The following is a 55,578-nucleotide window of genomic DNA, read 5'->3' as shown; positions in this document are numbered from 1 at the left end:
GGAGACGAGCATCGAACGGCTGGAAGCCACGCGCCCGTTGATGATCGGGGACCGGCTGGACTCCGACATCGAGGGTGCGAACGCGGTCGGCATCGCGAGTCTGTGGGTGGCGACCGGCGTACACGACGCGTACGACCTGGCGCGGGCGCCGAAGAACCGGCGCCCGACGTACGTCGCGGCCGGGCTCGGTGCGCTCGCGGAGAGGCAGCCGGGGGTGACGATCGACGGCGGCAAGCACGCGTGCGAGGGCTGGACCGCCGAGGTCGTGAACAACGCGGTGACGGTGAAGGGCGAAGGAGAGCCGTACGACGGTCTGCGCGCGATCCTGTCCGCGGTCTGGACCGCGGTCGACGCGCCCGCCGAGCCGGTGAAGCCTGTGAAGGCGACGACCCGGGGCCGCCGGCCGCGCCCGAAGCCTGCGCCGACAGCGGATTCGATCGCGCTGGACGCCGCGCTGCACCGGATCGGCCTCGACAAGTAGGCAGGTCTGGCTGGTATTGCGGCAGCGAGGCGATACCGTTGCTGGGGACGACGCTAGGAGGCAGTCATGGTGATGGACGCGCTGCGCGGATACGTACAGCTGGCGAACGGGCTGACCGAGGTCACCAAGCAGAAGGCCCAGTCCGCTGCGAAGGCACTGTTGCAGCAGACCGGGGCGGACTCACTGACGCACAGGGTGAGTGACCTGGCCGACGAGATCGTTGCCACCAGCAAGAGCAATCGTCAGCTGCTGCAGGCGATCGTGGCGAACGAGGTCGAGGGCGCGGTCGCGCGGCTCGGGTTCGTCCGGTCCGAGGAGGTCGCCGCGCTCACCCGCCGGGTGAAGGCGCTGGAGACCGAGCTCGCCGAGGCGCACGCCGCCGCGGCCGAGCGGGCCACCGGCCCGGTCCCAGAGCCGGCGCCGGTCGTCGAGGCGACCGTGGTCGACGAGGCCCCGGCGAAGAAGGCCGCTGCCAAGAAGGCCGCGCCGGCGAAGAAGGCTGCACCGGCGAAGAAGGCTGCCGCCAAGAAGGCCGCCGCGAAGAAGGCCCCGGCGAAGAAGGCCCCTGCGAAGAAGGCCCCTGCGAAGAAGACCGCGAAGAAGGCCTGAGATGACCGAGCATCCTGGCGAACAGTTCCCACCGGACGTGGATCCCGACGTCGAGCCCGGCTTCGATCCGTACCAGTCGGAGGAGACGCAGGAACACCCGGACTACGACACCGAGCCCGGAGCACAGGACACCGTTCACGAGCACGTCGATCCGGCCGCGGTGGAGTTCGGGCCGGAGTTCGCGCGTGCGCCCGGGCAGGAACACGAGCACGCCTTCGAAGCCGGCTCCGCCGAGGACCCGCTGGGCGCCGGGTCCTCGGCGTACGGTGACGACCCGGCCGGCGACTCTGGTGACGCCGGTGAGGGCAGTGAGGGCGGCCATCCGTTGGTGGAGGAGACGATGGCGCGGCTGGACGAGCTGCGGGACCGCCCGGTGAGTGAGCACGGTGAGGTGTACGCCGACCTGCACGAGCGGCTGCAGTCCGCGCTGGTCGAGGCCGACGCCGAGCAGAGCGACCGGGGCTGAGCAGCCGAGAGTGGCCAAGGCAGTCAAGCGGTCGCGGCTCGACGCCGAGCTGGTACGGCGTCAGCTCGCGCGCTCCCGTGAGCACGCCAGCGAGCTGATCGCGGCCGGCAAGGTGAAGGTCTCCGGGACCGTGGCGAGCAAGCCCGCGACCGGTGTGGCCGCGGACGCGCCGATCGTCGTGGACACCTCCGACCACGAGGACCCCGGGTACGCGAGCCGCGGCGCGCACAAGCTCATCGGTGCACTCGAGGCGTTCCCGGAGGTCCAGGTGAAGGGCCGCCGTGCCCTCGACGCCGGTGCGTCGACCGGCGGGTTCACCGATGTACTGCTGCGCACCGGGGCCGCGCACGTGATCGCGGTCGACGTCGGGTACGGCCAGCTGGTGTGGGCGTTGCAGACCGACGAGCGGGTCACCGTGATGGACCGGACCAACGTCCGTACGCTGACGCTCGAGGACATCGGTAACGAACCGGTCGATCTGGTGGTCAGCGATCTGAGCTTCATCAGCCTGACGCTGGTACTGCCGGCGCTGCTCGGCGTGGTGAAACCTGACGGTGACCTGGTGCTGATGGTCAAGCCGCAGTTCGAGGTCGGCAAGGAGCGCCTGGGCAAGGGCGGCGTCGTACGGGAGCCTGAGCTGCGGGCGGACGCGGTCCGATCGGTCGCCGCCAAAGCCCAGGAGCTCGGGTGGGGAATCGAAGGCGTCGCGGCCAGCCCGTTGCCTGGTCCGTCAGGAAATGTCGAATACTTCCTGTGGATACGACGAGTTGCGCCTCCTCTCGATGAGACGATGCTCCGGACGGCCATCGAAACGGGACCGCAATAGGAGGCAGGGTGGAGCGCGAGCCGAGGCGCGTGCTGCTGGTGACGCACACCGGCCGGGAGCAGGCGGTCGAGGTGGCCCGGGAGGCACACCGGCTGCTGACCGGCGCCGGGATGCAGGTCCGGCTGCTCGGCGTCGAGGCCGAGGAGCTCAAGCTCGACCCGGTGGAGATCGTCGACGACCCGGAGAAGGCGGCGAACGACGTCGAGCTGATCATGGTGCTCGGCGGCGACGGCTCGATCCTGCGCGGCGCCGAGCTGGCCCGCCCGCACGGTACGCCGGTCCTCGGTGTGAACCTGGGCCACGTCGGGTTCCTGGCCGAGGCCGAGGTGGACGACCTGGAGCGGATCGTCCAGGTCGTGGTGGACCGCACGTACACGGTCGAGGAACGGATGACGCTCGCCGTCGACGTCCGCCTCGACGACGAACTGATCTTCGAGACCTGGGCGCTGAACGAGGCCAGCGTGGAGAAGGCCGCCCGGGAGAAGATGCTCGAGGTGCTGGTCGAGGTGGACGACCGCCCGCTGTCGCGCTGGGGCTGCGACGGGGTCGTGGTCGCGACCCCGACCGGCAGTACAGCGTACGCGTTCTCGGCCGGCGGGCCGATCGTCTGGCCCGAGGTCGAGGCGATCCTGCTGGTGCCGCTGAGCGCGCACGCGTTGTTCTCGCGGCCGATCGTGGTGGCGCCGACGTCGCGGCTGTCGATCGAGCTGGTCCCGACCTGGAACGGGCGCGGCGTGCTGTCGTGCGACGGCCGGCGGATGGTCGAGGTGCCGCCGGGCGCCGAGATCACGGTCCGGCGGGGTACGACGCCGGTCCGGCTGGCCCGGGCGCACGAGGCCCCGTTCACCGACCGGCTGGTGGCGAAGTTCGACCTCCCGGTGCTCGGTTGGCGTGGGGCCGCCGAACGCAAACGCAACGGAAACGGAAACTGACCATGCTTTCGGAGATCCGCATCACCGGGCTGGGCGTGATCGAGGACGCGACGCTGGACCTCGACCCGGGGTTCACCGCCGTCACCGGCGAGACCGGGGCCGGCAAGACGATGGTCGTGACCGGGGTGAACATGCTGCTCGGCGGCCGAGCCGACAGCGGTCTGGTACGGCACGGGACCCGGCGCGCGCGGGTCGAGGGCCGCGCCAGCGCCGTACCGCGGGCGATCGTTCAGCAGGCCGAGGACCGTGGCGGCGAGCTGGACGACGACGAGTTGCTGATCGCGCGGGAGCTGTCGTCGGAAGGCCGTTCGCGGGCATTCCTCGGCGGCGCGTCCGTGCCGGTGTCGGTGCTCGGTGAGGTCTCCGGTGACCTGGTCGCGATCCACGGGCAGGCGGATCAGTGGCGGTTGCTGCAGCCGGCCCGGCAGCGCGAGACGCTCGACACCTTTGCGGGTAAGGCGGTTCTCGTTCCGCTGCAGGAGTACTCCGCTGCGTACAAACGGCACCGTGAGGTCGAGGCCGAGCTGACCGAGCTGACCACCCGCGAGCGCGAACGTCTCGCCGAGGCGGACCTGCTGCGATTCGGCCTGGACGAGGTCGCGAAGGCGGAGCCGCTGCCGGGTGAGGACCTCGAGCTCGCGGCCGAGGAGGAGCGTCTCGCGTACGCCGACGGTCTACGTACGGCGGCCATCACCGCGGCGGACGCGATCGCGTCCGAGGACCTCGACTCCACCAGGCCGAACGACGTACTCGGCCTGCTGGCGTTGACGAAACAGGTCCTCGACACCGAGCGCGACCACGACCCGAAGCTGGCCGAACTCGCGGATCGTGCGGGCGAACTCGGCTACCTGGCGGCCGATCTGGCGCAGGAGCTTTCGTCGTACGCCGCCGATGTCGACACCGATCCCGCCCGGCTGTCCGTGGTGAGCGAGCGGCGTGCGCTGCTGCACGGGTTGGTGCGCAAGTACGGAGCCGACGAAGGCACGGTCGACGAGGTGCTGGAGTGGACGAAGCGGTCCGCGACCAGGTTGGCCGAGCTCGACGGCAGCGACGAACGGGTCGAGCAGTTGACGGCCGAGCTGGCCGAGCTGGACGTGCGGCTCGCAGATCTCGGCCGGCAGATGCGAGAGGCCCGGATCGAGGCCGCCGAACGTCTGGGCGTCGCGGTCTCGGAGGAGCTGACCGGGTTGGCGATGCCGCACGCGAAGCTGTCGGTCGAGGTGCACGAGACGACCCCCGGACCGTTCGGGATCGACGAGGTCGAGTTCTGTTTCGCCGCGAACCCGGGCAGCCCGGCGCGCCCGCTGCAGAAGGCGGCGTCCGGTGGCGAGCTCTCCCGGGTGATGCTCGCGCTCGAGGTGATCCTGTCGGACACGCATCCGGTGCCGACGCTGGTGTTCGACGAGATCGACGCCGGGATCGGCGGCCGCGCCGCGGTCGAGGTCGGGAAGCGGCTCGCGCGGCTGGCCGAGAAGGCGCAGGTGATCGTGGTCACCCACCTGCCGCAGGTCGCCGCCTTCGCCGATCGGCACGCTGTCGTACTGAAGAGTGACGACGGCTCGGTCACGACGAGTGGGCTGGTCGCTCTGGACGCCGACGCCCGGCTCAAGGAACTCTCCCGGATGATGGCCGGCCTGGAGAACTCCGACGCCGCCCAGGCCCACGCCGAAGAACTCCTCGCCCTCGCGGCCGAACGCCACAAACCGAAGCGCAAGAAGCGCTGATCAGTTCCGCTTGATGCCGCCCTCAGTCGGCCGTTCCACCCGACTGCCGGTCACCGGGCGCTCCGACGTACCGGTCTGGCCGGCGCGGTCGTGCTCTTCGCGGAGCGCCGCAAGAATTGCGGGGCCGTGCCGCTCGACGATCTCCTCCAACGACGGCGGGGCCGTGCCGTCTGCTCTCGACGGGGGAATCGCGCTGCCGCCGGCGGGCGCGAGGCCGCTCAGGGCGGCGCGAGCTGCGGCCAGCTCGGAGTCACTGGAACCTTCGGTCATGGATTGCTCCGTTCGTCGCTGAGGTCCCTGACAACGCTAGTGGCAGGCAGGGGGCACGTCGTTCGAAAGGATGAAATGACGGAGGGTGACGGTTAATTCAGTGCGTGAACAGGGGCCTGGCCGGGTAAATGAACCGGGAAGGGGCTCTTGACATGGCAGGATGAGAGCGCGATGAAACTGCCCAGCCTGCGGAGAGCACGTACCACTGAACTGCCCGGTGTCACCGGTGTGGTCCGGCTGGATCGGCGTACCAAGAATCTCACCAAACGGCTCCGGCCGGGGGAGATCGCGGTCATCGATCACGTGGACCTGGACCGGGTGAGCGCCGAGGCGCTGGTCGACTGCAGGGTCGCCGCGGTGGTGAACGTGGCCGATTCGATCAGCGGCCGGTACCCGAACCTCGGCCCCGAGATCCTGGTCGAGGCCGGCATCCCGCTGGTCGACGGCGTCGGCCGCGAGGTGTTCTCGATCCTGCACGAGGGCGAGCGCGTCCGGCTCGACGAGGGCACGCTGTACCGCGGGCACGAGGCGGTCGCGAAGGGCCTCGCCCAGAACGGCAAGTCGGTCGCGGAGCTGATGGAGGACGCCCGGTCGGGGCTGTCCACACAGCTCGAGGCATTCACCGCGAACACCCTGGAGTATCTGCGCCGCGAGAAGGACCTGCTGCTCGACGGCGTCGGCGTCCCCGCGATCCACACGCCGATGGAGGGCAAGCACGTCCTGATCGTGGTCCGCGGGTACGACTACCGCGACGACCTGGTCGCGCTGAAGCCGTACATCCGCGAGTACCGGCCGGTGCTGATCGGTGTCGACGGCGGCGCGGACGCCCTGGTCGAGAACGGGTACGTCCCGGACCTGATCGTCGGCGACATGGACTCGGTCAAGGACGAGACGCTGAAGAGCGGCGCCGAGGTGGTCGTGCACGCGTACCGCGACGGCCGCGCGCCCGGCTCCGAGCGGCTGGAACGGCTCGGCGTGGAGTCGATCGAGTTCCCGGCCACCGGCACCAGCGAGGACGTCGCGATGCTGCTGGCCGACTCCAAGGGCGCCTCGCTGATCGTCGCGGTCGGCACCCACAACTCGCTGGTGGAGTTCCTGGACAAGGGCCGCTCCGGGATGGCGAGCACCTTCATCACCCGGTTGCGGGTCGGTGCCAAGCTGGTCGACGCCAAGGGTGTCGGCCGGCTGTACCGCAGCCGGGTCTCGACGTTCCAGGTGGTCGCGTTGATCGTGGCCGGGCTGTTCGCGATCGGCGTGGCGATGGTTGCCATCGGTGCCGACGACGTCGTCTGGTCGATCCTGCGGGCGCGCTGGGGCGACTTCGTCTACTGGATCCGGGAGCTGTTCACGTGATCGACTTTCGCTACCACATCGTCTCGATCGTGGCGATCTTCTTCGCCCTGGGCGCCGGTGTGGTGCTCGGCGCCGGCCCGCTGAAGAGCACCGGCCAGGACTTCGTCGCGAGCCAGGCCGAGAAGGACCGGCAGCAGCTCGCCGACGCGCGCGCCGAGCTGGTCCAGGTGAAGGCGCTGGACAAGTACCGCGACGACTACGTCGCGAAGGTGACCGCCGGGCTGACCGACGGCAAGCTGGCGACGAAGAAGATCACCCTCGTCACGATGCCGAACGCCGACAGCGACCTCACCGACGGCGTCCAGGCCGAGCTGGAGAAGGCCGGCGGCACGGTCTCCACCAAGGTCTCGCTGGACGCGAAGCTGTTCGACACCGGGCAGCGGCAGCTGGTCGACACGTTGGTCCAGCAGCTGGTCACCGCGGACATGGACTTCCCCAAGGACAGTACGACGTACCAGCGGGCCGGGCTGCTGCTCGCCCGTGGGGTCGCGGCCAAGGAAGAGGGCAAGACGGCCGACGCCGACTCGACCAAGGTGCTGAGCGGGCTCACCGGCGCAAAGCTGCTGTCGCTCAAGCCGTCGACGGTGAAGGACCGGTCCAGCCTGGTCGTGGTGATCGCCGCGAACCCGCCGACGCCGCTGCCGGAGAACTCGACGTACGCCGATGCCGTGGACTTCATCAAGGGTCTGGACCTGGGCAGCGGCGGCGTCGTCGTGGCCGGTACGCCGGACTCCGCGAACGACGGCGGCCTGCTCAAGGCCTTGCGGAGTGACTCCGACGCCACCAAGATCGTTTCCTCGGTGGACGTGGCCGATCTCCCCGCCGGTCAGATGACGGTGGTCTTCGCACTCGCCGAGCAGGTGACGGGCAAGGCGGGGCAGTACGGCGCGATCAACGCGAAGAACGGCGTGGCGCCGTCCGCCGTACAGACTAAGGACAACTGACGTGGGAATTCTGAGCGCTGCCGTTGCGGCGGCCGCTACTGCCGGGCTCGAGCGCGCGGCGGAGAAGTTGCCGAAGGAGAACCGGACGCCGTTCGAGCGGACGAACCACCGCGGTGAGCCGGTGACGCTGCTCGAGGGTCCGGGTGCGGTGCTCGGTGCGCTGGCCGGGGTGATCGCATCGCGCGGCAACAGCAAGGTGAAGGCGGCCGCCGTCGTCGCGGGTGCGGTGTCGGGCGCCGTAGGTGCGTACGACGATCTGCGCGGAACGACGCAGGCCAAGGGTTTCCGTGGTCACCTGACCGCGTTGAAGCGCGGTGAGGTGACCAGCGGCGCGGTCAAGATCCTCGGCGTCGGCGCGGCCGGTCTCGCGGCCGCCGCGTTGCTGCCGCGGAAGTCGCGCGGCGTGAAGGCGGTCGCCGGGGTAGTTGCCGACGGCGCCTTGATCGCCGGTACGGCGAACCTCACCAACCTGCTCGACCTCCGTCCGGGGCGTGCGCTGAAGGCCGTCACCGCTTTGAACGCACCGCTCGCGGTCGTGAACGGACCGGCCGGTGCAGTGGTCGGTGCCGCCGTTGCTTCCGCCCCGTCCGACCTCGGTGAACGCGCGATGCTCGGCGACTGCGGCGCGAACGGCCTCGGCGCCATCACTGGTACGGCATTGGCCGCCGCCCTCCCGCGCCCGCTGAAGACGCTCGCACTCGCCCTCGTCGTCGGCCTCAACCTGGCCAGCGAGAAGGTCAGCTTCACCAAGGTCATCGCCGAAACCCCAGCCCTCGACAAGATCGACCAGTGGGGCCGACGCCCCAGGTGAATAGCCCCTCCACGGAGAACAGTTCGTCGGGTGGGGCGCGGATCGCGCGAGCCGCGTTGGTGGTGGCTGCGGTCACCGTGCTGGCTCGGGTTGTCGGTTTCGGGCGCTGGTTGGTGTTCTCGAAGACTGTTGGTGCGGGGTGTCTGGCCGAGGCCTACACGACCGCCAACCAGCTGCCCAACATCCTGTTCGAAGTGGTCGCCGGTGGAGCGCTGGCCGGTGCGGTGATTCCGGTACTGGCGGGGCCGGTGGCTCGTGGCGATCGGGCCGCCCAGGGCCGGATCGTCGGGGCGTTGCTGACCTGGTCGTTCGTCCTGCTGGCCCCGGTCGCCTTACTGGCTTGGCTTCTCGCGGGCCGGTACACCGACGCGATGCTCGACCCCGGCGCTGACTGTGGCAGCTCGACAGCGACCGCAACGCGCATGCTGGCAATCTTCGTACCGCAGGTCTTCGGCTACGCCGTCGCCGTGATCGCGACCGCGGTACTCCAGTCCCACAAGCGTTTCGCCGCCGGCGCACTCGCCCCGCTCATCTCGAGCGTGGTGGTAGTCGCGACGTACTTCGTCTTCGCAGCTGCCGCTCCGAACGCGGACACAGCCTCGCGGGGCGCGACCGACCTGCTGGCCTGGGGCACCACGGCAGGGGTTGCGGCGCTGGCGTTGACGGTCTTGGTGCCGCTGCTCCTGCTGCGACTTCCGATCAGGCCCACGCTCCGTTTGGACCCCGGCGTCGGCCCAGTACTGCGACGGCTCGCGCTGGCCGGTCTGGCCGTACTGATCGCCCAGCAGTTGACCTTCGTCGTCACGACGTACCTGGCCAACCACCGAGGTGTAGCCGGCAGCATCGCCGTCTACACGTGGGCGAACGCCGTCTACCTCCTCCCGTACGCCGTACTCGCCGTCCCGATCACCACAGCGGTCTTCCCGCGCCTGGCAGCCGCCTTCGAGGCAGGGGAGGGCTTCGACCGGTACGCGGCCACCTCCACCCGCGCCGTCATGCTCGCAGGCGGCGCAGGCGCGGCCCTGCTGATCGGTACGGCGGTACCGGTCGCGCGGATCTTCGCGTACGACGACGGTGCCGTACAGGCGGCCCAGGCGACCTCACTCGCCAACGGCCTGCTGGCGTTCGCACCGGCCGCCATCGGGTTCGCCGTACTGATGCACCTCGGCCGCGTGCTCTACGCCCGGCACTCAGGGCGTGAGGTCGCCGTTGTGACCTCAGGAGCCTGGGTACTTGTAGCCGTGGCCGGTGTGGTGCTGACAGCCAAGTGGGACGCAGTACCGGCCCTGGCAGCTGCCATGTCGATCGGCATGGTCGTGGGAGCGTTCGTCCTGCTCCTGGTACTACGTCGCGAAGCAGGCCCCGGCGTACTGACCGGAGTCCCGCGGGCGCATCTCACAGGGCTCGCAGGCGCCGCACTGGCGGGTGCCGCAGGTTGGTTGGTTGCCCTGCCTGCTGGGCACGGTGGAGTCGGTAAGGCGGTCCTCTTCTCGCTCCTGTCCGGGCTGGCCGTTGTCGTCGTGTACGCCCTGGTCGTGCTTGCATTGGATCGCGCGGATGCTCGCGCCCTCGTACGACGGGAGAAAGCATGAGGATCGGGCTGCTGCTCGCGGAGGCGCGTGGCGGGATCGGGCAGCACGTTGCCTCGCTGGTGCCGCGGTTCGTGAGTGCCGGGCACGAGGTGGTGGTCTGTGCGCCCCCTGGTACGGCGGAGCACTTCGACTTCGCTCCGGCGACCATCGTGACCCAGGCGGCCGGCCTGCGCGGCTGCGACGTCGTCCACGCGCACGGGTACCGCGCAGGAATGACCGCGCTGCGTGACAGGTCCCGGCTGCGCCCACTGGTGGTTACCTGGCACAACGCGGTGATCGCACCGGGTCCTAAAGGCCTGGTGATGCGCATGGGGCAACGGCTGGTTGCCAGAGGCGCCGATCTGACCCTGGGCGCCTCCACCGACCTGGTGGAGCTGGCCAAGAGTCTCGGCGCCCGCAACGCTCAGCTGGCACCTGTGGCCGCTCCTGCGATCCCCAGGATCCGTACGTCGCGTGCGGCCGTTCGCCGCGAGCTAGGGCTCCGCGACCAGCCCGTAGTGCTCACCGTGGGCCGGCTGGCGCCGCAGAAGGACTACCCGACGCTGCTGTCCGTGGCGAACCGCGTACACGAGTCCACGCCGGACGCGGTCTTCGTGGTGGTCGGTGACGGACCGTTGCGGGACAACCTCCAGGCGCGGATCGACGCGGAGCAGTTGCCTGTCCGGCTGCTGGGACACCGCAACGACGTGGCGGACCTGCTCGGGGCCGCGGACGTGTTTCTGCTCACGTCGCACTGGGAGGCGCGGGCGCTGGTACTGCAGGAGGCGATGCAGGTCGGCGTACCGGTCGTCGCCACCGCGGTCGGCGGCGTACCCGAGCTGGTCGACGACAGCGCGGTACTCGCGTTTCCAGGCGACGCGGACGGTCTGGCGGACGGGGTCCGGGCGGTGCTGTCGGAGCCCGAAACGGCGAACGCTATGCGGACAAGGGGCCGGGAGCTGGCCGCCAGGTGGATGGACGAGGACGAGGTGGCGAAGAATCTGCTCGACATCTACGCGGGTCTCGTCGCGACCGGTGCTTGACAAGAGGTAGGCTGGAGACCCGTGGACAGGGCTTCGACTTCCCAGCAGACCAAGCACGTATTCGTCACCGGTGGCGTGGCATCCAGTCTCGGTAAGGGACTGACAGCGTCCAGCCTCGGCAGTCTGCTGACGGCTCGGGGCATCCGCGTCACGATGCAGAAGCTGGATCCGTATCTCAACGTGGATCCCGGCACGATGAACCCGTTCCAGCACGGCGAGGTGTTCGTCACCAATGACGGCGCCGAGACCGACCTCGACATCGGCCACTACGAGCGGTTCCTGGACCGGGACCTTTCGGCCGTCGCCAACGTGACGACCGGCCAGATCTACTCCAGCGTGATCGCCAAGGAACGCCGCGGCGAGTACCTCGGCGACACCGTGCAGGTGATCCCGCACATCACCAACGAGATCAAGGAACGGATGCTCGCGATGGCGGGCCCGGACGTGGACGTCGTACTGCACGAGATCGGCGGCACCGTCGGTGACATCGAGTCGCTGCCGTTCCTCGAGGCGGCCCGGCAGGTCCGGCACGACGTCGGCCGCGACAACGTGTTCTTCCTGCACATCTCGCTCGTCCCGTACATGGCGCCGAGCGGTGAGCTGAAGACCAAGCCGACCCAGCACTCGGTGGCCGCGCTGCGCTCGATCGGTATCCAGCCGGACGCGATCGTCTGCCGGGCCGACCGGCCGATCCCGGACAGCGTGAAGCGGAAAATCTCGCTGATGTGCGACGTCGACGTCGAGGCCGTGGTGGCCGCCGTCGACGCGCCGTCGATCTACGACATCCCGAAGGTGGTGCACGCCGAGGGCCTGGACGCGTACGTCGTGCGCCGGCTGAACCTGCAGTTCCGCGACGTCGACTGGACCCGCTGGGACGAACTGCTCCGGGTCGTGCACCACCCGAAGGACGAGGTCACGGTCGCGCTGGTCGGCAAGTACATCGACCTGCCGGACGCGTACCTGTCGGTCGCCGAGGCGCTGCGCGCGGGCGGGTTCGACAACGACGCCCGGGTGAACCTGCGCTGGATCGCCTCCGACGAGTGTGCGACCCCGGAGGCGGCGGCCCGGCTGCTCGGTGACGTGGACGCGATCTGCATCCCGGGCGGGTTCGGCGTACGGGGCATCGAGGGCAAGATCGGCGCGATCCGGTACGCCCGTGAGCAGGGCGTACCGATCCTGGGCCTGTGCCTCGGCCTGCAGTGCATGGTGATCGAGGTGGCGCGGAACCTGGCCGGGCTGGACCAGGCGAACTCCAGCGAGTTCGACCCGGACGCCGAGCAGCCGGTGATCGCGACGATGGAGGAGCAGAAGCACATCGTCTCCGGTACCGGTGACATGGGCGGCACGATGCGGCTCGGGCTGTACCCGGCGAACCTGGCCGAGGGCTCGATCGTCCGCGGCCTGTACGGCGCCCCGTCGATCCAGGAGCGGCACCGGCACCGCTACGAGGTGAACAACGCGTACCGGGACAAGCTGGAGACCGCCGGCCTGGTGTTCAGCGGTCTGTCGCCGGACCACGAGCTGGTCGAGTTCATCGAGCTGGACCGCGGCGTGCACCCGTACTTCGTCGCCACCCAGGCGCACCCGGAGCTCCGGTCACGGCCGACCAAGCCGCACCCGCTGTTCGCCGGCCTGGTCGCGGCGGCGCTCGACCGCCAGCGCGAGTCCCGGCTGCCGGTCGAGGACCCGAAGCCGGCCGCCTTGCCGAAGAAGGCCGCGGTCAAGGCATGAAGGACTACCCCGAGCTCCGGTTCGGCGCCGGCCTGGCCGACCGGCCGGAGCGGTGGCCGGTCTCGGCCTCCGAGGTGGTGCACGAGACCGGACGGGTGATCTCGGTACGGCGGGACACGATCGAGCCACCCGGCGGTACGTCGTTCGTCCGGGACGTCGTCGTACATCCCGGAGCCGTCGGCGTGGTCGCGCTGGACGAGAACAACCGGATGCTGCTGGTCCGGCAGTACCGGCACCCCGTCGGCTACAAGTTGCTGGAGGCACCGGCCGGGCTGCTCGACGTCCAGGGAGAGCAGTACCGCCTGGGCGCCGAACGCGAGCTGTGGGAGGAGACCGCGACCAAGGCCGCCGACTGGCGCATCCTGGTCGACGCCTTCACGTCACCCGGCCTGACCGACGAAGCGGTCCGCATCTTCCTGGCCCGCGACCTCTCCCCGGCCGACGAGACCTTCGAACGCGAAGCCGAAGAAGCCGACATGGAAACCGTCTGGGCCCCCCTGATCGACGTGGTCGCCGCAGCCCTGGCCGGCCAACTCCAGAACCCCATCCTCATCATGGGCGCCCTCGCCACCTGGACCGCCCTCAACGGCCCCGGCCTCGAAACCCTCCGCCCCGCCGACTCCCCCTGGCCCGCCAAGGACCACTGACCGCCGGCTGGTTGAGACCTACGCCCCTTCACCGTCGCCGCTGGTTGACCCGGCCCCGACACCCAGTGGTTGACCGCTGTCCTCGGCCAAGGCGGCGGCGACCAGGCGTGCGTTCGCGGTGAACTCCTGGTCCGGGATCTTCGGGAGCAGGTCGTCCCAGACGGCGATCATCGCGCCGCGGAGCTGCATCATGCCCAGCGGACGCGCGAGGAACCACAGGTGGAAGTGCTCGCTGCCGTCGCCCCAGCGGTTGAAATGCGTCCGTCCCACGCCGTCGATCCGCCGGATCGCGTTCGCGATCCGCTGGATGACCGGTCCGAGCGTCGCGGTCAGCTCCGGCGGCAGGTTGTCGAGCCGGTAGTGCTCGTTCGGCTCGAGAACTGCCACGAACGGCAGCCCGCCGGGACCGAACGCCTTCAGTTGCCACTGCTCGTCCCGCCAGATCACGAACTGGTCGGGCTCGGAACACTTGGGGCACGGCCGCCCGCCGGGCTCACCACTCCGCGGCGGTTCGGGCAGTACCGGCGCAGCCAGCGGTGCCACCTGCAGGTCGCCCTCGAACGGGAACAGCGCGTCGCCCAGCAACGGCTCGACCGACACACGTTCACCGAACGGGAGCCGGCGGTGGTACTCCGAGGGCAGCTCAGTCATGCCTCGCACTCTGCCGGACAATCGGTTTATGGAGAAGCCAGAACTGGCGGGGTTGCTGGGGCTTGAGCCGCATCCGGAGGGTGGGTGGTATCGCGAGACCTGGCGCTCCGGCGTGGATGTCGAGCCCGAAGGGTATGGCGGGAGCCGGGCTACGGCTACCGCGATCTACTTTCTGCTGGCGCCGGGGGAGGAGTCCGCGAGTCATCGGGTGCGGTCGGCGGAGATCTGGCTGTGGCACTCGGGTGGTCCGTTGGAACTCGCGTTCGACGACGAGTCGGTGGTTCTCGGTCCCGACGTACGTGCCGGGCAGCGGCCGCAGGTGGTGATCCCGCCGGGGGCCTGGCAGTCGGCGCGGCCGGCCGGCGACGAGGCTGTACTGGTGTCGTGCATCGTGTCGCCGGGGTTCGACTTCGCCGACTTCACGATGCGCTAGCGGGACCCCTGGCAGGACGTTGCCAGGGGCCCCTGTTCGGTCACATCTGCGGTACGGCGGTGTCGCCGGTGCTGATCTCGGGCAGGTGTTCGCGGACCATGTAGCCGCTCGCGGCCAGTACCCAGATCGCGGACAACAGCAGCGGTACGGTGCTCATCAGCCAGCCGCCGGCCACGAACGTTCCGCTGGTGGCGAAGACGCCGAACGCGCCGAGGAACGAGACCACGGCGGCCAGCAGGGCCAGGTAGCCCAGCCAGTTCGGCATCAGGTGCGTCCGCATGACGCCGATCCCCGCGGCCGCCAACGGCAGCGCCGCGGCGAAGCCGATCAGCGTCGTGGTCAGCGTGCCGAGCTCGAACATCGACAACGTGATCGCCGCGTCCCGCCCGGCGATCCCGGACGCGGTCGCCGCCTGCATGCCGGCGTTCACGAAGATCGCGGCGCCGACCAGCACAGACCCCGCCAGCAGTGCCAGGTGGACGTCGCTGCGCTCGGCCCGCTCGCGCATCGCCTCGGCGAACGCGGCCGCGAACCAGATGACCAGTCCGGCCGCGGCGGCCCAGAGCAGCGAACTCAACAGGATCATGCCCCGGTGGTCGGCGACCCAGCTCGAGATCGTGCTGTCCGAATCACCCACCGTCGGAGGGTTACCGGGCAGGAACCTGCCCAGCATTGCCAGGACGACAAAGGCCAGCCCGGCGAAGCCGCCCCAGCGCAACTCGTGTCGCTCAGTCATGGGAACACCTCCAACATGCACCACACCGATGTGGTGCATCTACTGCTGATGTTCCCTCGTTACGGCCCGGAATCAAGACCTATTGCAGAACGGTTGCCAGCGCCTCGTATCCGGGCAGCAGGTCGATGCCTTCGTGCCCGAGCAGCTGGATCGCGACGTGGTCCGCGCCCGCGTCCAGATGGGCCTTCAGACCGGCCGCGACCTCGACCGCGGAGCCGTGCAGCACCACCGCGTCGACGAGCTTGTCGCTGCCGCCGTTCGCGAAGTCGTCGTCGGAGAATCCGAGCCGCTTCCAGTTCGCCGTGTAGTTGCTCAGCTGCAGGTAGGGCGCCAACCGGTCGCGGGCTGTCGCGCGGGCGACCTCCGGATCGGTCTCCAGTACGATCATCTGCTCCGGCGCGAGCAGTACGCCGCCGCCGAGCACCCGGCGCGCCTCGCGGGTGTGCTCCGGTGTGGTCAGGTACGGAAGCGCACCGGCGGTCCGCGCCCCGGACAGCTGCAGTACCTTGGGGCCGAGCGCGGCCAGCGCCCGCCGCTCCGTGGGCACCTTCGCGTCGTCGAGATCGTCCAGGTACCCGACGATCGTCCGGTACGGCGACTTGTACTCGCCCGTCTGCTCCCGGTGCCCGATCCCGAGGCCGAGCAGGAACCGTCCGGGGTGCTCGTCCTCGAGCCGGTGGTACGACGCCGCGACCTCGGCCGGCGCGGAATTCCACATGTTGACGATGCTGGTGCCGACGGCAACCGATCTGGTTGCGGCCAGCAACACCTCGGCGTCGCGCAGCCCGGCCGCCGGGGAACCGCCCAGCCAGAGCGTCCCGTATCCGGCCTGCTCCAGCCCCGCAGCGAGCTCCGGTCCGTAGTGCTGGCCACCGTGCCAGACCCCGTACCGTCCCAGTTCCATCGCCACGCGTGCTCCTTTCGTAGTACGTCCCTCCAAGCATCGCTGACAACTATGAGTAGCCGTCAATGATGGTTGCTGTGTCAGCCGCGTCATCTTCTCCGAAAGGTCACGTCACGATCAGACCATCCGGGCGGGTGGTATGAACCTCGCGGGCATACACTCGGCAGCGACCTGGCAGCGTCCCCTCAACCGCCGGGCCCCGCGGACACAACGATGTGGGCCGCACACCTGGACGGGAAAGAAGGGCGAGTTGTGAAGGTCGGAGTTCCCAAGGAAGTCAAGAACCACGAGTACCGGGTGGCGATCACCCCGTCCGGCGTGCACGAGTTCGTGCGCGGCGGGCACGAGGTTCTGATCGAGCAGGGGGCAGGCGACGGTTCACTGATCCCGGACGACGAGTTCGTCGCCGCCGGGGCACGGATCGTTGCGGAGGCGGACGACGTCTGGGCGGACGCCGAGCTGGTGCTCAAGGTGAAGGAACCGGTGCCGGAGGAGTACCACCGGATGCGCAGGAACCAGGTGCTGTTCACGTACTTGCACCTGGCCGCGAGCCAGGACACGACGGACGCGCTACTGAAGTCCGGGATCACCGGCATTGCCTACGAGACGGTGCAGTTGCCGGACGGGACACTGCCGCTGCTGGCGCCGATGAGCGAGGTGGCCGGCCGGCTCGCCCCGCAGTCCGGTGCGTACCACCTGATGGCACAGGGCGGCGGCCGTGGCGTGCTGCTCGGCGGCGTGTCCGGCGTACACCCGGCCCGCGTGGTCATCCTCGGTGCGGGCGTGTCCGGCATGAACGCGGCCGCGATCGCGCTCGGTATGCAGGCGCAGGTGCAGCTGTTCGACCGGAACATCGCCCGGCTGCGGCAGGCCGACCAGATCTACCAGGGCCACCTGCTGACGATCGCCTCGAATGCGTACGAGATCGAGCACGCGGTGCTCGAGGCGGACCTGGTCATCGGCGCGGTGCTGGTGGTCGGGGCGAAGGCGCCGAAGCTCGTCACGAACGACATGGTCAGCCGGATGAAGCCGGGCAGCGTGCTCGTCGACATCGCGATCGACCAGGGCGGCTGCTTCGAGGACTCGCGTCCGACCACGCACGCCGACCCCGTGTACAAGGTCCACAACTCGCTGTTCTACTGCGTCGCGAACATGCCCGGGGCGGTGCCGAACACGTCGACCTACGCGCTCACCAACGTGACGCTGCCGTACGCGATCGAGCTGGCGAACCTCGGCTGGCGGGAGGCGCTGAAGTCGGACCACAGCCTGGCACTCGGCCTGAACACGTTCGACGGCCACGTCACGTACGGTCCGGTCGCCGAGGCGCACGACCTCTCGCAGCTGAAGCTTGACGAGGTGCTGGTCTGAGTATCACCAGAGCGGTTGGCGCTTACCTGGACCACCTCACGGTGGAACGCGGCCTGGCCGCCAACACTCTGGCGTCGTACCGGCGTGATCTGCGCCGGTACGGCGGCTACCTGGCAGCTGCTGGTATCGACGACCTCGACCGGATCACCGAGGCAGTCGTCGCCGACTTCCTGATGCGGCTGCGGGAGGGGGACGCGGACCACCCGCCGCTGACGGCCTCCAGTGCTGGGAGGACCGTTGTTGCGGTCCGGGGGTTCCACAAGTTCTGCGTACGGGAGGGGCTGACCGCAGTGGACCCTGCGGCGGCCGTGAAGCCCCCTGTACCACCGCAGCGGCTGCCGAAGGCACTGTCTGTCGACGAGGTCACCCGGATCCTCACAGCGGCCGCTGGCGCCGAGGCTGAACCAGCCGTACTGGCCACTCGTGACGCGGCTCTGCTGGAGTTCCTGTACGGCACGGGAGCCCGTATCTCGGAGGCGGTCGGGCTGGACGTCGACGACATCGACGTAGACGCCGGAGCGGTCCTACTGCGCGGCAAGGGCAGCAAGGAACGGGTAGTGCCCGTCGGTACGTACGCCCGCGATGCCCTGTCGGCGTACCAGGTCCGTGGCCGCCCTGAGCTCGTGTCCCGTGGCCGTGGCACGCCGGCGCTGTTCTTGAACGCCCGCGGCGGCCGCCTGTCGCGGCAGAGCGCCTGGACGGTACTGCGTCGTGCTGCGCAGCGTGCCGGTATCGCCAAGGAGATCTCGCCGCACACGCTGCGTCACTCGTACGCAACGCACCTACTGGACGGCGGCGCCGACGTACGCGTCGTACAAGAGCTGCTCGGGCACGCATCCGTCACCACGACCCAGGTCTACACACTCGTCACCGTCGACAAGCTGAGAGAGGTCTACGCGACGTCTCATCCACGGGCGCTCTGACCCTCTCGCGTCGACATACTCGGCGGAGTGACGACCCTGCCGTTCCAATTCCTCGACGTCCTCGCCGAACGCCTGGCCTACTACAGCGGTGTGGACCTGAAAGACGTGCGGAACACCGTGCAGCACGCCGATGAGCGGCTGGTGGACGAGATGGCCGACCTGATGCTCGACGACGCCCGCCGGCACGCCGGTCCGGACAACGCCGAGTACGTGAGCGCACGGAGACGGTTCGTCGAGCAGGTCGGGTCGGAGCTGCGCAGCGTTTCGCCCGGCGACGTCGGCACGGACGTCCAGAAGGGTCAGCACGCGCGGCAGGACGCGGAGCGGGTGTACTCACTGGCCGTCGACATCGTCGACCCGATCGCGGTCGGCCTGGGCTCGCCACGGGCGCTCGAGCTGCAGCAGGCGGCGCGGGTCGAGGCGCTACGCGGTGTGCTGCACGGGCTGCCGTACGGGGTGCCGTCCGCGGAGAAGCTCGGTGAGTGGATCGCGACGGCGGACCGGCTCTCCGGGCACGGCGGTGATCCTCGGGGGTTCGTCGCCGGAGTACGTCAGGATCTGCTGAGGGCAGCCGGTGACCGGGAGTACAAGCCCTGGGGGAGTTCGCGGTACTCGGCCGAGACGCTTCGGGACGGAGTCGCGGTGGCCTGGGTGGAGCAGCGGCTGCCTGAGGTCGGAGCCGCGCTGGGCGTCCCCGTGGAGCCCGAGGACCTCACACCGCTGCAGGAGCGGTTCGAGGGGCAGATGGTGAACGGATTGGCCGGGGCGATCGCGGAGCAACGCCGGATGCCGCACGCGGAGGTTCTCGACCGGTTGTGTCAGGCGGAATCGACCGGCCGACCTGATTCGGCCGAGCAATGGCCGACCGCTCGGCGGCTGCTGGTTCCGGACGAGCAGTTGCCTGAGAGCGGCTTCTACGACCGCTCCGGGACCGGGTGGACCGTGACGTACGCGATGGAGGACGTGTTCAAAGACCAGTACGGCAACCTGGACCGTCCGCCGACGATCGGGTCTCCCGAGGAAGTCGGTCGAGCGATCGCCGCCGCTGGGCTCGAGACCGCGCGGACGTACGGCGCGGAGATCGGCCCGCGCGACACCGAGCCTGGCCCTCCGAGGCTTGACCCGCAGCTCGACCAGGCGGCGAGAGTCGGCTTCGCTCCGTCTGGCAACGGTACGGCGCCGGCCGGCCAGGGCGAGCGTCCTGCCGGTACGCCGGGACGCACCAACCCAACGCGTAGCAACCAGCTAAGAGGTCGACTCGGTTGACCTCTTAGGGTTCTCCGGGTGAGTGAACCGACGACAGCCGCCGAGGAGCGGCACGCGAGCTGGCTGGAGCTGTTCTTCGACCTGACTGTCGTCGCAGCTGCCGCGCAGATCGCGCACCGTTTACACGGGGCCGAGACAGTCGGCCAGGTGGCTGTGTGCGCTGCGATGTTCTACGCGATCTGGAGCGTCTGGACGGCGACCAGCGTCTACGCGAACGTCGCCGGCGAGCGCACCCGGCAGCGCGCCGTACTGCGGACCATGCTCGGCATCGGGGTGATGGCTGCCTCTGTACCCGGCGTGTGGCCCGGACTGCTGCCGGAGCACCATGACACAGCACACGGCGGCAGCCGGACCATTGCGTTCACTGCGGCGTTCCTGGCGTGCCGGGCCCTCGCAGCTCGGTCGGCCACCAAGGATGGACAGGTCATCGGCTTCTGGCCGGCCACGCAGGGCGTGATGGCCGCGCCGTGGGTTGTCGCATTGTTCGTGCCTGCGCAGACGGCGTACTGGCTGTGGGGAGGTGGGATCGCCGCGGACCTGCTGTTCTCGGTGATGGGGGCCCGCAACCCGAAGGCGATGAAGCAGCGTGAGGACAGCGTGCGCCGCCAGCAGGAGCAGGACCAGCGCCGGGACCGTTGGGTCAACCGGCTGCGGTTCGGGCGTGGCCACGACGTACCGGCGAAGCCCCCGCTGATCTCGATCGCGAAGGTCGAGCGCGGGCACCTGGACGAACGGCTGGGGCTGTTCGTGATCATCGTGCTCGGCGAGGCCCTCGCCCAGGTGGTCGCTGCGAACACCGAGCTGACCTGGACGTGGCAGGTCGGTGTGGTCGGGCTCGCGGCGTTCTGGTTGCTGGTGCAGCTGTGGCAGCTCACGACGTTGTACGGGTTCACCCCTGCGCCCCGCAGTACCGCGCAGCTCGAGCCGTGGGCCGCGCTGCTCGCCCATCTCGGGGTCACCGGGTCGATCGTCGCGATGGCGGCCGGGCTGGGCGGGCTGTTTCCCGCGGCCGCCGGGGAGCTCGAGGGCAAGGAGCGCTGGTACCTGTTCGGTGGGCTGGCGCTGTACGTCGCGATCAGCGGAGTGGCCGGGGTGATCGGGCGAGTACGGCTGCGCTGGTTCCTCGGCTGGCAGGTGCCGTGCCTCGTCGCCTCGATCCTGATCGCAGTGCTGGGCGGGCCGCTGCCGGCGTGGGCGCTGGCCGTGGTGGCGGCTGTCGTACCGACCTGGTTCCACGGGTACAACCGGCTGGACCCCGGTGCGCGCAGTGCGTGAACGGTGTGCGATCATCTGGTGACGGTTGGTCACTCGGGGAGGGTGACCGGCCGGGTTCGGAGCTTTGTCGACAAACAGCCCCACCCCGGTGCGGAGTGGCTGGTTGAGAGTGCTTGAATGCACGCTTACAGTCGCTGGGATCGCCCGTATCGGTTGAAAGGTTTGGCGAGTCATGAACGAGTCGACATTCCCGGGCACCGAACACGTGATGGGCCACCTGCCGGGGCAGTACTCCGCGCCGGATCCGGTCCAGCCGATCAGCACGCCGCCCAGCCCCGAGCACACCCCGCCCCGCCCGGCCCCCGTGCCGGCGCGAGCCCTGCCCGACAACTATGCGGAGATGCCGAAGCCGACGGCCAAGCTGACCGCGGAGGACCTTGCACCCGTGAACGACCCGAACGGCCCGCGTCACAAGATCGGGCCGACCGGCAGGCCGCTGCCGGACCTGCCGGAGCCGCAGCCACCGACCAAGACCGGCCCGGCGCAGGTGATCGCGATGTGCAACCAGAAGGGCGGCGTCGGCAAGACCACCACCACGATCAACCTCGGCGCGGCGATTGCCGAGACCGGTCGCAAGGTGCTGCTGATCGACTTCGACCCGCAGGGGTCCGCCTCGATCGGTCTCGGCGTCCAGCCGCACGACCTCGAGCTGTCGGTCTACAACCTGCTGATGCAGCGCGACATCACCCCGGACGAAGTGATCCAGCCGACCAGGGTGGAGAACCTCGACCTGCTGCCGGCCAACATCGACCTGTCCGCGGCCGAGGTGCAGCTGGTCCAGGAGGTCGCGCGGGAGTACACCCTGCAGCGCGTGCTGGATCCGATCATCCCGTTGTACGACGTGATCCTGATCGACTGCGCGCCGTCGCTGGGCCTGCTCACCGTGAACGCGCTGACCGCGTCGAACGGCATCGTCGTCCCGCTGGAGTGCGAGTTCTTCGCGCTCCGCGGCCTGGCCATGCTGACCGACACGATCGCGAAGGTGCAGGACCGGCTGAACCCCAAGCTGGAGATCGTCGGGATCCTCGGCACCATGTTCGACGGGCGGACGACGCACGCCCGGGAGGTGCTGGACCGGGTGGTCCAGGCCTTCGACGAACGCGTCTTTCACACCGTCATCCGGCGTACCGTCAAGTTCCCCGAGACCACGGTCGTCGGCGAACCCATCACGACGTACGCCCCCTCGTCCCAAGCGGCTACGCAGTACCGCGATCTCGCCAAGGAGGTGCTGGCGCGTTGTCCCGCCGGGTGAGCCTGCCAGGTGCCAGTGAACTCTTCGGGGGTGCGGCACCGAAGCAGACCAGACCCGAGAAGCGCACCACCACTACCGAAGGGCCCGCCACCGTACGGGCCCGGACGACGGTCGCCGACGACCGGAAGTCGAGTGGTCGGATCCGGCACGACACGAAGATCACCGTGTACGTGACGGAGGAGGAGCTGCTCGGCCTGGAACAGACCAGACTCGCGCTGCGCGCCGAGCACGGCCTGACGGCCGACCGCGGCCGGATCGTCCGCGAGGCGATCGACGTACTGCTCGCCGACTTCGTCGACCACGGCCCGGACTCGGTGCTGGTACGGCGGCTGAAGGCCTCGGAGTGACTGTGTCCTCCGCGGAACCAGTGGACCTCGGGCCTGACGCGACTGTTGCCGAGGGCAAGGGGTTCAGCGTTCACCTGGAGAACTTCGAGGGCCCGTTCGACCTGCTGCTGCAGCTGATCTCGAAACACAAGCTGGACATCACCGAGATCGCGCTGTCGGTGATCACCGACGACTTCATCGCGCACATCAAGGCGCTCGGCTCCGAGTGGGACCTCGACCAGACGTCGGAGTTCCTGCTGATCGCGGCGACGCTGCTGGACCTGAAGGCGGCGCGGCTGCTGCCGAAGGGCGAGGTCGAGGACGACGAGGACCTGGCGCTGCTCGAGGCACGGGACCTGCTGTTCGCGCGGTTGCTGCAGTACCGCGCGTTCAAGCAGATCGCGGCGCTGGTGCAGGACCGGATGGCGATCGAGGCCAAGCGGTTCCCGCGGGCGGTCGGGGTGGAGCCGCGGTTCGCGGAGCTGCTGCCCGAGGTGCTGCTCGGGCTCGATCCGGCCGGGTTGGCCGCGCTGGCGGCCCGTGCGCTCGCGCCGAAGAACGACGTACCGCCTGAGGTTTCGCTGGCGCATCTGCACGCGCCGGCCGTCACTGTGCGGGAGCAGGCGGTCGTGATCGTGGACCGGTTGCGGCGGCAGCGGAGCGCGACGTTCCGGTCGTTGGTGGCTGATTCACCGGACACTGTGACGACGGTGTGCCGGTTCCTGGCGCTGCTGGAGCTGTTCCGGGAGGCGGCGGTGTCGTTCGACCAGGTGACACCGTTGGGTGAGCTGACGGTCCGCTGGACAGGTACGGACGACGGCGACATCGCGGTCAGCGACGAGTTCGACGAGGAACGCAAACCCGACGACGAGACCGGCGAGGCCCCGCGCGTCGAGGACGACCCCGACTTCCTCGAACCAGGCCCCAGCCTCACCGACGAATCCGACATCGAACCGGCCCCGCCCGCCACCCCTGACGAGACGGCAGACCAGTGACCGACAACGGCGACCCCACCCTCCCCCCAACCGACCCCACCGCCGCGGGTGGGGAGGATCTTGTACCCGAATCGGGCAGTAATCCTCCCCAGCCTGAGGTGCGGGCCGATGAGCGGGAGGATCTTGTAGCTGAAGTGAGCGGTAGCGCTGCCCAGTCGGACATCGAAGCGGCGGCGGACGACTTACGCGACGATGACGAGGATCATCTGCCGGCGGGGCAGACTGCGTTGGCGGTGGGGGACGAGGTTGTTGTCGACGACGACACGATGCGGCGGGCGCTCGAGGCGATTCTGATGGTGACGGACGAGCCGTTGCCGGTGCTGACGCTGGCGCGGGCGGTCGGGCGTCCTACGGGAGACATCGCGGCGGCGCTGGCCGAGTTGGCAGCGGAGTACACCGAGCAGGGGCGTGGGTTCGACCTGCGTGAGATCGGCGACGGCTGGCGGTACTACACCCGCGCCGAAGCCGCGCCGTACGTCGAACGCTTCGTCCTCGACGGGCAACAGGCACGGCTGACCCAGGCGGCGCTGGAGACCCTCGCGGTGATCGCGTACAAGCAGCCGGTCAGCCGCGCGCGGGTCTCCGCGATCCGCGGCGTGAACGTCGACGGTGTCGTGCGTACGCTCGTCGCCCGCGGGCTGGTCGAGGAGGCCGGCGCCGACACCGAGTCGCAGGCCACGCTGTACCGCACCACGACGTACTTCCTGGAACGCATGGGCATGCAGTCCTTGGACGACCTCCCCGAGCTCGCCCCGTACCTCCCCGAAATGGACGACATCGAGGAAGAGCTCGCCGCCCAAACCCTCCCACCGGCAACCCCTGCGGAGGGCGAGCTCGACCAAACCGCCACCGAGCCGACAGCCGACACGGATCAGCCCGCTGCCGAACTCGAAGCTGAAGGCGAGCCTGCAGCTGACAGCTCCGCCGAGGACGCGGTCGCGACGGACGAGCAGGTCGCCGGGGGTACTACCTGGTCGGACGTCGCCGAGGTTGATGCCGAGGAGGTGTCCGCAGCCGGCGGACCCGCGGACGACGCGGGCGACGCCGACTCCACCACCGACGCCACTACTGACGCAGACGATGCCGAAACCCACGCGGGTCGCGTGGAGGGGGCTGGTGGGGTGCGGTATGGGGGATGAGAGCGGGGTTCGGCTGCAGAAGGTTTTGGCTCGGGCGGGGGTGGCTTCGCGGCGGAATGCCGAGTTGATGATCGAGGAGGGGCGGGTCGAGGTCGACGGGCGGGTGGTGACCGAGTTCGGGGTTCGGGTGGATCCTGAGACGGCTGTCATCCGGGTCGACGGGGCGCGGATTCCGCCGGTCAGTGCGCACGTTTATCTGGTGCTCAACAAGCCGCGCGGTGTCGTGACGACGATGTCCGATCCGCAGGGAAGGCCTTGTATTACTGACTTCGTGCAGGACCGGCCGGAGCGGTTGTTCCACATCGGGCGGCTCGACACCGACACCGAAGGCCTGCTGCTGCTCACCAATCACGGCGAGTTCGCGCACCGCCTCGCGCACCCGTCGTACGAGGTGTCGAAGACGTACGTCGCCGAGGTCGAAGGCAACGTCAAACCGGGTGTATTACGCAGCCTCCTGGACGGGATCGAGCTCGACGACGGCCCGGCGCGCGCCGACACCGTGAAGATCGTGTCGACCGTACCGGGCCGCACCCTGATCGAGATGAGCCTGCACGAAGGCCGGAACCGGATCGTCCGGCGGATGTTCGACGCGGTCGGGCATCCGGTGAAGCGGCTGACCCGGACCGCGATCGGCCCGGTCCGCCGCGGCAACCTGCACACCGGCGAACTCCGCGAACTCGACTCCAAGGAACTCGGCCAGCTCCTCGACCTGGTCGAGTTGTAGTCACACCTGCAGATCGGCCTCCTGGGGCGGGTGGCGCACCAGGTGACTTGGCAAGCGCTTGCCGGTGTGACGTAGGCTGACCCGGGCAGACATCACAAACCGGTCGGAGGAACTCTTGTCTTCCACGCACTCAGGGCAAGCTGTCAGGTTCGCCGCGGTCGGGCTCGATCACGCGCACATCTTCGGACAGGTCGCCGGGCTGATCGCCGCCGGTGCGGAGTTCGTCGGGATGGCCACCGACGACCCGTCCGCGGCCGTCGCCACTTCGATGCGGGAGCGGTACCCGGACGTGCCGGTCGCCGGCAGCCCGGACGAGCTGATCGCGCGGGACGGGATCGACCTGATCGTGACCGCCGGCGTGCCGGACCGGCGCGGTCCGATCGCGGTCGACGCGTTGCTGGCCGGGAAGGACGTCGTCTCGGACAAGCCCGGCTGCGTGAGCCTGGAGCAACTGGAGGAGATCAGGAAGGCGGTCGATCAGAGCGGCCGGTTCTGGTCGGTCACGTTCTCGGAGCGCTTCGAGGTCCCGAGCGTGGTCAAGGCCGGCGAGCTGGTCCGCGAGGGCCGGATCGGGACGGTCGTGCAGACGCTCGGGCTCGGTCCGCACCGCATCGGCGACCGCGCGCACCTGTCCGGTGGAGCGGGCCGGCCCGACTGGTTCTACGACAATGCGCGGTACGGCGGCATCCTGACCGATATCGCCTCGCACCAGATCGACCAGTTCCTGTGGTTCACCGGGGCGCGGACGGCCGAGGTCGTGACGAGTACGGTCGGGAACTTCGCCAACCCCGACGAGCCCGGGCTGCAGGACTTCGGCGAGATCCTGCTGCGCAGTGAGAACGCCCAGGGGTACATCCGCGTCGACTGGTACACGCCTGCCGGGCTGGGGACGTGGGGCGACGGCCGGCTGATGATCCTCGGCACCGACGGCTACCTGGAGCTCCGCAAGTACGTCGACATTGCGGGGCGCGACGGCGGCGACCACCTGTTCCTGGTGAACCAGGAGGGTACGCAGTACGTCGACTGCTCGGGTATCGAGATCACGTACTACGCCGACCTGCTGCGCGACGTACGGGAGCGGACGATGACGGCTGCGCCGCAGGAGCACACCTTCGAAACGATGCGGCTGGCCTTGACGGCCCAGCAGCAGGCGACTGTCCGCGGCGCGGCCCGTTAGCGGAGGTTCCGGTCGAAGAACTCCCGGACCAGTCGCCGTACGACGGGAACGCCGCAGCGGGACGCTCCGACCAGCGTGTCCCGGTCTGCCTCCGTCATGAGGCCCGCCGACTGCAGCTGGGAGGCGAACGCGGCGTAGTCCGTCCAGATCCAGTGATTGGCGTCGGACAGCTGCACGCGGCGTACCGGACCGCCTTGGGCGATCACAGCCGACCAGGTGCGGTCGAAGCGCGTGTCGCGGAACCCGTCCGTCCCTGCAAGCAGCAGCGGCTTCTTAGGGATCTCGTAGAGCTGTCCGTCGAGGGAGTCGAGGTAGCCCTCCAGGTTGACGCCTGCGCGGACAAGCGGGTGCTGCAACGAGACCGCGGCCGTAGCACCGCCTGCAGAGTGGCCGTAGACACCGACACGATGTACGTCGACAGAGCTGTGCACTGACGAGAGGTGGTCCAGTACGAACCGCAGGTCCGCGAAGCGCGTGTCCATCATCAGCCGCGACCGCACTGGATCGGTCTGCACGTCCGGGCTGATCTCGATGACCCGGAGCCGTCCGTCCGGGAACACGACCTCGCTCGCTTCACCAGGGTGGTCCACGGTGATCACGACGTACCCGTGACTCGCGAGGTCCTCGGCCAGCGACGTGCCGATGGTTCTTGGGTCCGCACCGGCCGGGCTGTAGACCAGGGTCGGCCGACGGCCGGGCAGGGCCGGAGCGTCGACGTACGAGTGAGTCAAAGTGGCTGCCCAGTCCACGCCGCTCTGTGGCAGCTGCGGATGAAGGAGGCCGGCGTCCAGCCCCTTGAACACCTCAGCTGCGGCTGGAGCGAGCTGCGGGGCGCGCTGGTGACCGGCTACCGCGACTGCTGGGTAGAAGACCGACAGGACGAGCTCACGCGTCGGGGCGCCGTTCCAGGGGTCGGAGCGGTGCGTGTCGGTCAGTGCGCGGGTCGTCGTACCAACGGGCCACGGACCGGTCGGGGCTGGAAGGCGCAGGATGCGGTCGGTGCTTGCGGACGCTGTCTGGATGCCGGTCAGCGAAGCGGCGGCGACCGTGGCGATAAAGGTTCGTCGTCTCATGCCGCTGACGCTGACAGGCCGAGCCGCCCGCGTCAGCCGATCCCAAGCATTCTCCACCCGGACTTCCAGCCCCAGGTGGAGACGCAGCCACCGTTGAGGACCGTAACGACCCATTGGTGCGGGCATCAAAGGGATAACGCCGGACGACGGCGCGCCTGGGACATCGCCCGCTTGTCGGAAGAGCGCCGTACTGTGGTGGATGTGAACCGGCGAATCTTCGGTCTCGAGAACGAGTACGGCGTCACCTGTACGTTCCGCGGGCAGCGGCGACTGACCCCGGACGAGGTCGCGCGGTACCTCTTCCGTCGTGTCGTGTCCTGGGGGCGGAGCAGCAACGTCTTCCTCCGCAACGGCGCCAGGTTGTACCTCGACGTGGGCTCGCACCCGGAGTACGCCACCGGTGAGTGCGACTCGGTCACCGACCTGATCGCGCACGACAAGGCCGGCGAGCGGATCCTCGAGGGCCTGCTGGTGGACGCGCAGAAGCGGCTGCACGACGAGGGCATCTTCGGCGACGTCTACCTGTTCAAGAACAACACCGACTCGGCCGGCAACAGCTACGGCTGCCACGAGAACTACCTGGTCAGCAGGCACGGCGACTTCGCGAAGCTCGCCGACGTACTGATCCCGTTCCTGGTCACCCGCCAGCTGATCTGCGGCGCCGGCAAGGTGCTGCAGACGCCGCGTGGTGCGGTGTACTCGGTGAGCCAGCGCGCCGAACACATCTGGGAAGGGGTGTCCAGCGCGACCACCCGGTCCCGGCCGATCATCAACACCCGGGACGAGCCGCACGCGGACGCCGAGCGGTTCCGCCGGCTGCACGTGATCGTCGGCGACTCGAACATGTCCGAGACCACGATGCTGCTCAAGGTGGCCAGCACCGACCTGGTGCTGCGGATGATCGAGGCCGGCATCGTGATGCGCGACCTGACCCTGGACAACCCGATCCGGGCGATCCGGGAGATCAGCCACGACATGACCGGCCGCCGCGAGGTCCGGCTGGCGAACGGCCGCGAGGCGAGCGCCCTCGACATCCAGGGCGAGTACCTGAACAAGGCACGCGACTTCGTCGACCGCCGCGAGCTGGGGACGCCGGCCGTGGAGCGGGCGCTGTCGTTGTGGGAGCGGACGCTGAAGGCGATCGAGTCCGGTGACCTGTCCGGGATCGAGCGCGAGATCGACTGGGTGATCAAGTACCGGCTGATCGAGCGCTACCGCTCGCAGAACAACCTCGGCCTGGCCAGCCCGCGGGTCGCGCAGCTCGACCTGGCGTACCACGACATCCACCGGCCGCGCGGGCTCTACTACCTGCTCGAGCGGAGGGGCGCCGTCACCCGGGTCGTCGACGACCTGCGCGTGTTCGAGGCCAAGTCGGTGCCGCCGCAGACCACACGGGCGCGGCTGCGCGGCGAGTTCATCAAGCGGGCCCAGGAACGGCGTCGCGACTTCACCGTCGACTGGGTGCACCTGAAGCTCAACGACCAGGCCCAGCGGACGGTGCTCTGCAAGGACCCCTTCAAGTCCCACGACGAAAGAGTCGAAAAGCTCATCGCCAGCATGTAGGTGCCGGCTAAATGAAGTGCTCGGTCGCCAGGTGCTGCTTAGAAAGGGCACATGGCGATCGACATCCGGCCGGTGACCCGTGCCGAGACAGCTGAGTACCTGCGCGTCCTGCCGTACGTGAACGGCTTCCCGCAAGAAGAGCCTGAGCCGTCGGCCTGGTACGCCGGTAGCGCGGCCTGGCCGCCGCAGGTTCCGAAGACCGCCGCCGACATCGAGCGGTACGTCGAGGAGCTGCAGGCGGACTGGTTCCGCCCACAGGCCGCGTTCGTGGACGGGAAGATCGCGGGCGGGTCGGCGATCGTCTCGGTACAGCTCACCGTGCCGGGCGGCCGGCAGGTGGCGCTTGGCGGGGTGACGTCGACGGCCGTACTGCCGACGTACCGGCGACGTGGGCTGTTGCGGCAGATCATGTCCGCGATGCTGGACGACTGCCGAGAGCGCGGGGAGTTCCTGGCCGGGCTGAGCGCCAGTGAGGGAACGATCTACGGGCGGTACGGCTTCTCGCCTGCGACGTTCCAGCACCGCTGGGAGGTACGCCGTACGGACGCCGCGTTCCGGGACGACTTCACGGACTCCGGTGCGCTCGACCTGGTCGACGCTGTGGTGGCGGCTGAGGTGTGGCCGGTGCTGCACGAGCAGGTGCGGGCTCGGCGCGTGGGAGAGATCAGCCCGCTGCCGGGCAAGTGGGACGGGTTGGGCGACCTGCCGGCGGACGGCCGGGGCGTGGCGCACCACCTGGTACATCGAGATGGGACGGGTGCGGTGGACGGCGCTGCCATCTTCCGGCTGCCGTGGGCACCGGACCCGGCCGACGCCGGCGTACTGCAGGTGGAGGCGTTCGAGGCGCTGACGTCCGACGCGTACCGGGCGTTGTGGGGGCTGCTGCTGGACTTCGACCTGACCAAGCGGGTCGTGGCCGCGCGACGCCCGGTCGACGAGCCGCTGCGGTGGATGCTGACGAACCCACGGGCGCTCAGGCTGACCAGGACCCGCGACAACCTGTGGCTGCGCGTTCTCGACGTACCGCGGGCTCTCGAGGCACGCACGTACGCCGCGACGGATTCACTCGTACTGGACGTGTCCGACGACCTGTACGGCGGCGGCCGCTGGCGGCTGGACGCAGCGCCGGATGGGGCGACCTGCAAGCCCGTGGACGAGGAAGCGGATGCCTGCCTGAGCGTGAACGAGCTGGGCTCCCTCTACCTCGGCGGAGTGCGCGCGAGCGAACTGGCGTACGCCGGCCGGATCACCGAACGCACGCCCGGAGCCCTGTCCCGGCTGGACGCGCTGCTGCGGCCGGATCGTGCTCCGCACAACGCTGTGGGCTTCTGAACCCCAGTGACTGTGCGTGGTGTGACGCAACGGTGACTCGGGCGCCTGCAGACCATGTTGAACCAGCCAGCTAGGGTGGTCCGCGTTGTTGACCGGAGGCAAGCGGCGCACTATCGGCGCCGGGATGGTTCGAGGTGCTGGTTTCGTGCGCAAGTTGTTGAGTCTGGTCGTGGTTGCGGCGCTGGGGTCGTCCCTGGTGGCGTGCGGATCGGGCAAGAAGGACGAGTTCGACGCCGCCGGCATCAAGGTGACCTCGGACTTCGGGCAGAAGCCGACCATCACGCACCGCCAGGGTGACCCGGAGAAGCAGTTGGTGACCGAGGTCCTCAAGGAGGGCGACGGCCCGGAGGTGAAGAAGGGTGAGCTGCTCACCGCGAACTACCTCGGCCAGATCTGGCGCGACGGCAAGGTCTTCGACAACTCCTACGACCGCGGCGCGCCGTCGTCCTTCCCGATCGGGGTCGGCGGCGTCATCTCCGGCTGGGACGAGGGCCTGGTCGGCAAGAAGATCGGCAGCCGCGTGCTGCTCTCGATCCCGTCCGACAAGGGCTACAAGTCCCAGGGCAACGAGCAGGTGGGTATCAAGGGCGACGACACGCTGATCTTCGTCGTCGACCTGGTCGCCGCGGCCGGCAACGACACGCCGCTGGACGCGAAGCCGGTCACCCCGTCGACGCCGACCAAGATCACGGTCAGCGGCCCGCTGAACGCGGAGCCGAAGGTGACGGTCGCCGCAGGTACCAAGCCTCCGGCCAAGCCGGGCAAGCCGGTCGTGTTCGCACTCGGCAACGGCAAGCCGATCGAGAAGAGCGACCAGCTGGTCGGCCGGTTCGTCATCTACGACTACACGGGCAAGAAGCAGGGGAGCACCTGGGACCCGCAGCCCGCCACTGCGCAGAGCCCCGCTCAGCCGGCTGCGCCGACCGACCAGGGGCTTCTGGTCGGCCCGAATGCCAGCGGCCAGACCGGACCGTTGGACGGCCTCGCCGGCATCCCGGTCGGTAGCCGCGTCCTCGTCGAGCTCCCGTCGTCGAAGGACCAGACGTCCGGCAAGACTCTGAACGCCTTCGTGGTGATCGACATCCTGAACGCCTTCCCGGCCCCGAAGCAGACGGGTCAGTAAGAAGCTTCCTGAAGGACCGGCTCCCTGGCGTGGGAGCCGGTCCTTCTGCGTTCACCGGCGGCGGAACCAGCGGTTCGCGTCCGGGTGGAAGCTCAGCACGATCGCGGTGATCACCGCGGTGATGTGTACGCAGCGGATCGCGGTGAACGCGATGAACGACGCGGTCCAGTGGATCGTGCCGACGTCGCCGTTGTGGAGCAGCCAGCCGATCGGGCCGGCCACCAGCGACCCGATGCCGACGGTCCCGAGCAGGCCGGTGAGGAGCCAGCGGGACCAGCGCACGCCGGGCCGGAAGTACCGGTCGATGACGACGAACAGGCCGCCGTACACGATCGCGCGGAACGCGATCTGGACGAACAGGCCGAGGACCGGAGCGCCGTCGGCGATCGCGCCGAGGACTCCGAGGACGGACTCGGCGACACCGGCACCGACTGCGGCGAGCCACAACGTGGTCGCGCCCCGGACAGCCAGCGGCGGCGCGGGCCTGGCCACGTCGTGAATCGTGAGGTTGCGGTGTTTGGTGCTGTTCATACCCCAACTGTCGCCGCGCGGACCGTCCCGATCAGGAGTGCTGCGACCCCACCCCGGGTAGACCTGAACCCACCGCTCAGTGGAGGTCCACGAGGCCGGCGGCGTGGCGGCCGGCGGCGGCTGCGGCCTCGAAGTAGGCGCGGTCCTCGTCCAGACCGCGGCCCATCGTCGACAGCTTCACCGGGGCTGCCAGCATCGCTTCGTACAGCCCGTCGACACCCACGCGCACCACGCGGTGGCGTGCCTTCAGCGGCTCTGCGGCATCGCGTACGGCGTCACCGAAGTCCCCTGGCAGGTCCGGTACGACGACGTCGGCCGGCTGGAGCGCTACGCGGCCGTACGCCGTCAGGCTGTGGTGAGAGATGCCGCGGTGACGTGGCCGCGGGTCCGCCTCGGAGATGCGCAGCGAAGCGACGGCCCGGCCGCCCAGTGTGCCGATTGCGTTGACCGCATCACCTGACTGCACCCCGGAGAAGCCCCAGCGCGTCCCGGTGCCCAGGTTGCCCGGTCCTTGCGTGATCACGACCAGCTCGGCGGAGAGAACCTGTACTGCGGTTAGCAGCCCGGTGTGGACCGTTACGGCCTCACGGTCTCCGCCGTACGCCTGACCGACCGTGACGGTGCCACTGAGCCAGCCGGCATCCCGCAGCGCCGCGACACTCCGAGAGAACGCCAGCGGCAGTGCACCGCCGTCCGTCATCACGTAAACGACGCGTGTGGTCGGCCGAGCCTCGTACACACCAGCCAGGACAGCCGGCAGCGCGGAGTGCAGGTCTGCGACGACCACGGGCGTACCGAAGAGCTCGTCTGCGTCTCGTAGTACGTCGTGGTCGGGGGAGTCCTGCTCGTCCGCTCCCATCACCATGGCCTGCAGCGGCGTGTAGCGAGCCTTCACCAGGTGTCCGTGCTCCGGCGGATCCGCCGGCAGCCGGTCCGGTACGGCGACCACCAAGGCGTAACCGCCCGTCCCGAGACCCCGGTCCAGCGCGCCCACGTTCAAGAGCACGCGGTCGCCCACAACCGGCGTACCAACGAGGTCTGGGTACGCCAGAGCGCGCACAGGCTGTGCCCCGACCGTCACCGTCAGCTCAAGGGCCCCGGCCCAGCTCCGCCCGACCTGTGCGACCACACCGTCCCGCCAACGAATCACGGTCTGACCCTACTGGGTCGAACCGGTGTTCGAAGTTTCGGTGCGGAAAGGCGGGTTTTGCACGCCCGGAGGCCGTAAGGTGGTCGGGTGTCGGCGCGGAAGAGTGAGCGGCTGCTCAACGTGGTCATCTGCCTCCTGGTCGCGCGCACCTATGTGACCAAGGAGCGGATCCGCGAGGTCGTCGAGGGGTACGCGGGGCAGACCGACGACGCGTTCGAGAAGATGTTCGAGCGGGACAAGGACGAGCTGCGCGAGCTCGGCATCCCGATCGAGATGGGCACGATCGACAAGTTCTTCTCCGACGACGTCGGGTACCGGATCCGTCGCGACGTCTTCGAGCTCCCCGAGGTCCACCTGGAGCCGGACGAGGCCGCTGTACTGGGCGTCGCCGCGCGCGTGTGGCAGCACGCGGGGCTGTCCGAGGCGACCACGTCCGCGGTGCTGAAGCTGAAGGCGGCCGGGATCCAGACCGACCAGTCGGCGCTGAGCGCGATCGAGCCGCATGTCGGCGCGTCCGAGCCGGCGTTCGACCCGCTGTGGGCGGCTGTCGTCGCGCGTCAGGCGGTCCGGTTCCAGCACCTGCGCAGTGGGGCCTCCGAGCCGACCACGCGCACGCTGGAGCCGTGGGGGATCGTGTCGTGGCACGGCCGTTGGTACGTCGTCGGCCGCGACCGCGACCGCGAGGCGACCCGGATGTTCCGGCTGTCGCGGATCCCCGGCACGGTGAAGACGGTGGGGGAGCCCGGCGCGTTCACCGTTCCGGAAGGGACGGACCTGCGGTCGCTGGTGACCGAGCTGGCGCCGCCGCGGCCGACGTCCGAGGCGAAGGTCCGCGCGCGCACCGGCTCCTGTGTGAGCCTGCGCCGCCGCGCGAACGCCATCGAGCCGTACGAGGACGGCTGGGACCTGCTGCACGTCCCGTACGCCGACTCCTCCGTGCTCGCCGAGGAGATCGCGTCGTACGGAACGGACGCGGTCGTCGAGGGACCTGGCGACGTACTCGACGGTGTGCTGTGGCGGCTGCGGACGGTGGCCGGATGAGTAGCGCTCGCGATCAGGTGCAGCGGTTGCTCGCCCTTGTGCCGTATCTGCGGGAGAACGACGGTGCCCGCGTCGACGACGTCGCCAAGGAGTTCGGCGTCCGGCCGAAGCAGATCATCGCGGACCTGAAGGTGCTGTGGTTCTGCGGGCTGCCCGGTGCGCAGATGGGTGACCTGATCGAGATCGACATCGAGTCGGCCGAGGGCGACGGCGTCATCCACATCAACAACGCGGACTACCTGGCCCGCCCGCTGCGGCTGGCCGCGGACGAGGCTCTCGCGCTGCTGACCGCGCTCCGCACGCTTCGCGAGGTGACGGCCGGCCCGGACCGGGACGCGGTCGACCGCGCGATCGGGAAGCTGGAGCGGGCCGCCGGCGAGGCCGCCGCGGCGAGTGAAGGTGCCGCTGCGCACGTCCACGTGGAGCCGGCCGCGCCGGAGATCGCCGAGATCGTGAACCGAGGGCTGGCCACCAAGCGCCGGTTGCACCTGACGTACGACGTGCCGTCCCGCGACGAGACGACCGAAAGGGACGTGGACCCGATGCGGCTCGTGGTCTCCGAGGGGCGTACGTACCTCGAGGCCTGGTGCCGCCTGGCCGAAGACGTACGACTCTTCCGGCTGGACCGGATCGCCGATGTGAAGCTCCTCGACCTGCCGAGCGAGCCGCCGCCGGAGGCGACCCCGCGGGACCTGTCGAACGGCATGTTCCAGCCCTCCGAGCGGGACCTGCTCGCGACCGTCCGGCTCGCGCCGCCCGCGCGCTGGGTCGCGGAGTACTACCCGACCGAGTCCGTCGAGGAAGGCCCCGAGAACTCGCTGATCGTGAAGCTCCGGGTCGCCGACACCAACTGGCTGCAGCGCCTGGTCCTCCGCCTCGGCGGCGCCGCCACGGTCCTCGACCCACCCGACCTGAGCACCCGGATCGCCGCCACCGCCCGCGACGCGCTCTCGGCGTACGACCTCTAGCCCTGACTCAGCTGCTTCTCGAGCGGGGAGCGGAAGCGGGGGGTCACGCGGACCCCGGCCAGCCAGCTGGTCCAGCGGTCGGCCTCGGTCTCGACGAGCGCGGCCACGTCGGCGCCGACGTCCTCGAGCAGCTCGTACCGGACCTCGCCGGACTCGGGCTGCCCCCAGCCGCCGATGATCCGCCCGTCGGCCCAGATCGTCGGCCCGATGTTCCCGGTGTTGTCGAACAGCTTGGACTTGTGCCGCCCGAGGAACCAGTCGCGCTCCTTCCACCCCATCGGCGTCGGATCCAGTCCCGGCAGGAACGCCACCCAGGGATCAACCGGGACCTCCGGATCCTCGTCATCAGGCAGCACGTACCCGATCTGACCGTCCAGCTCGACCTCGACGGCCCGCACGGCTGCCAATGCCTTGCGGGTCTGCCCGAGCGTCCAACCGGCGTACCACTGCAGGTCAGCCGCCGTACCAGGGCCGAACGACCCCAGCCACGCCCGTGCGAGCGTCGTACGCGCCTCCTCCGCCGGCGGCTTGTCGCTGAGCCCGCCAGGCAGCCAGTCCGCAGACGGCGACCACTGGTGCTGGCCGCTCAGCCACGTGCCCAGCGGACGCCCACGTACGATCCGCCCTTCAGCAGCCAGCTGGAACAAGACCCTGCTCGTCACATAAGGCTGAGCCGCGTAGGACTTCCCAGTGGCCATGTTCAACCGCGTCCGCAACCGAGGCTCGTCCGCAGACAGCTCCTGCGCAGTGGCTGATCCCCGCAACGCCAGTGCGGTCGCCGTGGACTCCTCGACCGCCGCCAGCCAGTGCCCACACATCTCCGCGTCCTCGGCGACCCCGGCTTCGGCCAGGTGCTTCACCAGCAACTTCCGCTGCTTCACCGCGATGTCGTCCGTGCAGGCGGCCTGGACGACGGGCGCGAACGGCGTCGGTACGACGAACACCGTACGGCGCATGCCCAGCATCCGGATCAGCGTGCGGTCGTCGTACAGTGCACGTTCCGTACTCGCGACCTCACTCCCTGGTACGCGGGCCGCGACGCTCAGGTGCACCGTGGCCGGATCGGTCGCGTGCAGGGCGACCATCGACGCCGCCGCCTCGACCGGATCCGCCGCCTGGCAGCCCGCGCCCAGCCGGTGCCGGCGCCCGAGCCGTGCCTGCCGCTCCGCGACCCCGATCCGTCTCATCCGCACCCCTCGACCAGTTCGTACGCACCCTGCGCGACACTCGGTTTTACCATCACGTTCCGGCACCGTTGTCCGCGGAGACGCACCGCGGGTCGTGGGCCGCGGGCCGGGACCGGCTAGGCTCCTGGGTATGTACTGGTTCCTGCTCTTCGTCGCGGTGGTGGTGGTGTGGACGATCGTCCTCGCCCTGCTCGCGCTGAAGCTGTGGCGCCAGGGCAAGGCACTGACGCGTGAGTTGGTCGCCGCCCATTCCAAGCTGGACGCTGCGCAGTCCGGGGCCGGGTCTGGACAGACCCGTGAGGACACGCACGCCCCGGCGTAGTATTCGGCCACGAACTCAGGCTCGAGTCCCGAGTTGATGTTGAAAGGGAGATCGACATGGCAGCACCGCTCCTCGGTATGCCCCAAGGCGCAGAGTGGCTCGTCATCCTCGCGATCGTCGTGCTGCTGTTCGGATCGGCGAAGCTGCCGCAGCTGGTGAAGCAGCTCGGCAAGTCGAAGAAGATCTGGGAAGACGAGGTCGGCCCCAAGAAGAAGGACGCCGAGCTGACCGAAGAGGCCTCGCAGGCCACGGCCCAGCCGGTCCAGCCGGTTCAGCAGCCGGTCCAGCAGGCGCAGCCGAACCAGGCGAACGGCCAGGCGCCGGGCGACGGCCTGCCGCCGACGCACACGGCGAACTGAACAGAACGCCCCACCTGTGTCGATGGTGAAGTTCGGGCGACGGAAGGCGAACGAGGACCGCCGCCCGAAGGACCCAGAGGGTCGGATGACCCTGCGCGAGCACATCGTCGAGCTCCGCAACCGGTTGCTCATCAGCGTGCTCGCGATCGTGGTGTGCACGGTCGTGGCCTGGTTCGTGTACTACCAGGCCCTGGAGATCCTGAAGCACCCGTTCGAGACGGCCGTCAAGCCGTTCGCGGAGCACCGCGGCCTGAAGCCGCAGCTCACCTTCCAGGGTGTCGGTGACCCGCTGACGTTCCGGATCAAGGTGTCCGCGCTGCTCGGCCTGATCGTGGCCGGCCCGATCTGGCTGTACCAGCTCTGGGCGTTCATCGCGCCCGGCCTGCACCGCAGCGAGAAGAAGTGGGCCTACCTGTTCGCCGCGATCGCCGCGCCGCTGTTCGCGACCGGTATCGCGCTCGGCTACTGGACGCTGCCGAAGGGTATCCAGATCCTGCTCGGCTTCACCCCGGACCAGGTGCAGAACCTGATCGAGCTCGGCAAGTACCTCGACTTCGTGATCCGGACGTTGCTGGTGTTCGGGATCGCGTTCCTGATCCCGCTGGTCGTGGTGCTGCTGAACATGGTCGGCGTGGTGCCGTCGTCCGCGCTGGCCAAGTTCCGGCCGTACATCATCCTGGTGATCTTCGTGTTCGCCGCCGTCGCGACGCCGTCCGGTGACCCGTTCACGATGTGCCTGCTGGCGATCCCGATGTGCGTGCTGTTCTTCGCCTCCGAGGTGATCGCCCGGATCAACGACAAACGCCGCAAGGTCCGCAACGACGAGCTGCTGGCGGACTAGAGATGAGTCGGCGGATCGCGCTGGTGGTCAATCCCTCCAGCGGTAGGGGTCGTGGTGCGCGGATCGCACCGGCGGTGCGGGAGCGGCTGGCGGCCGCGGGGCTGACAGTCGACGTACACACCACCACGTGCGCGGAGGACGTCGGGAGGATCTCGGCCGAGGTGGTCGCGTCCGGTGCGGACGCGGTCGCGCTGATCGGCGGCGACGGCACGATTCACCTCGGTGCGCAGGTGCTGGCCAACTCGGGGATGCCGTTCGGCGTCATCCCGGCCGGTACCGGCAACGACTTCGCCCGCGGGATCGGCGTACCGCTGAAGGACCCGGGCGCCGCGGCCGACCTGGTGATCGCGGGCCGGACCCGCGCGATCGACCTCGCGGTCGCGAAGGACGAGTTCATCACCACGGTCGTCGCGGGCGGCTTCGACTCACTGGTGAACAAGCGCGCCAACGCGATGTCCTGGCCGAAGGGCAGCTCCCGCTACACGGTCGCGACGCTCGCCGAGCTGCGGACGTTCACCCCGCTCGAGTACGTCGTGACCGTCGACGACCAGATCGTCGAGACCAGGGCGATGCTGGTCGCGGTCGGCACCGGCCCGACGTACGGCGGGGGACTGCAGATCTGCGCCGGTGCCGAGATCGACGACGGGCTGCTGGACGTCACGATCATCAAGCCGGTGTCCCGGATGACCCTGCTGCAGCTGTTCCCGAAGCTGTCGAAGGGCACGCACGTCGGCCATCCGGCAGTGCACGCGTTGCGCGGCCGGTCGGTCCGGATCGAGTCGCCGGGCATCACGGCGTACGCCGACGGAGAGCCGCTGGGGCCGCTGCCGGTGGACATCGGGATCGCGCCCGGCGCCCTGACCGTCTTCCACTGAGACGAAATCACAAGGTTCCGAGGTGTTTTCATCCATGGGCTTCGTCTGATAGGAAAGCTTCCTAACAGTTCATTTCCTCGGACGCCCCTCGGAGGACCCCATGGAGAACCGCCCCACCCGCCGGACCACGCTGCTGCTCGGCCTGTCCCTCGCAGCGGTCCCGGCCGCCGGGCTCGCCGCCTCCCGCTACGCGCCGCACGCCGACGCCGCGGTATCGGTGAAGGCGACCGGCCTCGACGATCCCGCGAAGAAGGAGATCGCGATGGAGATCGTCTGCAGCGCGGAGAACTCGTCGCTGGACTGGAAGGCGCAGTACAAGTACATCGAGGACATCGACGACGGCCGCGGGTACACCGCGGGCATCATCGGGTTCTGCTCCGGGACCGGTGACATGCTCGACCTGGTCGAGCTGTACACCGACCGCAAGTCCGGCAACGTGCTGGCGAAGTACCTGCCGGCGCTGCGCAAGGTGAACGGCAGCGACTCGCACAAGGGTCTCGACCCGAACTTCACCAAGGACTGGAGGACCGCGGCCAAGGACTCGGTGTTCCAGCAGTGCCAGAACGACGAGCGCGACCGGGTGTACTTCAACCCGGCGGTCAAGCAGGGCAAGTCGGACGGCGTTCGTACGCTCGGTCAGTTCTGCTATTACGACGCGATCGTCATGCACGGTCCGGGGACCGACTCGACCAGCTTCGGCGGGATCCGCAAGCGCGCGCTGGGTCACGCGAAGCCGCCGTCGCAGGGCGGTAACGAGACGACCTGGCTCAACGCGTTCCTGGACGCGCGCGTCTGGGCGATGAAGCAGGAGGAGGCGCACAGCGACACCAGCCGGGTGGACACCGCGCAGCGCGTCTGGCTGAAGAAGGGCAACCTCGACCTGAACACCCCGCTGGACTGGAAGGTGTACGGCGACCCGTACCACATCGACTAGGCCGCACCACGAACCGCAGCCGGGCTCTCATCGACCACCAGGGAAGGGAGCCCGGCTGCCTCATGTCCGGGGCGGACCTGGGTCACTCACCAACCCGCTCCAGGGACCCGCCCGCTGGTCGTGGCTGAGCGTGGGGCGCGTCAGCTGCCTGCGGTTGATGAGTGGTGGCGGTCCGTGCGCGGGTCGAGCTCAGCGCGCTGGCGGAGCATCGCGAGGCTCGTGGACAGCTGGTCGACGACCGAGGCCGGTAGTACCGAGCCGATCCAGGTCTGTAGCTCGGCCTCGACCGTTGGTGTCGCGGCCTCGAGTGCGCGACGGCCTTCTGCGGTGAGCTCGACGAGTGAGGAGCGGCGGTCCGTGGGGTTCGCCGTGCGGCGGATGCGCCCCGCCGCCTCGAGCCGGTCGACGGCCTTGCTGGTGGCGCCGACCGTGATCGCCATCTCGCCGGCCAGGTCGAAGACGCGCGCGGTCTCGCGGGACGCGATGAAGCGGAGGAACTCGAACTGGCCGAGCGGCAGGTCGTGCTCGGCCTTCAGTCGCGCGTCGAGCGCGTTGTACAAACGCGTTTCCAACCGGACCAGGTCCGTGAACAATGCTGTGAGATCAGTCACGGAATTAGATTCCTTGGAATGTAGTTGAAGAGAACTATATTCCTCGGAATCTATCACTGGGAGACGAACCATGAGCGCTGCAGAACGCGCGGATGCGCGGAGCATGATCACCAAGGGCGAGGTCGGCCGGTCGCCGCAGGAGCAGCGGGCCGAGTTCGACGCCAGGTTCGGGTCGCTCCCGCTGGGCGACGACGTCACGCTCGCCGAGCGGACGATCGGCGGCGTACCGGCGCTCGACGTACGCGTCGACGGCGCGGACAAGCCCGGCGTCATCCTGTATCTGCACGGCGGCGGCTACGTGATCGGCTCGGCGCGGACCGGGGCGAACCTGGCGGCGCCGCTGTCCCGGCGCAGCGGCGTACCGGCGGTGTCGCTGGAGTACCGGCTCGCGCCCGAGCACCCGTTTCCGGCGGCGGTGCACGACGCGCTCGCGGCGTACCGGGAGCTGTCCGATCAGCCCGTCGTGATCGCCGGCGACTCGGCCGGTGGCGGGCTCGCGCTCGCCACGCTGATCGCGGCGCGGGCCGAAGGGCTGCCGATGCCCGTCGGGACGGTGCTGTTCTCGGCGTGGACCGACCTCGCACTGACCGGGCCGAGTATCGACGCGCGGGGCGACTACGACCCGCTGTTCAGCCGCCCGAACGTGGAGGAGACCGCCGAGCTGTACCTGGCCGGTACGGATCCGACGAACGAGCTCGCCAGCCCGGTCCTCGCCGACCTCACGGGCCTGCCGCCGCTGCTCGTCCAGGTCGGATCGGCCGAGGTGCTGCTCGACGACTCGCTCCGCCTGGTGGCGCGGGCCGCCGAGCAGGAGGTGGACGTCAGCCTCGACGTGATCGCCGGCGCACCGCACGTGTTCCAGTACTTCGCCGGCCTCCTCCCCGAGGCCGACGAAGCCCTCGACCACGCGGCGACCTTCATCACGAACCGCCTCCGCGACAAAGTTGTAGGCGGGGTCGCATAGATTGGTGTCCATGAGCACCCCGTCCGAGAAATACGCCGTGTTCCGCTCGGACCAGGAGCATCCCGCCGTGAAGGAGTTCCGGGCGCTCTACGACTTCAAGCTGGACGAGTTCCAGCTGCGCGCGTGCGCCGCCCTCGAGGACGGGCACCAGGTGCTGGTCGCGGCGCCGACCGGTTCCGGCAAGACCCTGGTCGGCGAGTTCGCCGTACACCTGGCGCTGGAGCGCGGGCAGAAGTGCTTCTACACGACCCCGATCAAGGCGCTGAGCAACCAGAAGTACGGCGACCTCGTCAGCCGGTACGGCGCCGACAAGGTCGGGCTGCTCACCGGCGACAACTCGATCAACTCCGAGGCCCCGATCGTGGTGATGACCACCGAGGTGCTGCGGAACATGCTGTACGCCGGATCGCAGACGCTGCTCGGTCTGTCGTATGTCGTGATGGACGAGGTGCACTACCTGGCCGACCGGGCCCGCGGCGCGGTCTGGGAAGAGGTGCTGATCCACCTGCCGGACTCGGTGTCGGTGGTCTCGCTGTCGGCGACCGTGAGCAACGCGGAGGAGTTCGGCGACTGGCTGGAGACCGTCCGCGGCAACACCGTCGTCGTCCTGGAGGAGAAGCGGCCGGTGCCGCTGTTCCAGCACGTGATGGTCGGGAAGCGGCTGCACGACCTGTTCGCCGGTGAGGCGCCGACCGCTCGGGTCGGCGCTCCCGCGTCGGGGCGCTCAGGGAACCCGGCCAAGGCTGCAGGCAAGGCGGACGTACGCGATCTGGTCAACCCGCAGCTCGTCCGGATCGCCCGCGACGACAGCCGGATCTTCCGCGACGACTCGCGCAAACCCCGGCGCCGGCGGGACCTGCCGAAGAACCGGCCGGCCAAGACGCACTTCACGCCGTACCGCTCCGACGTCGTCGAGGAGCTCGACGCGGGTGCACTGCTGCCCGCGATCTTCTTCATCTTCTCCCGCAAGGGCTGCGAGGACGCGGTCGTGCAGTGCCTGCGGTCCGGGCTGCGGCTGACCAAGCCGTCCGAGCGCGACGAGATCAAGCGGGTGGTGGCCGAGCGTACGGCGGACCTCCCGGACGAGGACCTCGGCGTGCTCGGGTACCACGACTTCGCCGAGGCGCTGTCCCGCGGGATCGCGGCGCACCACGCCGGCATGCTGGCGGCGTTCAAGGAGGTCGTCGAGGAGCTGTTCGCGCGCGGGCTGATCAAGGTCGTGTTCGCCACCGAGACGCTTGCCCTGGGCATCAACATGCCGGCGCGGACGGTCGTACTCGAGAAGCTGTCCAAGTGGAACGGCGAGGCGCACGTCGACATCACACCGGGGGAGTACACGCAGCTCACCGGGCGGGCCGGCCGGCGCGGCATCGACGTCGAGGGGCACGCGGTCGTGCTCTGGCAGCCCGGGTTCGACCCGCGGGCGGTGGCCGGCCTGGCGTCGACGCGTACGTATCCGCTGCGGTCCTCGTTCTCCCCGTCGTACAACATGGCCGTCAACCTGGTCCGCCAGGTCGGGCGGACGCGGGCGCGGGACATGCTCGAGCTGTCGTTCGCGCAGTTCCAGTCCGACCAGGCCGTCGTCGGGCTGGCGCGGCAGGTGCAGCGCAACACCGAGGCGCTCGAGGGGTACAAGGAGTCGATCGAGTGCCACCTCGGTGACTTCCTCGAGTACGCAGCGCTGCGCCGGCGGATCGGTGACCGCGAGGCGTCCGGGTCGAAGCGCCGCAAGCTCGACCGGCGGGTCGAGGCGCAGGAGTCGATCGAGAAGCTGAAGACCGGCGACATCATCCGGATCCCGGCCGGCCGGAGCGCCGGCTGGGCGCTGGTGCTCGACCCGGGTATGCGGTCCGAACGTGAAGGGCCGCGGCCGACCGTGCTGACGCTGGACCGGCAGGTGCGGAAGCTGTCGATGGTCGACTTCCCGGCGCCGGTCGAGGCGATCGGCGTCCTGCGGATCCCGCGCAAGTTCAACCCGCGCAACCCGCAGCAGCGCCGCGAGCTCGCCCAGGTACTGCGGACCCGCACCGACCTGCTCGGCGAGGACGGCCCGCCGTCGTCGCGTCATCGGGACGTGGTTGCGCACGCGGACGACCCGGAGCTGCAGGAGATGCGTGCTCAGCTGCGCGCTCACCCGTGCCACGGCTGCTCGGACCGCGAGGACCACGCCCGCTGGGCCGAACGGTACTTCCGGCTCGACCGCGAGAACCGCGACGTGCAGCGCAAGATCGAGCAGCGGACGAACACCATCGCCCGGCAGTTCGACCGGGTGTGCCAGGTGCTGGACGCGTTGCACTACCTGGACGGCGACAAGACGACCGAGGCGGGGGACCGGCTCGCCCGCATCTACACCGAGCTCGACCTCGTCGCGGCTGAGTGCCTCCGGCAAGGAGTCTTCGACGACCTGACGGTGCCGGAGCTGGCGGCCTGCCTGGCGGCACTCGTGTACGAGTCCCGTTCGAAGGACGAGCCGACGTCGCCGCGGTTGCCGCGTGGCGACGTACGACTCACCATCGAACGGATGGGCTCGATCTGGCGCGACCTGTCGGCGTTGGAGCGCGACATGCGGGTGGACTTCCTGCGCTCGATGGACCTCAACTTCTGCTGGCCCGCCTTCCGCTGGGCCTCCGGCGCCTCACTGGCCGAGGTCCTGTACGAGTCCGACCTGGCCGCCGGCGACTTCGTCCGCTGGGTCAAACAACTCATAGACCTCACCGAACAAATAGCCGACGCCGCCGGCCCCACCCCCCTCCGCTCCACGGCCCGCTCCGTAGTAGACCAAATCCGCCGAGGCGTAATCTCCTACGCCACCGTCGTCGACTAGCCCCACCACCCAAAGGACACCGCTCCGCGGCGGCTGTCTTCTGGCCGCCTTCGGCGGCGTGCTGCCGCTGCCTCGCCGGGCGTATGCGTCGGTGATGGCGTGGTGGGCGGGGGCGCTTCGTGTTGGCTGTGTTGGCGCGGGGCTCGGTTGTGTCGAGGTGGGGAGGGTTTCTTCCCGGATCGAGTAGAGGATGCTCCCCAGGGTGTCGTCGGCAATCGCGGCGCTGGCGCTGGAGGTCCGCACGGAGGCTCGCGTGGTGATGTCCGTCGGGCGTCGGCCCATTCGCCGTCGGCAGTTGTACTGACAACTGGGCCCAGGGCCAGAGTGCAGGGCGCAGGCGGTGGTTGGCTAAATCGTGTGCTGTGGTTGGGGTTTGGTGTGAGACTGCGGGGGTGATCGACGTACCGGAGGCTGTGCGTCGTAAGGCTCGGGCTGGTGGTTTTGGGGACTGGGTTGAGCGGCTGCCTGTGCTGGTGTCGGGACTTGAGGCTGACTGGGCGATCGTGGTGGGGCGGCCGTACACGGGTGGGTCTGAGGCCTTCGTGGCTGAGGCGACCTTGGCGGACGGAACGTCGGCGGTTCTCAAGGTGCTGGTGCCGGGGGCGGGGAACGATGCCTCCCACGAGGCGACGGTGTTGCGCATTGTCGGCGGTGAAGGATGTCCGGCGCTGTACCGGTATGACGCCGATCGGGGCGCTCTGCTCATGGAACGACTGGGGCGGCCGTTGTTCGAGCTTGGCCTGCCGCTCTCGAGTCGTCTTGAGATTCTGTGCGACACCGCGGCTCGCATCTGGCGACCCGCGCCGGACTGTGGGCTGCCCAGCGGTGCTGAGAAGGCCCGGTGGCTCGCCGACTTCATCGCGAGGTTGTGGGAGGAACTTGATCACCCCTGTTCCGAGAAGGCGGTCGAGCACGCTCTCGTATCGGCCCGCCGGCGGGAGCGAGCGCACCGCGACGAGAAAGCCGTACTGGTCCACGGCGACGTACACCAACTGAACGCGCTGCAGAGCGACGGCGGCTTCAAGCTGGTCGATCCGGACGGTCTCCTTGCGGAGGCCGAGTACGACCTGGGTGTCCTGATGCGTGGCGACCCGGTCGAGCTGCTCGCTGGTGACCCGTTGGACCGGGCCCGTTGGCTGGCCGCCCGGACGGGTCTCGATCCCGTGGCCATCTGGGAATGGGGCGTGATCGAGCGGGTGTCGACCGGACTGCTCTGCACGCAGATCGATCTTCAGCCCCTCGGCAGGGACACACTCCGAGCAGCCGAAGCCGTCGCTGGTTTGACGATGCCGGGAAGTAGACCTCTTGGGTGAAAGACTTTCCGGGTTGTACGCCCCCCTGCGCTGAAGGAGAAGACGTTCGTGGAGTTGTCGCGCCGGAATCTCGGGAAGTTGGCCGTTGCTACTGGTGCCACCGCTGCGGTGGGTACCGGGGCCGGTTATCTGATCGGGCGGCCTGCTGATGCTGCCGCTACCTGGAAGGCGACTGGTACCGCGGTGCCGGCGCTGGCCGGTTTCGACAATCAGATGAAGGCGTTCATGCAGGCGCGCGGGATCACGGGCGGGCAGGTCGCGGTGACGTACAAGGGGCGGCTGGTGCTTGCCCGCGGCTACAGTACGTCGACCGCGCTGACCGTACAGCCGACGTCGTTGTTCCGGATCGCGAGCCTGTCGAAGTCGTTCACCGCGGCGGCGATCGTGAAGCTGGTGCAGGACGGGAAGGTGAGCCTGTCGACGCCGGTTGCGAACATCATCGACATCGTGCCGGCGACCGGGCTGACCCGGGACCCGCGCTGGTCGCAGATCACGCTGTGGAAGGTGCTGCAGCACCTCGGCGGCTGGGACCGGGACGTCTCCGGCGACCCGGAGTGGAAGGACGCAACGATCTCCCGGACGCTCGGCGTCCCGATGGAGCTGCACCAGGTCGACGTGATCAAGTACGTCGCCGGGCAGAAGCTCGACTTCGACCCGGGGACGAAGTACGCGTACTCGAACTTCGGGTACACGCTGGCCGGCCGGGTGATCGAGAAGGTCAGCGGGCTCAGCTACGAGAACTACGTGAAGCAGAAGCTGCTCGCGCCGCTGAAGATCAACCGGATGGCGCTCGGGTACTCGATCGCGAAGCACACCGGCGAGACGTCGTACGAGTCGCAGTACTCCGGGCCGACGGTGCTCGACATGACCGGTAAGACGGTGCCCGCGCCGTACGGCACGTTCAGCATGCGGATCCAGGACGCGAACGGCGGCTGGATCGCGAGCGCGCCGGACCTGGTGCGCTGGGCGAAGATGTTCGACGCGCCGTCGAGTGTGCTGAACAGTACGTCGCTCAGCCGCGTCTGGGCGAAGCCGTCGATCGGTGTGAACGCAGACGGCTGGTACTACGGTCTCGGCTGGCAGATCCGCCCGGTCACCGGCGGCACCGGCCGCAACACGTGGCACACCGGCAGCATGCCCGGTACGTACACGCTGCTGGTCCGTACGTCCAACGGCATGAGCTGGGCCGCCCTGTTCAACCGCCGCGACGACGCCAGCGGCAAGTCGTACGGCGACATCGACGCGGCCATGTGGACCGCGGCAAACGGCGTGAGGTCCTGGCCGACCCACGACCTGTTCCCGCAGTACTTCAGCTAGAACTCACAGCCCGTCGGACAGCATCCAGCGACGACACGGGCGCCCGGCCCAGAAGGTCGGCCAGGTCGGTGGTCGGTGTGCCGGCCCAGCCGGATCGGAATGCCGCGTAGTACTCGATCAGCATTCCGATCGCGGCCGGGGGAAAGCCGGCAGCCTCGGCCTGCGCGCGGAACTGGTCGTCGTCGATCGCTCGGTACTCGACACCGGCGAGGCCGGCCAGGTCGTTCCAGTCGATCGTGTCGGGGCCGGTCAGTTCGTACGTCCGTGCTGCGGCTTCTGCCGCGAGTACGGCGTTCGCCGCGGCTGCCGCGAGGTCGTCGGTCGCGGCCGGGGCGATGCGTGCGGTACCGGCCGGTGCGGTCAGTAGTCCCGTGGCGGTGCCCCATTGGACGTCACGGGCGACCGAGGCCGCCACACCGTACGTCAGCCGCAGTACGGTCGCCGAGGGGAAGGCGTCCCTGGCCAGGTGCTCGACGGTGCGGAAGTCCTGCGCGTATGGCAGTGGGCAGTTGTCCAGGTCCTGCCACGTGGTGATGACGAGGCGTTCGGCGCCAGCCGCTTTGGCGGCCTGGATGGCGGGCGACAGTTGGCCGACGATCCTGCCGCTGACCGCTGACCCGTAGTTCGTCGCGTTGATCAGGATGGTCTCGGCGCCCTCGTACGCCTGAGCCAGAGTCTCGGGGGCGTCGAAGTCTCCCTGCCGTACGTCGACGCCCTTGGCTGCCAGGTCCGCCGCGCGGGCCGGCTCACGAACGCTGACGCCCACCTTCGCGGGCCGGTCCTGAAGGTGTTCGACGACACGGCGGCCGAACGCGCCGTTCGCTCCGGTGACCAGGATCATGGTGCTCCCATCGGTTAAAGTGGGGCGCTCGCCCCGGTTCCTGGAACTATACGGGGCGCTCGCCCCGTTTATCAAGGGAGGTGTGTCCAGTGACCGATCGGCCGCTGCGTGCGGATGCGCGCCGCAACCGGGACCGGATCCTCGAGGTGGCGCGCGAGGTCTTTGCCGCCGACGGTCCGGGGGTGAGTCTCGACGACCTGGCTCGACGTGCGGGTGTCGGTCCGGGCACGTTGCACCGCCACTTCCCGACCAAGGGCGCGCTGATCGCGGCGGTGATCGGTGACCGGCTGACCGGACTCGCCGAGGTTGCCGAGGACCTCTCTGCGGCAGCCGACCCCGCAGAGGCCTTCTTCGGCTTCCTGGAAAGGGTTGTCGAGGACGCCGCCCGGAATCTCGCGCTGGCTGCTGCGCTGGGTGACGGGGAGCAGGCTGATCCCGGCCGGGCTCGTGGCGCACTCCCCGCCGCGGTCAGTGAGCCGGCCGAGCGGGTGTACCGGGCGTTCGCGGCCTTGCTGCGGCGGGCTCAGGAGGCCGATGAAGTGCGTACAGATGTCGATGCCGACGAGTTGCACGCGATCGTCTCGGGTGTCCTCGTGATGGAGCAGGCGCTGCCCGAGCGCTCGCGTGGTCGCGGCATCTCGATCCTGGTTGCGGGCCTCAGAACATGAGTGCCCGGAAGTGTGGGGTGTTGACCTGGGCCTCGCCGGCCATTTCGGTCAGTACGTCGCGGAGAGCGTCGACTCGGGCGTCGCCGAGGCGTTTGCGGAGACGGCGTTCGTAGGTTTGGTGGAAGCGGCGGGCCGCGGCCAGGGCGGCCCGGCCGCGGTCGGTGAGGTGCAGCAGTCGGGCGCGGGCGTCGGACGGGTCGGGGAGCCGTTCGACGTACCCGCGCCGTTCCATGTCGTCGGCGATCTGGCCGGCGCCCTGTTTGGTGATCTCGAGGCGCTCGGCGAGCCGGGTGATCGTGGTCGGGCCGTCGTGCAGCGTGCGGAGCACGAAGCCGTCCGACCTGCCCTGGTCGTCGAAGCCCTGGCCGGTCACGTACTCGCGGAGCTCGCGGACGAACTCCTGGTCCGCGAGGATCAGGAGGATGCCGATATCGGTCTTGCCCGAACGCGTCATACCGGTCATGATAGTCAAGCTGACTTGGTCAAGTCAGCTTGACTAAATGATTGGGGGAACGATGCAGGTCATCAGAGCGGCCGAGGCACCGCGGTTCCAGCTGCCGGGGGTCGAGTTCACCGGGTACGCCGCACCGGCCCGGGGTTCGGCCGGGCTGTGCACGTGGCGGCTCACCGTCGACGTCGGCCATGGCGGCGATGCCCCGCACACGCTGGACCGCGACGAGGTGTTCATGGTGCTCAGCGGCAGCGTGCAGCTCAGCGAGGAGAAGCTCGGCCCGGGCGACGCCGTCGTCGTACCGGCCGGTGAGCCGATCTCGCTGACCAACCTGGGCGAGGAGAAGGCAGAGCTGATCGTCGCGATCACTGCGGGGTTCACGGGCTACATGGCGGACGGTACGGCGGTCCAGCCGCCGTGGGCGAACTAGCAGCGACGGATAGGTGCGGTGTACGTCGTATTGCTCGCTGTGGCGACGTAGTAGTCAGTAACCCAGCTCCCGTCGCTCAGACGGTCCCAGACTGCTGTGGTGCCGACTTTGGAGCCAGGCGCCTGGCAGGTGACCCAGGCGAGTGAACCGATCGGCAGTGTGCTCGGGTACGTCGCGTACGCCGTACCCGGGCCGTGCCGCCGCGACAGGCCGTTGATCGTCGTCTGGAACGGGAAGCTGCAACCGGGCAGCGGTGCGCTGTAGCCGGGCTTGTTCGGCGTACGTACGTAGTAGTCGGTGACGTACGTACCGTCGATCAGCTTGTCCCACACCGTCGTCGTACCGACCGTCGGCCCGAACGTCTGGCACACGAGGCGTACCGCCGCACCGGCGGCGATGGTCGAGCGGACGGGGTACGCCGTGGACGGCCCGCTGTACGAGTGGATCGTCGTACGGACGGTGTAGCGGTAGGCAACGCTCGCAACGGGTGCGTCGAAGCGGTCGGTGTCGATGTTGAGCGTCACCCCGCCGTACGTCTCGGTGTGGTCGCCCTGGTACTGCTTGCCGCGTTGCCCGACCGCCCAGAACGCGTTCGGCACGCCCGCCCAGCCGGTGAGGGAGCTGTTGCCGTCCCAGCGCGCGATCCACAGGGCGTCAGGGCGGGCGTAGGAGCTCGAGTTGTACGCCGCTGCGAGGTCGGGCGCGCCGGAGCCGAGGTTCGCGTAGACACCGGCGACATAGCGCTGCAGGTGCAGCTCCTTCGTCCACGCGGACAGGTAGTGCAGGACGGCCGAGCGGCAGATGGCGTTGGTGCTGTCGTAGTTCTCCATGTCGTTGTAGATCGCACTGGCCGGCAGAATGCCCAGCGCCTTGGCCGGGGCGACCGCGTCGTCGGCGTTCCGGACCGCATCCCGGTTGGACGATGTGGTCGACATCTTGAACTTCCTCGTCCCACACGGTGCCTGCAGACCGAGATAGATCGGCACCAGCCGCCAGCCCATGGCGGTCACCGACGTGACCCAGGCCGCGGTGAGCTGCGGTTGCGCGCAGGACCGATTCACACCGCCGATGTAGATGCCGATCGCCCTGTACGGCGAGGCCTTCCAGGCGGTCAGCTGGGCAACTGTCGGCGCAGTACAGGTGTCGAACGCCGGCCCGGTGTACCGGGTTGCCGTCGTCCCGGCGTTGTAGGTGATCGGCGTCGTCGGCTCGGCGTACGCCGGTAGGCCGATCAGCGAGAGCGCGAGAACCGCGGCGAGCAACTTGACCATGAGGACCCCCTGCACTCAGTACACCGCGCGTCGCCGCTGCTCCGGTAGGTTGTGGACAACATCGAGTTTCGGAGGATCGTCATGCCGGAGATCGTGGAGCTGGAGGAGCGGCCGTACGTCGCGCTGCGGGGGACCGTGGCGATGGACGGGATCGCGGCGTTCGCGGACCGGTTGCGGGAGGTGATCGACTGGCTGGCGGCCAAGGAGATCGCGCCGAACGACGCGCCGTTCTTCAAGTACGACGTGGTCGACATGGACGGGGAGCTGACGCTCGAGATCGGGTTCCCGGTCGACGACCTGCGCTCCGGCGAGGGCGAGATCGTCACCGGCGTCATCCCGGCCGGCCGGTACGCGACCACCACGTATCACGGGCACCCCGACGGTCTGGTGCAAGCCACCGGTGACCTGCTGGCGTGGGGCGAGGAGCAGGGCGTCGAATGGGATGCCAACGGCGATCGCTGGACCGCCCGCCTGGAGATCTACCGCTCGGACCCACGCGAGGTCCCCGACATGAACGACTGGGTCACCGACCTCCAGTTCAAACTGAAAAGCTGAGTGCCGACCGTCCTGGCAGGCGTGAGCCGGCTCGAGCCTGAGCGGATCCGCCATGTCGCTTCACCGCTGATCGAGCTCGGCTCAGCTCTGCACGTGCTGGCTGAGCCCGTTCACCACGACCGCGCCGATTGGGCGGCTGCTGTGCCGCTGCCGACCGACGTACGTGAAGAGCTCGCGGAGTGGGCCTGGACCGTCCGTGCGGTCCGGGCCCGCTTCTTCGCGACCTCTGCCGCGACAGGCATGCCGTCGTGGGACGACGAGCTGACCGCGCTCAGGAACCGCCCACCGGGGGAGGTGGCCGCGGAACTCGTCCGCCCGCTGCGGGGCCGCCCGTTGAGCAGTCGCTCCACCGACAACACCGCCGTACTCCACTGGGCTCGCAGTCGCGGCCGGTCGACTGCGGTGCTGGTCGAGGCGCTCCTCGAAGAACCTGCAGAGCCGGTACGGCGCTTTACCGACCTGCTGGACGCCTGCTGGCAGGAGTGGTTCCGTGACGTCTGGAACGACTCACGCGACGCCCTGGCGGCCCGTGGCCGGCATGACCGCGACCTGGCAGTACGTGACGGTGTGGGCGTCATGCTGCGCTCGTTGGACGCGTCGATCGACGTACGGGACGCGGACAGCGTCGTCGTACAGAAGGTGCAGAGCAAACGGATCGACATCAGTGGCCGTTCGCTGTTGCTTGCCCCCAGCAACTACATTGCGCCGCACCTGTTCGTGGGCGAGATCCCCGGCGAGCCGATCACGATCCTGTACCCGGCCGGTGGCCGAGCGGCCGACGTACCGACCGCACAGCAGATCCGCGCCCGCCTGGACGCGCTGGCATCACCTGACCGCCTCCAGGTCTGCCGCGCGGTGGCCAGCGAGCCCCGTACCGCAGGAGAGATCGCCGCGCTGTGGGGCCTGCACCCCACGCAGGTCACCCGTCATCTCCGCGCCCTCACCAGAGCAGGCCTGGTAACAGCCGAACGTGAGGGCCGTTTCGTCGCCTACCGCCTCGACAACAACGCCCTGACGACACTGGGCGCCGACCTGCTGACTCTGATCATGCGCTGACGGATTGACGGAAGTCCGCAATCCAACCGCGCCGCCCGGCAGCCGCTTGTTGGATGAGCAGTTGTGACCTCCTCTCTTTCGCCTGCCGTCCGGCGGCTGATCGCCGCGACGCTCGTCAACACCCTGGGGAACGGCGTCTACGCAGCGGTCGGCGCGCTGTACCTGACCAGGGCCGTCGGTCTGTCCGTCGCTCACGTCGGTGTAGGGCTGACGATCGCCGCGCTGGCCGGACTGGTGACAAGTACGCCGCTCGGTGTCGTCGCAGATCGCCTCGGCCCCAATCGCGCGTACGTCGGGTTCCTGTTGCTTCAAGCGCTCACCATGAGCGCACTGACTCAAGTCAGGTCGTTCGGCTGGTACGTCGCGGTGGCCGCAGTGACCGCTGTCGCCGACTCGGGGCAGCGTGGCGCGAAGGGTGCGCTGATCGCGGGCGTCGCACCGGCCGACCAACGGGTGCGGACCAGGGCGATCCTCCGGGTCGTCACGAACATCGGCATGGCTGTCGGGATGGCAGCCGCCGGAGTGGTGCTGGCAGTCGACCGGCGCGAGGTGTACGTTGTAGCGCTGCTGGCGAACGCGGCCACGTACGTGGTGACGGCCGGGCTGGTGCGCTTCGGGATGCCCGCGGTCGAGAAGGTGCCGGCCGCGGCAGGCCCGTCAGGGCTGACAGCGATACGCGACAGGCGGTTCCTGGTGTTCGTCGGGCTGGACGGCGTACTGAGCATGCACGGTGCGCTGGCGCAGGTCGGCATCCCACTGTGGGTCGCCACGGCGACGGACGCGCCACGGTGGATGATCTCCGTGCTGCTGGTGCTCAACTCGGCCGCGGTGATCCTGCTGCAGGTACGGATCTCGCGCGGCACCGAGCAGCTCACAGGCGCTGCCCGCGCCGGTCGGCGCGCGGGATTGCTGTTGGCGATCACCTGCCTGGTGCTGGCGCTGTCCGACGCGACGTCCGGTGCGGTCACGATCGGACTGCTGATCGCTGCCGCGTTGACACACGTACTGGGTGAAATGCTGCAGTCTGCGGGCGGCTGGGGGATCAGCTTCGAGCTGGCGCCACCCGGTGCCCAAGGGCAGTACCAAGGCGCCTACGCCATGGGCCACCAGATCGGTGACCTGGTGGCGCCGCTGCTCATCACGACGGTCGCAGTGTCCTGGGGTTGGCCGGGCTGGTTGCTGACCGCAGGAGTCTTCCTGGTGGCCGGACTGTTCGTACCTGTCGTCGTACGGGAGCCGGAACGGGCTATGCAGCCAGCGGCTTGAGGAGGTCGCGGAGTGCACGGGCGGCGGTGAAGCCGGCCCGGTTCGCTCCGATGGTGCTGGCCGACGGGCCGTAGCCGACGAGCTGGATCCGTGGGTCCGCGACGGTGGCGGTGCCGTTCATCCGGATACCACCGGACGCCCCACGGAGGTGCAGTGGAGCAAGGTGGGCGAGCTCGGCGCGGAAGCCGGTCGCCCAGAGGATGGTGTCCACGTGCTGCGTACTGCCGTCGGCCCACTCCACGCCGTCGGGTGTGATGCGCGAGAACATCGGTAGACGGTTGTAGACGCCCCGTGCCCACGCAGACTGCTCCTGCTCTCGTAGATGCAGTCCCGTCACGCTGACGACGCTACGCGGCGGCAGACCGGCCCGGACGCGTTCCTCGACTCTGGCTACGACCTGACGCCCGTACTCCGGCGTGAAGTCCTCACCAGTACGCCACTCAGGAGGACGTCTCGTAACCCACGTAGTGGCCGCCACCTCGGAGATTTCCGCAAGCAGCTGTACGGCGGACGCCCCACCGCCCACAACGAGCACGTGCTGTCCAGCGAACTCAGCCGCGCCACCGTAGTCCGCAGTGTGCAGTTGCTGTCCCTTGAACGTCTCGATGCCCGGGTACCACGGAATGAACGGCCGGTCCCAGGTCCCGGTCGCGTTCACCAGCGCCGCCGCAGAGTAGCTACCCGCGGAGGTGTCCAGCTGGAACCCGCCGTCGACTTCCCGCACACTCTCGACCGCTACGGGCCGTACGACAGGCAGCTCGAACCGCTTCTCGTAGTCGGCGAAGTACAACGGTACGAACTGGTTCGCCCGCTCCGCGCCGACACTGGACGGCACGGGTACGCCAGGCAGGTTGGCGATCCCGTGGACGTCGTGCATCGTCAACGAGTCCCACCTGTGCTGCCAGGCACCACCCGGCTCCGCGTTGCGGTCCAGTACGACCACCTCGTCGTACGGCGTGAAACCGAGTCGTACGAGGTGGTACGCAGCGGACAGCCCAGCCTGACCCGCACCGATCACCGCTACTTCGAGCACACGACGATCAACGCGGAGCCAGGCTCAGGTCTTCCCGCGGGCTATTCGGTACGCCGCAGTCCCGCCCGGCCGCCGGCAACCGCGGCGATCAAAGTGACGAGTACGGCGGCCGCCACCGCGACGAGACCGCCGGCGGTCAGCGTGCTGTCCGCGATCGGCACGGACGGCAGGTCCACCCGGTTCAGTACGTCGTACTCCGAGCCGGCCATCGCTGCGAGCCCGGCGACGATCGCGGTTACGACCACTCCGAGCAACCAGACCCCGAACCCGTGCAGGGCGCCGTGTGCCCCGGCCAGCCGTGCCGAGACGGACCCGCCGGCGTAGTAGGCGATCGCGAGGATCAGCAGCAGGACCACGACGGAGACGATTCCGACGGTGCCTGCCGTACCGGCGCTGCCCTTGGCGGCGTTCCAGTTGATCGTGATCGCGTAGTCGACGGCGGCCGCAACCGCACCGACGATCCCGGTCAGCAGCGCGATCATGCCCATCGCGACCAGCCAGCCGTAGAACGTGGCACCACCCGCGGAGCGCCGGCGTGACGGCTCCACCTGCTCCGAAGCGGGCGCCGGCCGATCGTCGTTGTACATCTCGGACGGCCCGAGTCGCTCGACCCGGGTGTCTTCTTCATGTTGCTGCGTCATGTCAGCTTCTCCTCACCGGACAAGCCCCGTGTACTTGTCAAGTACCCGGTGGAGAAACCGACGGAACGGTCCGGCTCAGAGCAATTTGTCGATGCGGTCGTGGTAACGCTGTCCGGCCTTGCCGCCCACGAGAGCGGCCAGCAGCGTCACGAACAGCAACGCGGCCCCTGCGGCGACGCCACCCAGCAGCAAGGTGTTGTCGGAGAGTGACACGTTCGGCCAGTTGATGTCGTCGACGAGGTTGTACTGGCTGTCCAGGAACCAGCCGAGACCACCTGCGATCACCCCGACCAGCAGGGCGATCATCCAGACCCCGAAGCCCTGCCGTCCACCGTCGAAGCGCGCCAGGCGGCCGGCGACGTACCCGCCGGTGTAGAACGCCAGCATGAGCATGAAGATGCTGACACCGGCCGCAGTGAGCAAGGCCGCACCGGGCTGCGCCTTGGCGTCGCTGGTCGTGT

Annotated in this window: 58 protein-coding genes (2 of these 58 running past the window's edge); 43 read left to right on the top strand and 15 right to left on the bottom strand. The window is 69.1% G+C overall.

What is annotated here, in order from left to right:
* From ACZ5BU_RS36445 to recN, 6 genes are all read left to right on the top strand, one after another.
* Window positions 1–481 carry the end of an HAD-IIA family hydrolase gene (locus ACZ5BU_RS36445; protein WP_465705558.1) on the top strand. Its footprint begins 626 nt before the window's first position, so 481 of the gene's 1,107 nt are visible here — the last part of the coding sequence; its start codon lies beyond the left edge, outside the window; it ends in the stop codon at window positions 479–481.
* A gap of 66 nt (window positions 482–547) precedes the next feature.
* Window positions 548–1,090, top strand: a complete 543-nt coding sequence (locus tag ACZ5BU_RS36440; protein ID WP_465705556.1) for a phasin family protein — start codon at window positions 548–550, stop codon at window positions 1,088–1,090.
* A gap of 1 nt (window position 1,091) precedes the next feature.
* A complete protein-coding gene (locus tag ACZ5BU_RS36435; RefSeq protein ID WP_465705554.1) occupies window positions 1,092–1,556 on the top strand; it encodes a hypothetical protein in 465 nt (154 codons plus the stop codon).
* A 10-nt stretch (window positions 1,557–1,566) separates the two neighbouring features.
* Window positions 1,567–2,382 (top strand): TlyA family RNA methyltransferase, encoded by an 816-nt coding sequence (locus tag ACZ5BU_RS36430; protein ID WP_465705552.1) that lies wholly within the window; start codon window positions 1,567–1,569, stop codon window positions 2,380–2,382.
* An 8-nt stretch (window positions 2,383–2,390) separates the two neighbouring features.
* Window positions 2,391–3,314, top strand: coding sequence for an NAD kinase (locus ACZ5BU_RS36425; RefSeq protein ID WP_465705550.1), 924 nt, complete (start codon window positions 2,391–2,393; stop codon window positions 3,312–3,314).
* A 2-nt stretch (window positions 3,315–3,316) separates the two neighbouring features.
* Entirely contained in the window at window positions 3,317–5,038 is a 1,722-nt protein-coding gene (gene recN, locus ACZ5BU_RS36420; protein WP_465705548.1) for a DNA repair protein RecN, read from the top strand.
* Here the strand turns inward: recN and ACZ5BU_RS36415 are convergent, their stop codons facing one another.
* The gene (locus ACZ5BU_RS36415; protein ID WP_465705546.1) at window positions 5,039–5,308 is read right to left on the bottom strand and encodes a hypothetical protein; all 270 of its coding nucleotides are present in this window, start codon (window positions 5,306–5,308) and stop codon (window positions 5,039–5,041) included.
* Between the two features lie 171 nt (window positions 5,309–5,479).
* Here ACZ5BU_RS36415 and steA point away from each other — a divergent pair, with 171 nt between their 5' ends.
* Genes steA through ACZ5BU_RS36380 form a run of 7 tightly spaced genes read left to right on the top strand, consistent with a single transcriptional unit; the run spans window position 5,480 to window position 13,408 of the window.
* The gene (gene steA, locus ACZ5BU_RS36410; RefSeq protein ID WP_465705544.1) at window positions 5,480–6,661 is read left to right on the top strand and encodes a putative cytokinetic ring protein SteA; all 1,182 of its coding nucleotides are present in this window, start codon (window positions 5,480–5,482) and stop codon (window positions 6,659–6,661) included.
* The gene (locus ACZ5BU_RS36405) at window positions 6,658–7,605 is read left to right on the top strand and encodes a copper transporter (protein ID WP_465705543.1); all 948 of its coding nucleotides are present in this window, start codon (window positions 6,658–6,660) and stop codon (window positions 7,603–7,605) included. Before steA ends, ACZ5BU_RS36405 begins: the two co-directional genes overlap by 4 nt.
* 1 nt (window position 7,606) lies before the next feature.
* Entirely contained in the window at window positions 7,607–8,416 is an 810-nt protein-coding gene (locus ACZ5BU_RS36400) for a hypothetical protein (protein ID WP_465705541.1), read from the top strand.
* Complete coding sequence (murJ, locus tag ACZ5BU_RS36395) at window positions 8,413–10,008, top strand: murein biosynthesis integral membrane protein MurJ (RefSeq protein ID WP_465705539.1); 1,596 nt, start codon at window positions 8,413–8,415, stop codon at window positions 10,006–10,008. The genes ACZ5BU_RS36400 and murJ overlap by 4 nt, the downstream gene beginning before the upstream one ends.
* The gene (locus ACZ5BU_RS36390; RefSeq protein WP_465705537.1) at window positions 10,005–11,030 is read left to right on the top strand and encodes a glycosyltransferase family 4 protein; all 1,026 of its coding nucleotides are present in this window, start codon (window positions 10,005–10,007) and stop codon (window positions 11,028–11,030) included. The genes murJ and ACZ5BU_RS36390 overlap by 4 nt, the downstream gene beginning before the upstream one ends.
* Before the next feature lie 21 nt (window positions 11,031–11,051).
* Window positions 11,052–12,761 (top strand): CTP synthase, encoded by a 1,710-nt coding sequence (locus ACZ5BU_RS36385; protein WP_465705535.1) that lies wholly within the window; start codon window positions 11,052–11,054, stop codon window positions 12,759–12,761.
* Window positions 12,758–13,408 (top strand): NUDIX domain-containing protein, encoded by a 651-nt coding sequence (locus ACZ5BU_RS36380; RefSeq protein WP_465705533.1) that lies wholly within the window; start codon window positions 12,758–12,760, stop codon window positions 13,406–13,408. Before ACZ5BU_RS36385 ends, ACZ5BU_RS36380 begins: the two co-directional genes overlap by 4 nt.
* Before the next feature lie 18 nt (window positions 13,409–13,426).
* Here ACZ5BU_RS36380 and ACZ5BU_RS36375 read toward each other — a convergent pair whose 3' ends face one another.
* Window positions 13,427–14,059, bottom strand: coding sequence for a hypothetical protein (locus ACZ5BU_RS36375; RefSeq protein ID WP_465705531.1), 633 nt, complete (start codon window positions 14,057–14,059; stop codon window positions 13,427–13,429).
* Window positions 14,060–14,087: 28 nt separating this feature from the next.
* On the opposite strand from ACZ5BU_RS36375, the gene ACZ5BU_RS36370 reads away from it, so the two are divergent.
* Window positions 14,088–14,492: a cupin domain-containing protein gene (locus ACZ5BU_RS36370; protein WP_465705529.1), complete on the top strand. Its 405-nt coding sequence runs from the start codon at window positions 14,088–14,090 to the stop codon at window positions 14,490–14,492.
* A gap of 40 nt (window positions 14,493–14,532) precedes the next feature.
* On the opposite strand, the gene ACZ5BU_RS36365 is transcribed toward ACZ5BU_RS36370, so the two are convergent.
* Together ACZ5BU_RS36365 and ACZ5BU_RS36360 are read right to left on the bottom strand one after the other, a co-directional pair.
* Window positions 14,533–15,228 carry a hypothetical protein gene (locus tag ACZ5BU_RS36365; protein ID WP_465705527.1) on the bottom strand — a complete coding sequence of 232 codons (696 nt, stop codon included), beginning with the start codon at window positions 15,226–15,228 and terminating at the stop codon, window positions 14,533–14,535.
* Between the two features lie 79 nt (window positions 15,229–15,307).
* On the bottom strand, window positions 15,308–16,132 hold the full coding sequence (locus tag ACZ5BU_RS36360) for an LLM class F420-dependent oxidoreductase (protein ID WP_465705573.1): 825 nt from the start codon (window positions 16,130–16,132) through the stop codon (window positions 15,308–15,310).
* Between the two features lie 252 nt (window positions 16,133–16,384).
* Here ACZ5BU_RS36360 and ald point away from each other — a divergent pair, with 252 nt between their 5' ends.
* From ald to ACZ5BU_RS36310, 10 genes are all read left to right on the top strand, one after another.
* Complete coding sequence (gene ald / locus ACZ5BU_RS36355; RefSeq protein WP_465705525.1) at window positions 16,385–17,500, top strand: alanine dehydrogenase; 1,116 nt, start codon at window positions 16,385–16,387, stop codon at window positions 17,498–17,500.
* Complete coding sequence (gene xerD / locus ACZ5BU_RS36350; protein ID WP_465705571.1) at window positions 17,497–18,423, top strand: site-specific tyrosine recombinase XerD; 927 nt, start codon at window positions 17,497–17,499, stop codon at window positions 18,421–18,423. The genes ald and xerD overlap by 4 nt, the downstream gene beginning before the upstream one ends.
* Before the next feature lie 27 nt (window positions 18,424–18,450).
* Window positions 18,451–19,689, top strand: coding sequence for a hypothetical protein (locus tag ACZ5BU_RS36345; protein WP_465705523.1), 1,239 nt, complete (start codon window positions 18,451–18,453; stop codon window positions 19,687–19,689).
* 18 nt (window positions 19,690–19,707) lie between these two features.
* Complete coding sequence (locus tag ACZ5BU_RS36340; RefSeq protein WP_465705521.1) at window positions 19,708–20,964, top strand: low temperature requirement protein A; 1,257 nt, start codon at window positions 19,708–19,710, stop codon at window positions 20,962–20,964.
* A gap of 172 nt (window positions 20,965–21,136) precedes the next feature.
* Window positions 21,137–22,216: a ParA family protein gene (locus ACZ5BU_RS36335; protein ID WP_465705519.1), complete on the top strand. Its 1,080-nt coding sequence runs from the start codon at window positions 21,137–21,139 to the stop codon at window positions 22,214–22,216.
* Window positions 22,201–22,563: a hypothetical protein gene (locus ACZ5BU_RS36330; RefSeq protein ID WP_465705517.1), complete on the top strand. Its 363-nt coding sequence runs from the start codon at window positions 22,201–22,203 to the stop codon at window positions 22,561–22,563. The genes ACZ5BU_RS36335 and ACZ5BU_RS36330 overlap by 16 nt, the downstream gene beginning before the upstream one ends.
* A 2-nt stretch (window positions 22,564–22,565) precedes the next feature.
* Window positions 22,566–23,537 carry a segregation and condensation protein A gene (locus ACZ5BU_RS36325; protein WP_465705515.1) on the top strand — a complete coding sequence of 324 codons (972 nt, stop codon included), beginning with the start codon at window positions 22,566–22,568 and terminating at the stop codon, window positions 23,535–23,537.
* Window positions 23,538–23,671: 134 nt separating this feature from the next.
* Complete coding sequence (scpB, locus tag ACZ5BU_RS36320) at window positions 23,672–24,676, top strand: SMC-Scp complex subunit ScpB (protein WP_465705513.1); 1,005 nt, start codon at window positions 23,672–23,674, stop codon at window positions 24,674–24,676.
* Window positions 24,666–25,400, top strand: coding sequence for a pseudouridine synthase (locus ACZ5BU_RS36315; RefSeq protein ID WP_465705511.1), 735 nt, complete (start codon window positions 24,666–24,668; stop codon window positions 25,398–25,400). The genes scpB and ACZ5BU_RS36315 overlap by 11 nt, the downstream gene beginning before the upstream one ends.
* 115 nt (window positions 25,401–25,515) lie before the next feature.
* Complete coding sequence (locus ACZ5BU_RS36310) at window positions 25,516–26,577, top strand: Gfo/Idh/MocA family protein (RefSeq protein ID WP_465705509.1); 1,062 nt, start codon at window positions 25,516–25,518, stop codon at window positions 26,575–26,577.
* Here ACZ5BU_RS36310 and ACZ5BU_RS36305 read toward each other — a convergent pair.
* A complete protein-coding gene (locus tag ACZ5BU_RS36305; RefSeq protein WP_465705507.1) occupies window positions 26,574–27,650 on the bottom strand; it encodes an alpha/beta hydrolase in 1,077 nt (358 codons plus the stop codon). The genes ACZ5BU_RS36310 and ACZ5BU_RS36305 overlap by 4 nt on opposite strands.
* A gap of 201 nt (window positions 27,651–27,851) precedes the next feature.
* Here ACZ5BU_RS36305 and pafA point away from each other — a divergent pair, with 201 nt between their 5' ends.
* The 3 genes from pafA (at window position 27,852) to ACZ5BU_RS36290 (ending at window position 31,668) form a co-directional block, all read left to right on the top strand.
* Window positions 27,852–29,213, top strand: coding sequence for a Pup--protein ligase (gene pafA / locus ACZ5BU_RS36300; protein ID WP_465705505.1), 1,362 nt, complete (start codon window positions 27,852–27,854; stop codon window positions 29,211–29,213).
* Window positions 29,214–29,264: 51 nt separating this feature from the next.
* On the top strand, window positions 29,265–30,545 hold the full coding sequence (locus ACZ5BU_RS36295; RefSeq protein WP_465705503.1) for a GNAT family N-acetyltransferase: 1,281 nt from the start codon (window positions 29,265–29,267) through the stop codon (window positions 30,543–30,545).
* Window positions 30,546–30,690: 145 nt separating this feature from the next.
* Entirely contained in the window at window positions 30,691–31,668 is a 978-nt protein-coding gene (locus ACZ5BU_RS36290; RefSeq protein ID WP_465705501.1) for an FKBP-type peptidyl-prolyl cis-trans isomerase, read from the top strand.
* Window positions 31,669–31,719: 51 nt separating this feature from the next.
* On the opposite strand, the gene ACZ5BU_RS36285 is transcribed toward ACZ5BU_RS36290, so the two are convergent.
* Together ACZ5BU_RS36285 and ACZ5BU_RS36280 are read right to left on the bottom strand one after the other, a co-directional pair.
* Window positions 31,720–32,199 carry a hypothetical protein gene (locus ACZ5BU_RS36285; protein ID WP_465705500.1) on the bottom strand — a complete coding sequence of 160 codons (480 nt, stop codon included), beginning with the start codon at window positions 32,197–32,199 and terminating at the stop codon, window positions 31,720–31,722.
* Window positions 32,200–32,275: 76 nt separating this feature from the next.
* Window positions 32,276–33,349, bottom strand: a complete 1,074-nt coding sequence (locus ACZ5BU_RS36280; RefSeq protein WP_465705498.1) for a DUF3866 family protein — start codon at window positions 33,347–33,349, stop codon at window positions 32,276–32,278.
* Window positions 33,350–33,436: 87 nt separating this feature from the next.
* Between ACZ5BU_RS36280 and ACZ5BU_RS36275 the strand changes: the two genes are divergently transcribed.
* Both ACZ5BU_RS36275 and ACZ5BU_RS36270 read left to right on the top strand, forming a co-directional pair.
* A complete protein-coding gene (locus ACZ5BU_RS36275) occupies window positions 33,437–34,390 on the top strand; it encodes a helix-turn-helix transcriptional regulator (RefSeq protein WP_465705496.1) in 954 nt (317 codons plus the stop codon).
* On the top strand, window positions 34,387–35,358 hold the full coding sequence (locus ACZ5BU_RS36270) for a helix-turn-helix transcriptional regulator (RefSeq protein WP_465705494.1): 972 nt from the start codon (window positions 34,387–34,389) through the stop codon (window positions 35,356–35,358). The genes ACZ5BU_RS36275 and ACZ5BU_RS36270 overlap by 4 nt, the downstream gene beginning before the upstream one ends.
* Here ACZ5BU_RS36270 and ACZ5BU_RS36265 read toward each other — a convergent pair.
* On the bottom strand, window positions 35,355–36,545 hold the full coding sequence (locus tag ACZ5BU_RS36265; RefSeq protein ID WP_465705492.1) for a winged helix DNA-binding domain-containing protein: 1,191 nt from the start codon (window positions 36,543–36,545) through the stop codon (window positions 35,355–35,357). The two genes, ACZ5BU_RS36270 and ACZ5BU_RS36265, sit on opposite strands and share 4 nt — an antisense overlap.
* A 130-nt stretch (window positions 36,546–36,675) precedes the next feature.
* On the opposite strand from ACZ5BU_RS36265, the gene ACZ5BU_RS36260 reads away from it, so the two are divergent.
* From ACZ5BU_RS36260 to ACZ5BU_RS36240, 5 genes are all read left to right on the top strand, one after another.
* A complete protein-coding gene (locus ACZ5BU_RS36260; protein WP_465705490.1) occupies window positions 36,676–36,867 on the top strand; it encodes a hypothetical protein in 192 nt (63 codons plus the stop codon).
* 56 nt (window positions 36,868–36,923) lie between these two features.
* On the top strand, window positions 36,924–37,226 hold the full coding sequence (locus ACZ5BU_RS36255) for a twin-arginine translocase TatA/TatE family subunit (RefSeq protein ID WP_465705488.1): 303 nt from the start codon (window positions 36,924–36,926) through the stop codon (window positions 37,224–37,226).
* A gap of 22 nt (window positions 37,227–37,248) precedes the next feature.
* Window positions 37,249–38,067: a twin-arginine translocase subunit TatC gene (gene tatC, locus ACZ5BU_RS36250; protein WP_465705487.1), complete on the top strand. Its 819-nt coding sequence runs from the start codon at window positions 37,249–37,251 to the stop codon at window positions 38,065–38,067.
* A 2-nt stretch (window positions 38,068–38,069) separates the two neighbouring features.
* On the top strand, window positions 38,070–38,942 hold the full coding sequence (locus tag ACZ5BU_RS36245; RefSeq protein ID WP_465705485.1) for a diacylglycerol/lipid kinase family protein: 873 nt from the start codon (window positions 38,070–38,072) through the stop codon (window positions 38,940–38,942).
* 100 nt (window positions 38,943–39,042) lie between these two features.
* Entirely contained in the window at window positions 39,043–39,876 is an 834-nt protein-coding gene (locus ACZ5BU_RS36240; protein WP_465705483.1) for a chitosanase, read from the top strand.
* Window positions 39,877–40,016: 140 nt separating this feature from the next.
* Here ACZ5BU_RS36240 and ACZ5BU_RS36235 read toward each other — a convergent pair whose 3' ends face one another.
* A complete protein-coding gene (locus ACZ5BU_RS36235; protein ID WP_465705481.1) occupies window positions 40,017–40,487 on the bottom strand; it encodes a MarR family winged helix-turn-helix transcriptional regulator in 471 nt (156 codons plus the stop codon).
* 70 nt (window positions 40,488–40,557) lie between these two features.
* On the opposite strand from ACZ5BU_RS36235, the gene ACZ5BU_RS36230 reads away from it, so the two are divergent.
* The 4 genes from ACZ5BU_RS36230 (at window position 40,558) to ACZ5BU_RS36215 (ending at window position 46,905) form a co-directional block, all read left to right on the top strand.
* Window positions 40,558–41,451, top strand: a complete 894-nt coding sequence (locus tag ACZ5BU_RS36230; RefSeq protein ID WP_465705479.1) for an alpha/beta hydrolase — start codon at window positions 40,558–40,560, stop codon at window positions 41,449–41,451.
* A gap of 10 nt (window positions 41,452–41,461) precedes the next feature.
* Window positions 41,462–44,275 (top strand): DEAD/DEAH box helicase, encoded by a 2,814-nt coding sequence (locus ACZ5BU_RS36225; protein ID WP_465705477.1) that lies wholly within the window; start codon window positions 41,462–41,464, stop codon window positions 44,273–44,275.
* 473 nt (window positions 44,276–44,748) lie between these two features.
* Complete coding sequence (locus tag ACZ5BU_RS36220) at window positions 44,749–45,588, top strand: aminoglycoside phosphotransferase family protein (RefSeq protein ID WP_465705475.1); 840 nt, start codon at window positions 44,749–44,751, stop codon at window positions 45,586–45,588.
* Window positions 45,589–45,636: 48 nt separating this feature from the next.
* On the top strand, window positions 45,637–46,905 hold the full coding sequence (locus ACZ5BU_RS36215; RefSeq protein ID WP_465705473.1) for a serine hydrolase domain-containing protein: 1,269 nt from the start codon (window positions 45,637–45,639) through the stop codon (window positions 46,903–46,905).
* Here ACZ5BU_RS36215 and ACZ5BU_RS36210 read toward each other — a convergent pair.
* The gene (locus ACZ5BU_RS36210; RefSeq protein WP_465705471.1) at window positions 46,898–47,746 is read right to left on the bottom strand and encodes an NAD(P)H-binding protein; all 849 of its coding nucleotides are present in this window, start codon (window positions 47,744–47,746) and stop codon (window positions 46,898–46,900) included. The genes ACZ5BU_RS36215 and ACZ5BU_RS36210 overlap by 8 nt on opposite strands.
* 89 nt (window positions 47,747–47,835) lie before the next feature.
* Between ACZ5BU_RS36210 and ACZ5BU_RS36205 the strand changes: the two genes are divergently transcribed.
* Window positions 47,836–48,414 (top strand): TetR/AcrR family transcriptional regulator, encoded by a 579-nt coding sequence (locus ACZ5BU_RS36205; protein ID WP_465705469.1) that lies wholly within the window; start codon window positions 47,836–47,838, stop codon window positions 48,412–48,414.
* Here ACZ5BU_RS36205 and ACZ5BU_RS36200 read toward each other — a convergent pair.
* Window positions 48,404–48,868 carry a MarR family winged helix-turn-helix transcriptional regulator gene (locus tag ACZ5BU_RS36200; protein WP_465705467.1) on the bottom strand — a complete coding sequence of 155 codons (465 nt, stop codon included), beginning with the start codon at window positions 48,866–48,868 and terminating at the stop codon, window positions 48,404–48,406. The two genes, ACZ5BU_RS36205 and ACZ5BU_RS36200, sit on opposite strands and share 11 nt — an antisense overlap.
* A gap of 61 nt (window positions 48,869–48,929) precedes the next feature.
* Between ACZ5BU_RS36200 and ACZ5BU_RS36195 the strand changes: the two genes are divergently transcribed.
* Window positions 48,930–49,295: a cupin domain-containing protein gene (locus ACZ5BU_RS36195; protein WP_465705465.1), complete on the top strand. Its 366-nt coding sequence runs from the start codon at window positions 48,930–48,932 to the stop codon at window positions 49,293–49,295.
* On the opposite strand, the gene ACZ5BU_RS36190 is transcribed toward ACZ5BU_RS36195, so the two are convergent.
* A complete protein-coding gene (locus ACZ5BU_RS36190; RefSeq protein WP_465705463.1) occupies window positions 49,292–50,566 on the bottom strand; it encodes a glycoside hydrolase domain-containing protein in 1,275 nt (424 codons plus the stop codon). The two genes, ACZ5BU_RS36195 and ACZ5BU_RS36190, sit on opposite strands and share 4 nt — an antisense overlap.
* A gap of 81 nt (window positions 50,567–50,647) precedes the next feature.
* Between ACZ5BU_RS36190 and ACZ5BU_RS36185 the strand changes: the two genes are divergently transcribed.
* The 3 genes from ACZ5BU_RS36185 (at window position 50,648) to ACZ5BU_RS36175 (ending at window position 53,443) form a co-directional block, all read left to right on the top strand.
* Window positions 50,648–51,121, top strand: coding sequence for a GyrI-like domain-containing protein (locus ACZ5BU_RS36185; RefSeq protein WP_465705461.1), 474 nt, complete (start codon window positions 50,648–50,650; stop codon window positions 51,119–51,121).
* A 21-nt stretch (window positions 51,122–51,142) separates the two neighbouring features.
* Window positions 51,143–52,177, top strand: coding sequence for an ArsR/SmtB family transcription factor (locus ACZ5BU_RS36180; protein ID WP_465705458.1), 1,035 nt, complete (start codon window positions 51,143–51,145; stop codon window positions 52,175–52,177).
* A 63-nt stretch (window positions 52,178–52,240) separates the two neighbouring features.
* Complete coding sequence (locus tag ACZ5BU_RS36175) at window positions 52,241–53,443, top strand: MFS transporter (protein ID WP_465705456.1); 1,203 nt, start codon at window positions 52,241–52,243, stop codon at window positions 53,441–53,443.
* On the opposite strand, the gene ACZ5BU_RS36170 is transcribed toward ACZ5BU_RS36175, so the two are convergent.
* From ACZ5BU_RS36170 to ACZ5BU_RS36160, 3 genes are all read right to left on the bottom strand, one after another.
* Window positions 53,424–54,476, bottom strand: a complete 1,053-nt coding sequence (locus tag ACZ5BU_RS36170; protein WP_465705455.1) for an FAD-dependent oxidoreductase — start codon at window positions 54,474–54,476, stop codon at window positions 53,424–53,426. The genes ACZ5BU_RS36175 and ACZ5BU_RS36170 overlap by 20 nt on opposite strands.
* A gap of 41 nt (window positions 54,477–54,517) precedes the next feature.
* Window positions 54,518–55,117 carry a hypothetical protein gene (locus tag ACZ5BU_RS36165; protein WP_465705453.1) on the bottom strand — a complete coding sequence of 200 codons (600 nt, stop codon included), beginning with the start codon at window positions 55,115–55,117 and terminating at the stop codon, window positions 54,518–54,520.
* A gap of 75 nt (window positions 55,118–55,192) precedes the next feature.
* Window positions 55,193–55,578 carry the 3' portion of a hypothetical protein gene (locus ACZ5BU_RS36160; RefSeq protein ID WP_465705451.1) on the bottom strand. Its footprint extends 310 nt past the window's final position, so 386 of the gene's 696 nt are visible here — the last part of the coding sequence; the start codon falls outside the window, past its right edge — the gene reads right to left on this strand; it ends in the stop codon at window positions 55,193–55,195.

This window comes from Kribbella sp. NPDC031520, assembly GCF_055580825.1.
This window is presented reverse-complemented; position numbering and strand designations above follow the sequence as displayed.

What these genes read in the sequence shown, in the direction of transcription:
- ACZ5BU_RS36315 (WP_465705511.1), top strand. Translation starts at nt 24,666, where the DNA reads ATGGGGGATGAGAGCGGGGTTCGGCTGCAGAAGGTTTTGGCTCGGGCG.
- ACZ5BU_RS36285 (WP_465705500.1), bottom strand. Translation starts at nt 32,199, where the DNA reads ATGAACAGCACCAAACACCGCAACCTCACGATTCACGACGTGGCCAGG.
- tatC (WP_465705487.1), top strand. Translation starts at nt 37,249, where the DNA reads ATGGTGAAGTTCGGGCGACGGAAGGCGAACGAGGACCGCCGCCCGAAG.
- ACZ5BU_RS36305 (WP_465705507.1), bottom strand. Translation starts at nt 27,650, where the DNA reads ATGAGACGACGAACCTTTATCGCCACGGTCGCCGCCGCTTCGCTGACC.
- ACZ5BU_RS36390 (WP_465705537.1), top strand. Translation starts at nt 10,005, where the DNA reads ATGAGGATCGGGCTGCTGCTCGCGGAGGCGCGTGGCGGGATCGGGCAG.
- ACZ5BU_RS36185 (WP_465705461.1), top strand. Translation starts at nt 50,648, where the DNA reads ATGCCGGAGATCGTGGAGCTGGAGGAGCGGCCGTACGTCGCGCTGCGG.
- ACZ5BU_RS36295 (WP_465705503.1), top strand. Translation starts at nt 29,265, where the DNA reads ATGGCGATCGACATCCGGCCGGTGACCCGTGCCGAGACAGCTGAGTAC.
- ACZ5BU_RS36375 (WP_465705531.1), bottom strand. Translation starts at nt 14,059, where the DNA reads ATGACTGAGCTGCCCTCGGAGTACCACCGCCGGCTCCCGTTCGGTGAA.
- ACZ5BU_RS36245 (WP_465705485.1), top strand. Translation starts at nt 38,070, where the DNA reads ATGAGTCGGCGGATCGCGCTGGTGGTCAATCCCTCCAGCGGTAGGGGT.
- ACZ5BU_RS36225 (WP_465705477.1), top strand. Translation starts at nt 41,462, where the DNA reads ATGAGCACCCCGTCCGAGAAATACGCCGTGTTCCGCTCGGACCAGGAG.
- ACZ5BU_RS36365 (WP_465705527.1), bottom strand. Translation starts at nt 15,228, where the DNA reads ATGACTGAGCGACACGAGTTGCGCTGGGGCGGCTTCGCCGGGCTGGCC.
- ACZ5BU_RS36360 (WP_465705573.1), bottom strand. Translation starts at nt 16,132, where the DNA reads ATGGAACTGGGACGGTACGGGGTCTGGCACGGTGGCCAGCACTACGGA.
- ACZ5BU_RS36335 (WP_465705519.1), top strand. Translation starts at nt 21,137, where the DNA reads ATGAACGAGTCGACATTCCCGGGCACCGAACACGTGATGGGCCACCTG.
- ACZ5BU_RS36195 (WP_465705465.1), top strand. Translation starts at nt 48,930, where the DNA reads ATGCAGGTCATCAGAGCGGCCGAGGCACCGCGGTTCCAGCTGCCGGGG.
- ACZ5BU_RS36415 (WP_465705546.1), bottom strand. Translation starts at nt 5,308, where the DNA reads ATGACCGAAGGTTCCAGTGACTCCGAGCTGGCCGCAGCTCGCGCCGCC.
- ACZ5BU_RS36270 (WP_465705494.1), top strand. Translation starts at nt 34,387, where the DNA reads ATGAGTAGCGCTCGCGATCAGGTGCAGCGGTTGCTCGCCCTTGTGCCG.
- ACZ5BU_RS36230 (WP_465705479.1), top strand. Translation starts at nt 40,558, where the DNA reads ATGAGCGCTGCAGAACGCGCGGATGCGCGGAGCATGATCACCAAGGGC.
- ACZ5BU_RS36380 (WP_465705533.1), top strand. Translation starts at nt 12,758, where the DNA reads ATGAAGGACTACCCCGAGCTCCGGTTCGGCGCCGGCCTGGCCGACCGG.
- ACZ5BU_RS36210 (WP_465705471.1), bottom strand. Translation starts at nt 47,746, where the DNA reads ATGATCCTGGTCACCGGAGCGAACGGCGCGTTCGGCCGCCGTGTCGTC.
- ACZ5BU_RS36435 (WP_465705554.1), top strand. Translation starts at nt 1,092, where the DNA reads ATGACCGAGCATCCTGGCGAACAGTTCCCACCGGACGTGGATCCCGAC.
- ACZ5BU_RS36240 (WP_465705483.1), top strand. Translation starts at nt 39,043, where the DNA reads ATGGAGAACCGCCCCACCCGCCGGACCACGCTGCTGCTCGGCCTGTCC.
- steA (WP_465705544.1), top strand. Translation starts at nt 5,480, where the DNA reads ATGAAACTGCCCAGCCTGCGGAGAGCACGTACCACTGAACTGCCCGGT.
- ACZ5BU_RS36200 (WP_465705467.1), bottom strand. Translation starts at nt 48,868, where the DNA reads ATGACGCGTTCGGGCAAGACCGATATCGGCATCCTCCTGATCCTCGCG.
- ACZ5BU_RS36265 (WP_465705492.1), bottom strand. Translation starts at nt 36,545, where the DNA reads ATGAGACGGATCGGGGTCGCGGAGCGGCAGGCACGGCTCGGGCGCCGG.
- recN (WP_465705548.1), top strand. Translation starts at nt 3,317, where the DNA reads ATGCTTTCGGAGATCCGCATCACCGGGCTGGGCGTGATCGAGGACGCG.
- ACZ5BU_RS36255 (WP_465705488.1), top strand. Translation starts at nt 36,924, where the DNA reads ATGGCAGCACCGCTCCTCGGTATGCCCCAAGGCGCAGAGTGGCTCGTC.
- ACZ5BU_RS36190 (WP_465705463.1), bottom strand. Translation starts at nt 50,566, where the DNA reads ATGGTCAAGTTGCTCGCCGCGGTTCTCGCGCTCTCGCTGATCGGCCTA.
- ACZ5BU_RS36440 (WP_465705556.1), top strand. Translation starts at nt 548, where the DNA reads ATGGTGATGGACGCGCTGCGCGGATACGTACAGCTGGCGAACGGGCTG.
- ACZ5BU_RS36260 (WP_465705490.1), top strand. Translation starts at nt 36,676, where the DNA reads ATGTACTGGTTCCTGCTCTTCGTCGCGGTGGTGGTGGTGTGGACGATC.
- ACZ5BU_RS36165 (WP_465705453.1), bottom strand. Translation starts at nt 55,117, where the DNA reads ATGACGCAGCAACATGAAGAAGACACCCGGGTCGAGCGACTCGGGCCG.
- ACZ5BU_RS36370 (WP_465705529.1), top strand. Translation starts at nt 14,088, where the DNA reads ATGGAGAAGCCAGAACTGGCGGGGTTGCTGGGGCTTGAGCCGCATCCG.